This window comes from Fibrobacter sp. UWCM (genome assembly GCF_900129735.1).
GTDB lineage: Bacteria > Fibrobacterota > Fibrobacteria > Fibrobacterales > Fibrobacteraceae > Fibrobacter.
Window position 1 is genome coordinate 1 of the sequence record NZ_FQWR01000023.1, and the last position, 55772, is coordinate 55772.

57 protein-coding genes and 2 tRNA genes (1 of these 59 running past the window's edge) are annotated in these 55772 nt (G+C 53.4%); 35 read left to right on the forward strand and 24 right to left on the reverse strand.

Annotated features, from left to right (window positions below; genetic code table 11):
* Nucleotides 1–106 precede the first annotated feature (106 nt).
* Nucleotides 107–397, forward strand: a complete 291-nt coding sequence (locus BUB22_RS12955) for a hypothetical protein (RefSeq protein WP_073115754.1) — start codon at nt 107–109, stop codon at nt 395–397.
* Complete coding sequence (locus BUB22_RS12960) at nt 387–1238, forward strand: hypothetical protein (RefSeq protein ID WP_073115756.1); 852 nt, start codon at nt 387–389, stop codon at nt 1236–1238. The genes BUB22_RS12955 and BUB22_RS12960 overlap by 11 nt, the downstream gene beginning before the upstream one ends.
* A gap of 227 nt (nt 1239–1465) precedes the next feature.
* Here BUB22_RS12960 and BUB22_RS12965 read toward each other — a convergent pair whose 3' ends face one another.
* Entirely contained in the window at nt 1466–2038 is a 573-nt protein-coding gene (locus BUB22_RS12965) for an HD domain-containing protein (protein WP_073115758.1), read from the reverse strand.
* Between the two features lie 143 nt (nt 2039–2181).
* Between BUB22_RS12965 and cysT the strand changes: the two genes are divergently transcribed.
* The 16 genes from cysT (at nt 2182) to BUB22_RS13045 (ending at nt 18567) form a co-directional block, all read left to right on the forward strand.
* Nucleotides 2182–3012, forward strand: coding sequence for a sulfate ABC transporter permease subunit CysT (gene cysT, locus BUB22_RS12970; protein ID WP_073115760.1), 831 nt, complete (start codon nt 2182–2184; stop codon nt 3010–3012).
* Complete coding sequence (cysW, locus tag BUB22_RS12975) at nt 3012–3854, forward strand: sulfate ABC transporter permease subunit CysW (RefSeq protein WP_073115762.1); 843 nt, start codon at nt 3012–3014, stop codon at nt 3852–3854. Before cysT ends, cysW begins: the two co-directional genes overlap by 1 nt.
* A 57-nt stretch (nt 3855–3911) precedes the next feature.
* The gene (locus BUB22_RS12980; RefSeq protein WP_073115763.1) at nt 3912–4970 is read left to right on the forward strand and encodes an ABC transporter ATP-binding protein; all 1059 of its coding nucleotides are present in this window, start codon (nt 3912–3914) and stop codon (nt 4968–4970) included.
* Between the two features lie 123 nt (nt 4971–5093).
* Nucleotides 5094–6320 (forward strand): O-acetylhomoserine aminocarboxypropyltransferase/cysteine synthase family protein, encoded by a 1227-nt coding sequence (locus tag BUB22_RS12985; protein WP_073115765.1) that lies wholly within the window; start codon nt 5094–5096, stop codon nt 6318–6320.
* A gap of 49 nt (nt 6321–6369) precedes the next feature.
* The gene (locus BUB22_RS12990; protein ID WP_072810156.1) at nt 6370–7227 is read left to right on the forward strand and encodes a 4Fe-4S binding protein; all 858 of its coding nucleotides are present in this window, start codon (nt 6370–6372) and stop codon (nt 7225–7227) included.
* 9 nt (nt 7228–7236) lie between these two features.
* The gene (locus BUB22_RS12995) at nt 7237–7614 is read left to right on the forward strand and encodes a M67 family metallopeptidase (RefSeq protein WP_073115767.1); all 378 of its coding nucleotides are present in this window, start codon (nt 7237–7239) and stop codon (nt 7612–7614) included.
* Nucleotides 7615–7733: 119 nt separating this feature from the next.
* Nucleotides 7734–9212: a molybdopterin-synthase adenylyltransferase MoeB gene (moeB, locus tag BUB22_RS13000; protein WP_073115769.1), complete on the forward strand. Its 1479-nt coding sequence runs from the start codon at nt 7734–7736 to the stop codon at nt 9210–9212.
* A gap of 125 nt (nt 9213–9337) precedes the next feature.
* Nucleotides 9338–10303, forward strand: coding sequence for a family 2A encapsulin nanocompartment shell protein (locus BUB22_RS13005; RefSeq protein WP_073115771.1), 966 nt, complete (start codon nt 9338–9340; stop codon nt 10301–10303).
* A complete protein-coding gene (locus tag BUB22_RS13010; protein ID WP_073115773.1) occupies nt 10290–12035 on the forward strand; it encodes a cysteine desulfurase in 1746 nt (581 codons plus the stop codon). Before BUB22_RS13005 ends, BUB22_RS13010 begins: the two co-directional genes overlap by 14 nt.
* 104 nt (nt 12036–12139) lie before the next feature.
* A complete protein-coding gene (locus tag BUB22_RS13015) occupies nt 12140–13099 on the forward strand; it encodes a serine O-acetyltransferase (RefSeq protein ID WP_072810166.1) in 960 nt (319 codons plus the stop codon).
* Between the two features lie 199 nt (nt 13100–13298).
* Nucleotides 13299–13544 (forward strand): sulfurtransferase TusA family protein, encoded by a 246-nt coding sequence (locus BUB22_RS13020; RefSeq protein WP_073115775.1) that lies wholly within the window; start codon nt 13299–13301, stop codon nt 13542–13544.
* Between the two features lie 14 nt (nt 13545–13558).
* The gene (thiS, locus tag BUB22_RS13025) at nt 13559–13765 is read left to right on the forward strand and encodes a sulfur carrier protein ThiS (protein ID WP_072810170.1); all 207 of its coding nucleotides are present in this window, start codon (nt 13559–13561) and stop codon (nt 13763–13765) included.
* Nucleotides 13765–14574: a HesA/MoeB/ThiF family protein gene (locus BUB22_RS13030; protein ID WP_073115777.1), complete on the forward strand. Its 810-nt coding sequence runs from the start codon at nt 13765–13767 to the stop codon at nt 14572–14574. Before thiS ends, BUB22_RS13030 begins: the two co-directional genes overlap by 1 nt.
* Before the next feature lie 133 nt (nt 14575–14707).
* On the forward strand, nt 14708–15118 hold the full coding sequence (locus BUB22_RS13035) for a M67 family metallopeptidase (protein ID WP_072810176.1): 411 nt from the start codon (nt 14708–14710) through the stop codon (nt 15116–15118).
* A gap of 205 nt (nt 15119–15323) precedes the next feature.
* Nucleotides 15324–16979: a glycosyl hydrolase family 8 gene (locus tag BUB22_RS13040; RefSeq protein ID WP_073115779.1), complete on the forward strand. Its 1656-nt coding sequence runs from the start codon at nt 15324–15326 to the stop codon at nt 16977–16979.
* Nucleotides 16980–17082: 103 nt separating this feature from the next.
* Nucleotides 17083–18567 carry a DUF1846 domain-containing protein gene (locus BUB22_RS13045; protein WP_072810181.1) on the forward strand — a complete coding sequence of 495 codons (1485 nt, stop codon included), beginning with the start codon at nt 17083–17085 and terminating at the stop codon, nt 18565–18567.
* Nucleotides 18568–18866: 299 nt separating this feature from the next.
* Here BUB22_RS13045 and BUB22_RS13050 read toward each other — a convergent pair whose 3' ends face one another.
* The 7 genes from BUB22_RS13050 to htpG form a co-directional block, all read right to left on the reverse strand.
* A complete protein-coding gene (locus BUB22_RS13050) occupies nt 18867–19070 on the reverse strand; it encodes a hypothetical protein (protein WP_073115781.1) in 204 nt (67 codons plus the stop codon).
* Nucleotide 19071: 1 nt separating this feature from the next.
* On the reverse strand, nt 19072–19917 hold the full coding sequence (locus BUB22_RS13055) for a metal ABC transporter permease (RefSeq protein ID WP_073115871.1): 846 nt from the start codon (nt 19915–19917) through the stop codon (nt 19072–19074).
* A gap of 50 nt (nt 19918–19967) precedes the next feature.
* The gene (locus BUB22_RS13060; protein ID WP_073115783.1) at nt 19968–20624 is read right to left on the reverse strand and encodes a metal ABC transporter ATP-binding protein; all 657 of its coding nucleotides are present in this window, start codon (nt 20622–20624) and stop codon (nt 19968–19970) included.
* Between the two features lie 62 nt (nt 20625–20686).
* Entirely contained in the window at nt 20687–21724 is a 1038-nt protein-coding gene (locus BUB22_RS13065; protein ID WP_073115785.1) for a metal ABC transporter substrate-binding protein, read from the reverse strand.
* An 84-nt stretch (nt 21725–21808) separates the two neighbouring features.
* Nucleotides 21809–22075 carry a hypothetical protein gene (locus BUB22_RS16445; RefSeq protein WP_139259002.1) on the reverse strand — a complete coding sequence of 89 codons (267 nt, stop codon included), beginning with the start codon at nt 22073–22075 and terminating at the stop codon, nt 21809–21811.
* A complete protein-coding gene (locus BUB22_RS13075) occupies nt 22068–22505 on the reverse strand; it encodes a Fur family transcriptional regulator (protein ID WP_097035177.1) in 438 nt (145 codons plus the stop codon). Before BUB22_RS13075 ends, BUB22_RS16445 begins: the two co-directional genes overlap by 8 nt.
* A 95-nt stretch (nt 22506–22600) precedes the next feature.
* Nucleotides 22601–24487, reverse strand: coding sequence for a molecular chaperone HtpG (gene htpG / locus BUB22_RS13080; protein WP_083535540.1), 1887 nt, complete (start codon nt 24485–24487; stop codon nt 22601–22603).
* A gap of 301 nt (nt 24488–24788) precedes the next feature.
* Between htpG and BUB22_RS13085 the strand changes: the two genes are divergently transcribed.
* Nucleotides 24789–25331, forward strand: a complete 543-nt coding sequence (locus BUB22_RS13085; RefSeq protein ID WP_073115792.1) for a hypothetical protein — start codon at nt 24789–24791, stop codon at nt 25329–25331.
* A 27-nt stretch (nt 25332–25358) separates the two neighbouring features.
* Here BUB22_RS13085 and BUB22_RS13090 read toward each other — a convergent pair whose 3' ends face one another.
* The 5 genes from BUB22_RS13090 to BUB22_RS13110 form a co-directional block, all read right to left on the reverse strand.
* Nucleotides 25359–26249, reverse strand: coding sequence for a hypothetical protein (locus BUB22_RS13090; protein ID WP_073115794.1), 891 nt, complete (start codon nt 26247–26249; stop codon nt 25359–25361).
* Nucleotides 26250–26340: 91 nt separating this feature from the next.
* On the reverse strand, nt 26341–27447 hold the full coding sequence (gene serC / locus BUB22_RS13095; protein WP_073115796.1) for a 3-phosphoserine/phosphohydroxythreonine transaminase: 1107 nt from the start codon (nt 27445–27447) through the stop codon (nt 26341–26343).
* A gap of 104 nt (nt 27448–27551) precedes the next feature.
* Complete coding sequence (locus BUB22_RS13100; RefSeq protein WP_073115798.1) at nt 27552–28316, reverse strand: EI24 domain-containing protein; 765 nt, start codon at nt 28314–28316, stop codon at nt 27552–27554.
* 67 nt (nt 28317–28383) lie between these two features.
* A complete protein-coding gene (locus tag BUB22_RS13105) occupies nt 28384–28908 on the reverse strand; it encodes an HD domain-containing protein (protein ID WP_072810207.1) in 525 nt (174 codons plus the stop codon).
* A 106-nt stretch (nt 28909–29014) separates the two neighbouring features.
* Nucleotides 29015–29386 (reverse strand): hypothetical protein, encoded by a 372-nt coding sequence (locus BUB22_RS13110; protein ID WP_073115801.1) that lies wholly within the window; start codon nt 29384–29386, stop codon nt 29015–29017.
* A 96-nt stretch (nt 29387–29482) separates the two neighbouring features.
* On the opposite strand from BUB22_RS13110, the gene BUB22_RS13115 reads away from it, so the two are divergent.
* A tRNA-Arg gene (locus BUB22_RS13115) sits at nt 29483–29556 on the forward strand.
* A 196-nt stretch (nt 29557–29752) separates the two neighbouring features.
* Here BUB22_RS13115 and BUB22_RS13120 read toward each other — a convergent pair.
* The 3 genes from BUB22_RS13120 to BUB22_RS13130 all read right to left on the reverse strand — a co-directional run bounded on the left by BUB22_RS13120 (nt 29753) and on the right by BUB22_RS13130 (nt 31042).
* On the reverse strand, nt 29753–30295 hold the full coding sequence (locus BUB22_RS13120; RefSeq protein WP_073115804.1) for a TlpA disulfide reductase family protein: 543 nt from the start codon (nt 30293–30295) through the stop codon (nt 29753–29755).
* Nucleotides 30296–30454: 159 nt separating this feature from the next.
* Nucleotides 30455–30751 (reverse strand): HigA family addiction module antitoxin, encoded by a 297-nt coding sequence (locus BUB22_RS13125; protein WP_073115806.1) that lies wholly within the window; start codon nt 30749–30751, stop codon nt 30455–30457.
* Nucleotides 30752–30760: 9 nt separating this feature from the next.
* Nucleotides 30761–31042 (reverse strand): type II toxin-antitoxin system RelE/ParE family toxin, encoded by a 282-nt coding sequence (locus tag BUB22_RS13130; RefSeq protein WP_073115809.1) that lies wholly within the window; start codon nt 31040–31042, stop codon nt 30761–30763.
* A 182-nt stretch (nt 31043–31224) separates the two neighbouring features.
* On the opposite strand from BUB22_RS13130, the gene BUB22_RS13135 reads away from it, so the two are divergent.
* Nucleotides 31225–31761, forward strand: coding sequence for a DUF1700 domain-containing protein (locus BUB22_RS13135; protein ID WP_073115875.1), 537 nt, complete (start codon nt 31225–31227; stop codon nt 31759–31761).
* 376 nt (nt 31762–32137) lie between these two features.
* Here BUB22_RS13135 and BUB22_RS13140 read toward each other — a convergent pair.
* From BUB22_RS13140 to BUB22_RS13155, 4 genes are all read right to left on the reverse strand, one after another.
* A tRNA-Pro gene (locus BUB22_RS13140) sits at nt 32138–32211 on the reverse strand.
* 81 nt (nt 32212–32292) lie between these two features.
* The gene (locus BUB22_RS13145; protein ID WP_083535542.1) at nt 32293–32784 is read right to left on the reverse strand and encodes a Smr/MutS family protein; all 492 of its coding nucleotides are present in this window, start codon (nt 32782–32784) and stop codon (nt 32293–32295) included.
* 249 nt (nt 32785–33033) lie between these two features.
* Nucleotides 33034–34047, reverse strand: coding sequence for a lysophospholipid acyltransferase family protein (locus BUB22_RS13150; protein WP_073115810.1), 1014 nt, complete (start codon nt 34045–34047; stop codon nt 33034–33036).
* Nucleotides 34048–34074: 27 nt separating this feature from the next.
* Nucleotides 34075–35409: a UTP--glucose-1-phosphate uridylyltransferase gene (locus tag BUB22_RS13155; RefSeq protein ID WP_073115812.1), complete on the reverse strand. Its 1335-nt coding sequence runs from the start codon at nt 35407–35409 to the stop codon at nt 34075–34077.
* 74 nt (nt 35410–35483) lie between these two features.
* On the opposite strand from BUB22_RS13155, the gene BUB22_RS13160 reads away from it, so the two are divergent.
* Genes BUB22_RS13160 through BUB22_RS13170 form a run of 3 tightly spaced genes read left to right on the forward strand, consistent with a single transcriptional unit; the run spans nt 35484 to nt 37892 of the window.
* Entirely contained in the window at nt 35484–36194 is a 711-nt protein-coding gene (locus BUB22_RS13160) for an FISUMP domain-containing protein (protein ID WP_073115814.1), read from the forward strand.
* A 10-nt stretch (nt 36195–36204) separates the two neighbouring features.
* Nucleotides 36205–37035, forward strand: a complete 831-nt coding sequence (locus tag BUB22_RS13165; protein WP_175547298.1) for an FISUMP domain-containing protein — start codon at nt 36205–36207, stop codon at nt 37033–37035.
* Between the two features lie 5 nt (nt 37036–37040).
* Nucleotides 37041–37892, forward strand: a complete 852-nt coding sequence (locus BUB22_RS13170) for a fibrobacter succinogenes major paralogous domain-containing protein (protein WP_083535543.1) — start codon at nt 37041–37043, stop codon at nt 37890–37892.
* 25 nt (nt 37893–37917) lie between these two features.
* On the opposite strand, the gene mraY is transcribed toward BUB22_RS13170, so the two are convergent.
* On the reverse strand, nt 37918–39066 hold the full coding sequence (mraY, locus tag BUB22_RS13175; RefSeq protein WP_073115820.1) for a phospho-N-acetylmuramoyl-pentapeptide-transferase: 1149 nt from the start codon (nt 39064–39066) through the stop codon (nt 37918–37920).
* A gap of 168 nt (nt 39067–39234) precedes the next feature.
* Between mraY and BUB22_RS13180 the strand changes: the two genes are divergently transcribed.
* Entirely contained in the window at nt 39235–39618 is a 384-nt protein-coding gene (locus BUB22_RS13180) for a zinc ribbon domain-containing protein (protein ID WP_073115821.1), read from the forward strand.
* A 53-nt stretch (nt 39619–39671) separates the two neighbouring features.
* Nucleotides 39672–40310, forward strand: coding sequence for a LysE family translocator (locus tag BUB22_RS13185; RefSeq protein WP_073115823.1), 639 nt, complete (start codon nt 39672–39674; stop codon nt 40308–40310).
* Between the two features lie 31 nt (nt 40311–40341).
* Here BUB22_RS13185 and BUB22_RS13190 read toward each other — a convergent pair whose 3' ends face one another.
* On the reverse strand, nt 40342–41304 hold the full coding sequence (locus BUB22_RS13190) for a DHH family phosphoesterase (RefSeq protein WP_073115825.1): 963 nt from the start codon (nt 41302–41304) through the stop codon (nt 40342–40344).
* A gap of 95 nt (nt 41305–41399) precedes the next feature.
* Here BUB22_RS13190 and BUB22_RS13195 point away from each other — a divergent pair, with 95 nt between their 5' ends.
* The gene (locus BUB22_RS13195; protein WP_083535544.1) at nt 41400–42497 is read left to right on the forward strand and encodes an FISUMP domain-containing protein; all 1098 of its coding nucleotides are present in this window, start codon (nt 41400–41402) and stop codon (nt 42495–42497) included.
* Between the two features lie 179 nt (nt 42498–42676).
* Here the strand turns inward: BUB22_RS13195 and BUB22_RS13200 are convergent, their stop codons facing one another.
* Entirely contained in the window at nt 42677–43507 is an 831-nt protein-coding gene (locus tag BUB22_RS13200; RefSeq protein ID WP_073115829.1) for a PDDEXK family nuclease, read from the reverse strand.
* A 330-nt stretch (nt 43508–43837) separates the two neighbouring features.
* Here BUB22_RS13200 and BUB22_RS16450 point away from each other — a divergent pair, with 330 nt between their 5' ends.
* The 4 genes from BUB22_RS16450 to BUB22_RS13220 all read left to right on the forward strand — a co-directional run bounded on the left by BUB22_RS16450 (nt 43838) and on the right by BUB22_RS13220 (nt 48816).
* Nucleotides 43838–44188 carry a hypothetical protein gene (locus tag BUB22_RS16450; protein ID WP_139259003.1) on the forward strand — a complete coding sequence of 117 codons (351 nt, stop codon included), beginning with the start codon at nt 43838–43840 and terminating at the stop codon, nt 44186–44188.
* A gap of 90 nt (nt 44189–44278) precedes the next feature.
* Nucleotides 44279–44551 carry a 30S ribosomal protein S15 gene (gene rpsO, locus BUB22_RS13205; RefSeq protein ID WP_072810239.1) on the forward strand — a complete coding sequence of 91 codons (273 nt, stop codon included), beginning with the start codon at nt 44279–44281 and terminating at the stop codon, nt 44549–44551.
* Nucleotides 44552–44608: 57 nt separating this feature from the next.
* A complete protein-coding gene (gene pnp / locus BUB22_RS13210) occupies nt 44609–46831 on the forward strand; it encodes a polyribonucleotide nucleotidyltransferase (RefSeq protein ID WP_371586890.1) in 2223 nt (740 codons plus the stop codon).
* A gap of 62 nt (nt 46832–46893) precedes the next feature.
* Entirely contained in the window at nt 46894–48816 is a 1923-nt protein-coding gene (locus tag BUB22_RS13220; protein ID WP_139259004.1) for an FISUMP domain-containing protein, read from the forward strand.
* A gap of 118 nt (nt 48817–48934) precedes the next feature.
* Here BUB22_RS13220 and BUB22_RS13225 read toward each other — a convergent pair whose 3' ends face one another.
* Nucleotides 48935–49681 carry a glycosyltransferase family 32 protein gene (locus BUB22_RS13225; protein WP_072810245.1) on the reverse strand — a complete coding sequence of 249 codons (747 nt, stop codon included), beginning with the start codon at nt 49679–49681 and terminating at the stop codon, nt 48935–48937.
* A gap of 139 nt (nt 49682–49820) precedes the next feature.
* On the opposite strand from BUB22_RS13225, the gene BUB22_RS13230 reads away from it, so the two are divergent.
* The 4 genes from BUB22_RS13230 to BUB22_RS13245 all read left to right on the forward strand — a co-directional run.
* The gene (locus BUB22_RS13230) at nt 49821–51515 is read left to right on the forward strand and encodes an HD domain-containing phosphohydrolase (RefSeq protein WP_083535547.1); all 1695 of its coding nucleotides are present in this window, start codon (nt 49821–49823) and stop codon (nt 51513–51515) included.
* Nucleotides 51516–51518: 3 nt separating this feature from the next.
* On the forward strand, nt 51519–53240 hold the full coding sequence (locus BUB22_RS13235; protein ID WP_073115839.1) for an HD domain-containing phosphohydrolase: 1722 nt from the start codon (nt 51519–51521) through the stop codon (nt 53238–53240).
* A gap of 84 nt (nt 53241–53324) precedes the next feature.
* Nucleotides 53325–55064, forward strand: coding sequence for a (E)-4-hydroxy-3-methylbut-2-enyl-diphosphate synthase (ispG, locus tag BUB22_RS13240; RefSeq protein WP_073115841.1), 1740 nt, complete (start codon nt 53325–53327; stop codon nt 55062–55064).
* 66 nt (nt 55065–55130) lie between these two features.
* Nucleotides 55131–55772: the 5' portion of a phosphoglycerate dehydrogenase gene (locus BUB22_RS13245; protein WP_073115843.1), read on the forward strand. Its footprint extends 525 nt past the window's final position; the window shows 642 of its 1167 coding nt (coding positions 1–642); its start codon is at nt 55131–55133; its stop codon lies off the right edge, out of view.

The window sequence follows — 55772 nt, forward strand, 5'->3', positions numbered from 1 at the left end:
GTATACCACTTAACAAGAAAAAAGGATATATTTTAACTTAACCGGTAATGAATATGGTTGTTCATGAACCCACTATTAAAAAACCTACAAATCCAGTACTGTTTTGATGTCAAAATTGATCTTTGGACTTGCCCTGTTATATATGATGACTGATAAAAAGAAATCTGTTTCTTCGGTGTGCTATCTTGATGAAGCGGCAAGCATTGATGAAATTAACCAAAAAAATCTGATTAAGGCTGCTAGTGATTTTGGTTACAATATTCTCTTTGCGTCGCCCACGCCATTAACTACAGTAAGATATTGCATCAGAATAGAAAAACAAAATGGGAAAAATATAATATCCAATAAACAATGGATTCGTTTTGAAGACATAGATGAGGTTGATAATGACAAATAATATTTTGCTTGATTTATTGACTCGTTTGTATGAAGAAAAGGAAATCCCATATTCCTCTGTTGCTGCGGGCGTTCGTAAAGAATTTGAAAATTGGGGCGAACGGAAAAATTGCATAAGGGTTGTAATTCAAGGTCGTGGAAAAAGTTTTAAAGTTGTAAATGAAAATGCTTTGAAATGGGAAATAAATCACCTTAGTCCATGTATTGATTTGCAAGATTTGCCCACAAGAGTACAAAACCTCGCAATAAATAACAATACTAAAGCTGGCGAAACTACTCTTGAACGTTCGTATTTTCTATGCAAGGCTGTAGGGTGCAACATTCATATTAACGGAATTGATGTTTCCGCTGTAACAAAAGCCTTGGATTGCTTTGCTTTGTCAATATGTGATAACACCAATGGTGTTGCTTGTAACGATTCCTTGCTATTAGTAGAAAATCAACTTCTTTTGGATGATTTAAGATGGGTTCCATCAAGTTTTAAAGGAATCATTCTTTATTATGCAGGAAACCTATCAATGCGATTACGCAGTTGGATAAAGAAAAGTTCTTTTGCAAGCATAATGCTTTTCCCAGATTACGACGCTGTGGGTATTCGTAATTATGCAAATCTTATAGAAGACGTTCCTTGTGTAAAATGGTTCTGGATGGATAAATGGAAGGGAAAACTTGCTGCACATGGATGCAAGGAGCTTCGAAAAAAAGGAAATCAAGATTCTATATTTGAAAATCTATGGATTCAATTCAAAGAGAATGGTTTCCCAGATGCTGAATTGGAATCCTTAATGACTGAAATTCGTAAACAAGGTAAGATGTTGGAGCAAGAAGCTGTACTGGCTTAGCTTTTTCTCTTGCTTTGCGTTAGGGATAGTTACCCCTTGGGGCGGAGACTTGCAATGGAGATCCCCGCCTTCGCGGGGATGACAAGTGTAAGGCTCCGTGAGCGAAGCGAGTATAGCCCGACCCGGCATGGCCCCTATCGTGATTCTATCGCCACTGCGTGGCTCCAGAATGACAGGCTCCGGGGTGACAGATGGGGACAAGCCGGGGAACGCCCATTTTTTCGACATTATGCCCCGGCGTTCCCTGCCAGGCCGATTTCTGCGGCGTGTTCGCGCATGCCCTCTATGCAGATGGCGGCAACATCCTTCACGTCCATGCCGAGCAGGGCACAGCCTTTCAGTATGTAGTCGCGATTGCATTTGGCGGCGAATTTCTTGTCCTTGAACTTCTTCACGAAGCTTTTCACTTCGAGGTCCAGAATGCCGTTGGGGCGCATTCTTGCGCAGGCCTGGATGATTCCGGTGAGTTCGTCCACGGTGAACAGGCTCTTTTCCATGTTGGTCTTGGGTTCCACCTGGTTCACGATTTCAAAACCGTGCGCCAAAATGGCACGCACGTCTTCTTCGGAGACGCCCTGTGCGAGCAGTTCCTTTTCGGTGTGCTGCAGGTGCTCTTCGGGGAATTCTTGGTAGTCGTAATCGTGCAGGTAGCCCACGGCCTGCCAATGTTCAACGTCTTCGCCGAAGTGTTTGGCCATGGCGCCCATGGCGTAGCATACGTTGAGGGAATGGATGACCAGCGATTCTTCGGTTACGTGGCCCTTGTTGATTTCTTTTGCGCGTTCAAGTGTCAAGCTCATCTAATGCCTCCAAATTTTCAGTGGTAATATAAATATTTTCGCATGTCGGTTACACCCCGTTTGTTATAGAAAAAATTGATAATTCAGCATAATTATTAAGTATTGGACACGCGTGAAATCCCGTTCTATATTTGGCGACGCTTATGAAAAGAAAGAGTGTTGTCATACCGGGCTTCGGCCTTACTACGGGGGTGACCCTGGCGATTTTGAGCGTGGTGGTGCTGATTCCGCTCGCCTCGCTAGTCGTGTTTTCGGCCCAGATGAGCGCGAGTGAGATTATCGATGTCATCACGCGGCCGCGCGTGCTGTCCAGTTTTAAAGTGAGTTTCTTGACGGCTTTTATCGCATCGCTTATCAACGCGGTGATGGGCGTGGTTCTCGCCTGGGTGCTGGTGCGTTACACGTTCCCGCTCAAGCGCATCGTGGACGGAACCATAGAACTCCCGTTTGCGCTCCCTACGGCGGTGGCGGGCATCGCGCTTACGGCGCTCACTGCGGATACGGGCCTTATAGGCGGCTTTTTCGCGAATTTCGGCATCAAGATTGCGTTCACGCGCATCGGCATTACGGTGGCGCTGGTGTTTATCGGCATCCCGTTCGTGGTTCGCGCGGTGCAGCCGGTGCTCGAAAAACTGGATCCCGCCTACGAAGAGGCCGCGGGTGTGCTGGGCGCAAGTCGCACGCGGATTTTCTGGAAGGTAATATTGCCGGAACTGATTCCCGCCATCTTTACGGGTTTCGGGCTCGCTTTCGGGCGCTGCCTAGGCGAATACGGTAGCGTCGTGTTTATCGCTGGCAACATGCCCTTCGAAACCGAAATCGCACCGCTCATCATCATGTCGGAACTTCAGGAATACGACTATTCCAGCGCGACGACAATCGCCCTCGTGATGCTGGTGGCGTCGTTCATCACACTGTTCCTGGTGAACGTGGTGCAGAACAGGAACGCCAAGATTCTCAAGGGAGGTAGCTAATGAGTGCAGTTACGCAGAGCGGGCTACATCGCGATACGAAGGGTTCTAAGCTGGTCAGGTATTCGCTGATTGGCATAAGCCTGCTTTTCGTCTTCCTGATGCTTATTCTCCCGCTGATTACGGTTATTACCGAGGCCTTTAAGCAGGGCTTTGCGGTGTACAGCAAGGCGGTTAGCGACGATTACACCATCAAGGCGATACTCCTTACGCTAGAGGCTTCGTTCTTTGCGGTCGCCATCAATACGGTATTTGGGCTGTGTGCCGCCTGGAGCCTTACGAAGTTCAAGTTCAAGGGGAAAAAGATTCTTGCGACGCTCATTGACTTGCCGGTGACGGTTTCGCCGATTATCGCAGGCCTGATTTTCTTGCTCACGTTCGGCCGCCAGAGCCCGATTTTCCCGCTGTTGCAGGATGCCGACATCAAGATTGTCTTTGCTGTGCCGGGAATTGTGCTCGCGACGATATTTGTCACATTCCCATTCATTTCGCGTGAATTGATTCCGGTGCTGGAATCGCAGGGAACCGACGAGGAAGAGGCGGCGGCGCTCATGGGTGCGAAGGGCTTCACGATTTTCAGGCGCATCACCTTCCCGCATATTAAGTGGGCGTTCCTTTATGGCGTGGTGCTCTGCGCGGCGCGTGCCATGGGCGAATTCGGTGCGGTGTCTGTCATTTCGGGCCACTTGCGCGGAAAGACCAACACGCTCCCGCTCCATGTGGAAATCCTTTTTAACGAGTTCCAGTACGTGCCTGCGTTTGCGGTGGCGTCGATACTGGTGATGCTTGCCATTCTCATTCTGGTTGCAAGAAGCGTCATTGAACATAAGGGAAGAAAGAAATAGCCTTGAAAATTAGATCCCCGCCTGCGCGGGGATGACGATTATGAAATAGGAGGTTTTATGTACGTCGAACTCAAACATATCAACAAGCATTTCGGAAATTTCAAGGCCTCGGACGATGTGACTGTCGGCATCGAGAAGGGGAAACTCATTGGCCTTCTGGGCCCGAGCGGTTCGGGCAAGACTACGATTCTCCGCATGATTGCGGGGCTCGAGAACCCGGACAGCGGCGAAATCATCATCGACGGGAAGGTCATCAACGATGTGCCCGCGAGCAAGCGCGGCATCGGCTTCGTGTTCCAGAGTTACGCTCTGTTCCGCTACATGACGGTTTTCGACAACGTGGCTTTTGGCCTCAAGATTGCGAAGAAGCCCGCGAATGAAATCAAGGAACGCGTCCACGAACTCTTGGAACTGGTGGGCCTTTCTGGCCTTGAAAAACGTTACCCCAGCGAACTCTCGGGAGGGCAGCGCCAGCGTGTTGCCTTTGCCCGTGCGCTTGCTCCCAACCCGCAGCTTTTGCTCCTTGACGAACCGTTTGCCGCAATCGACGCGAAGGTGCGTCAGGAACTGCGCAGTTGGCTCAAGGGCATGATCCAGAAACTCGGCGTCACAAGCATCTTTGTGACCCACGACCAGGACGAAGCCATTGAGGTGGCCGACGAAATCATCATCACTAACCGGGGTCGCATCGAGCAGGTGGGCACGCCCTACGAGGTCTACAGCAACCCGAAAACCGCCTTTACGGCATCGTTCTTCGGCCAGCCCAGCATTTTCAAGGACTATAGTAATTTCCGCCGTTTCGACATCCTTAAAAATGCAGAGAATGCGATTGTGCGCCCGGAATTCGTGAAGGTGACCAAGAAAACCGAAGTGCAGAAGTACAAGAATTCTGCAGAAGAAGGCATCGTGGAAGAAGTAGATTTCCGCGGTTACGGTATCGAACTACGCGTCCGCGTGAACGGGGTCTTGCTTACGGCGCGGCGCTCCTTCGATCAGCCGAGAATCGAGGTGGACGAGAAGGTGGACGTGTTCATCTATCGCATGTTCGTGACCCAGGGAGATACCGCAACACTACTCGAGAACAAGTCGCTGCGTGAGCCGGTGGTGGTGATTTAACGAACGGATGCGGCTTTGTTATAGAAAAAACTGATAATTCCGCATAAAAATTAAGTATTGGACGGGGTTGAAATCCCGTTCTATATTTGGCTGCGGATAAAAAAATGTACGGAGACATGCTGAATGGAATTCAATACTGCTTTATTGCACCAGAATTTTGGTAGTGACCGATGTAGCGGTTCTACGCTTGCGCCGATTTACCAGGTGAGCGCCTTTTCCCAGGATTCTGCCGAAAAACTCGAAGCCGTGTTCAACAACAAGGCTCCGGGTTTTGCGTATACGCGCATCGCGAATCCCACAAACGATTCTTTTGAACGCCGCATCGCTTCGCTTGAGAAGGGCATTGGCGCGGTGGCCTGCTCTTCGGGCATGGCCGCGGTGACAATCTCGCTTTTGAACATTTTGCACGCGGGCGACGAAGTGATTGCGAGTGCTGGGCTCTTTGGCGGCACTATCGACCTGTTCCATGACCTGGAGGCGTTCGGTATCACGACGCGGTTCGTTACCGAAGTGACCGCCGAGAGCGTCCGTGAACAGCTGAACGAAAGGACGAAGGCGGTGTTTACCGAGCTTATCGGGAATCCGAAACTGAATGTCGTTGACCTGAAGGCCGTCGCGGATGCTGCCCACGAGGGCGGTGTCCCGTTTATCGTCGATAGCACGACTGCAACCCCGTATCTTGTGCATCCCTTTGATTTCGGCGCGGATATCGTGGTGCATTCGTCTTCGAAGTACATTAACGGCAGCGGTTCTGCGATTAGCGGCCTCATTATCGATAGCGGGAACTTTCCCTGGGATTACGCCCGCTACAAGGGCCTCGAGGAATACAGGCGTTTTGGCAAGTTCGCCTACATCGCGAAATTGCGCAACGGAATCTGGCGCAATGTGGGTTGCTGCGTTGCTCCCCAGACGTCTTTCCTCAATTCGCTCGGGCTCGAAACTCTCGGCCTGCGCATGGATCGCCTTTGCAGCAACGCGCTGCAACTCTCGGAATTTTTGCAGGGCTTTGATGACGTTTCTGTCAACTATCCGGCCCTGAAAAGCAGCCCCTATTACGACCTGGTGCAGAAGCAACTTGGCGGCAGGGGAGGCGCAATCCTCACGATTGATGCAGGCACGAAGGAACGGGCGTTCAAGCTGATTAATGGGCTCAAGTACGCGACTATCGCGACCAATATCGGGGATATCCGCACGCTGGTAATACACCCGGAAAGCACCATCTTTACGCACAGTTCCAAGGAACAGAAGGAACATGCGGGAATTTTCGAAGGGACTATCCGCGTGAGCATCGGTATCGAGAATATCGAGGATCTGAAGGAAGATTTTGAACAGGCTATAAAGAAGATTTAAACAGAGATGCCCGCCTTTGCGGGCATGACAAAAACGGAGACACAAAAATATGGCAACGGATTATGCAACTCTAAAAAAAGGCGGTTGGATGCGCCAGAAGCAGAAGAACAACTTCTCGCTGCGGGTGCGCGTCGTGGGCGGAAACCTGACCGCCACCCAGCTCGCTAAAATCGCGGAAGTCGCCGACAAGTACGGTGAAGGCTACGCCCATTTGACCTCCAGACAGAGCGTCGAAATCCCGTTCATTAAACTCGAAAACGTGGAAGACGTGAAGGCTGCCCTGGCCGAAGGCGGCGTGGAACCGGGCGTTTGTGGACCGCGCGTGCGTACCATTACGGCATGCCAGGGCGAAGCCGTTTGCCCCAGCGGGTGTATCGACACCTACGCGCTTGCAAAGGAACTGGACGACCGTTATTTTGCCCGCGAACTTCCGCACAAGTTCAAGTTCGGCGTGACCGGTTGCCAGAACAACTGCCTCAAGGCCGAAGAAAACGACGTGGGCATCAAGGGGGCCATCAAGGTCAAGTGGCTCGAGGACAAGTGCATCGGCTGCGGGCTCTGCGCAAAGACTTGCCGCAAGGGCGCCATCAAGGTCGAAAACAAGAAGGTCATCTTCGACGAATCGCAGTGCAACTTCTGCGGTCGATGCTACAAGTCCTGCCCGACGGATGCCTGGGAAGATACCCACGGCTACATCGTCTCCTTCGGCGGGCTTTTCGGCAACAATATCAACAAGGGCGAAACGATTATCCCCTTCATCGAAGACAAGCAAAAACTGCTGGACATCTGCGATGCGGCCATTACGTTCTTTGCCGAAAACGCGAAACCCGGCGAACGCTTCAAGTACACCATCGACCGCATCGGTCGCGACGTGTTTGCGAAGAAAATCCTGGAAGCGAGTGTCTAGCGTTAAGAAATGAGCTGGCGGCAACGTATTGCAGAAGAGGCCCGGCAAAGTTATCCGCACGAATGTTGCGGGATTTTGCTCGGGAAAAACGCCCCGGATGGCAAGTTCGAGGTGACGGAAATACGTGCTTTGCCTAACCGGATTCAGGGAGAGGGGAGAGGGACGCATTTCGAGGCGGACCCTCTCTTTCTTTACCAGGTGGAGCGGGAAATCGAGGGAAGTGGGCTTGAAATAGTCGGTTTCTACCATTCGCATCCCGATTACGAGGCGGTCCCGTCCAGGGAAGATGCCAAAAATATGGTCCCTGGGCTTGTTTACGTGATAGTTTCCGTGACAAGGGAAGGGGTTACCGATATCAGAAGTTATAGGCGTTATAAGAAAAACTGATAATTCTGCATAAAAATTAAGTATTGGACATAGGCAAAATCCGGTTCTATATTTCGCGTTGAAAATAATCTGATTGATTATTTTGTTTAAAATTCCACTTTTCTTGTACGGAGGAAAAAGTGAAAATATACATCTCGGCTACCCTTAGAAATTTTTTTGGTAGAAATGCGCGGATTGAAATTCCCGCGAGCACGGTACGGAAGGCTCTTGCCATCCTTTTGGACATGTATCCGGATGCCAAGAACATCCTTTACGATGAAGGCGGAAAATTACGGAATTTTATCCAGATTTATATCAACGGCAAGAACCTGACAGTGGAAACCCTCTGGGAAACGCCGTTTCCCGAAGAAACGGAAATCCTGTTGTTGCCGGCAATCGCCGGCGGATCGCCTGTTGAAGAAGCGGAGAGCGCTGCGGTCGAAAGTCTCATTTCGGACGAGAGGCGCAAGGAAGTCGCCTTCGATGACAACGAGGTGGAACGCTTTGGCAAGCACCTAATGCTTAAGGAAATCGGCGTGAAGGGCCAGAAACGCATCAAGGCGGCCAAGGTCGTTGTCGCGGGTGCGGGCGCGCTCGGGTCGCCTGTAATCCAGTACCTAGCCGCGGCGGGTGTCGGGACCATCAAGGTCATCGATTTCAACGAGGTTTCGCTCGAAAACCTGCAGAGCCAGGTACTTCACGGTTCCCGCGATATCAAGCGCCCGAAAGTCGCCTCCGTTAAGGACAAAGTAAAGAATATCAACAAGAATATCGAACTTATCGCTGAGAAGGTGCAGCTCGATTCTTCGAATATCCTGGAACAGATTGACGGTTACGATCTGGTGGTTGACTGCTCCGACAACTACAAGGCTCGCTACCTCATTAACGATGCGTGTGCGCTGCACGGCATTCCCGTTGTGTTCGGCGCGATTTACCAGTTCGAGGGCCAGGTGGGCATTTTCAATCTGGACGGCGGACCGTGCTACCGTTGCCAATTCCCGTCGCCTCCGCCGGCAGGGCTCATTCCTTCCTGTTCCGAAGGTGGTGCAATCAGTCCGCTTCCCGGCATTGTGGGGAGCATTCAGGCCAACGAGGCTCTCAAATTGATTCTCGGTATTGGCGAACACCTGAACGGGAAACTTTTGCATGTCGATAGCCTGTACCTGACTTCGCGAATTTTGAAGGTGGAACGCAACAGGAACTGCCCCATTTGCGGGAGCAACCCGACCATCACCGATGTTGAAGAAATCGATTACGATGAACTTTGCGGGCTCAAGACCGAAAACGAAATTCCGGTGGAGGGCTTTACGCCCGAAGAACTCGCGAAGAAGATTGACAATGGTGACCCGATGACAATTATCGATGTACGCGAACCGCACGAACGCGCGATTTTGCGCTTCCCGAACGCCATCGTGATTCCCATCGGGCAGCTGGCCCGCAGGCAAAAGGAACTGGACCCGAACAAGGATACGGTTTTCATTTGCAAGCAGGGCAAACGCAGCATTCTCGCCATCAACACCTTGCGCGAGGCGGGCTACACGGGGCCGCTCTACAACCTGAAGGGCGGCGTCGATGCCATGAAGGATATCATGTTCTCGCACGAAGGCGCGTGGCTATAAAATTTTTTCTTGCAAAAACCTATAGAACTAATAGGAATTCAAAAATCTGCACTGGATCCTATCGGCCTTCGGCCTCCAGGATGACAGGGTGCAACACTTAACACAAACCCAAGAGGTAAACCACTATGGCAAATGAAGCTACAGAAAAGAAAACCGGCATCAATGCGCTTGGCGCAAAGGCTGCCTACAACCTGGCGAACGTCACCAAGACCAAGCCGCAATTCGGTGCACTTACTCCCAAGTGGCTCACCAAGTTCCTTGAATTCAAGGGTCTCGAAACGGGCCTGTTCCGTGTGAACAAGGTCGTGGAAGGCGAAACCCCGCTCGATGTTCTTTGCAGCCAGACCAAGAAGACGGATATTATCCCGGAAGGCTACGTCGAATACGAAACCGAACCGCGCGAATATAAGCTCAATTCCATCTCTACGATTATCAACGTGAACACGGCCATCGAAGACGTTTACAGTTCTCCGTATGACCAGGTTCAGGAACAGCTCGGCCTCGCTATCGAATCGCTCCGCGAACGTCAGGAAAGCCTGCTCATCAACAACGACGATTACGGCCTGCTGAAGAACGTGGCTGATTCCCAGCGCATCCAGCCGCTCCGCGCTGACGGCCGCCCGACTCCGGACGATCTCGACGAACTCATTTCGAAGGTCTGGAAGGAACCGTCCTTCTTCCTCGCTCACCCGCGTGCCATTGCCGCATTCGAACGCGAATGCACCCGCCGTGGCGTGCCGCCCGTTGTCGTTGACATCGCCGGTGGCAAGTTCCTCACCTGGCGCGGAATTCCTCTGGTCCCGACCGACAAGCTCCTCGTGGATGGCGTGAAGAACCCGAAGTCCCAGGGCGGCAAGACCAATATCTTGCTCGTGCGTACTGGCGAAGCCAAACGTGGCGTGATTGGCCTTTTCCAGGCCGGTCTCAAGAACGAACACTCTCGTGGCCTTTCCGTGCGCTTCCGCGGCATCGACAACAAGGGCGTAGCTTCTTATCTGCTTTCCCTGTACTGCTCTGCGGCTATCCTTGCCGACGACGCCATTGCAGTTCTCGAAGACGTAGAGGTTGGCGAATACTATGATTACGAATAATCCAGATACCAGATCGCTGGAAGAGCTCGCCGGAGTTCCCAATGCGGCTGAACTGGAGCAGTTGGCAAATGAGTACTTTCCCGACTTGACGGACAGTGCTTATGCTGCAACTCCCGCAGCACCCGAAGTGCAGAACGCTTCTGCGGCTCAGGGAGTGAGTGCTGCCCAAGGGGCAGCTGCCATCAGCCAGACTCCCGCATTCGACTGGGAACATCCGTTTGCGACCTATGGCGACCAGCCGACTTCTTCGGCTCCGTTTGCCTATGGCGGCAATTCCACCGATACCTGGCTCAATACGGTTGAAGCCCCTGCGGTTCCCGAAGCAGAATTTGTGTCGCAGTTCGGCGATGTCCCGGCAGCGCCCGCGCCTGCAACGGGGTATTCTCCGAAGGTCCTTTCCAAGACCCAGGCGGCAGAAAACGCTCGCCCGATAGACGCTCCGACTTCTCTCGGAGGCGATTCCGTGAACAAGGCCGGCAACGCTAACAGCGGCTCCAATTCCCGCAACGAATCCATCCGCATCGGTTCTAAGAACCTTGCGCAAATCCGTAGCGACTTCCCGATTCTTTCGAAGCAGATAAACGGGCATCCTCTCGTTTGGCTCGATAACGGTGCAACGACGCAGCGCCCGCAAGTGGTGATTGACCGCCTCAAGTACTACTACGAAAACGAGAACTCCAACGTGCACCGTGGCGCCCATACGCTTGCGGCTGCATCGACGGATGCCTACGAAAACGCCCGTAACATCGTGCGTGACTTTATCGGGGCCCCGTCTTCGCAGGAAATCGTATTCGTACGCGGTACCACCGAGGCCATCAACCTGGTGGCCAACGCTTACGTGAAGCCGACGCTCCAGCCGGGTGACGAAATCATTGTCTCCATCCTGGAACACCACGCGAACATCGTGCCGTGGCAGCTCATTGCCGAAGAAACGGGCGCGATTATCAAGGTGATTCCCTGCGATTCTACCGGCCAGCTCAAGCTCCACGATTACGAGGCGCTATTCACGAAGCGCACCAAGTTCGTCTCCGTGACTCACGTTTCGAACGTACTCGGTACGGTCACCCCGATCGAGGAACTCATCGCCATTGCCCACAGGCACGGCGTGAGAATCCTCATTGACGGTGCTCAGTCCATCGCTCACATTCCGGTGAATGTTTCCGCCCTCGACGCAGACTTCTTCGTGTTCTCCGGACACAAGGTGTTTGCCCCGACCGGTATCGGCGTCGTTTACGGCAAGAAGGAATTGCTGGAAGCGGCCCGCCCGTATCACGGTGGCGGCAACATGATTGCCGATGTGACGTTCGAACGCACCATCTACAACGGAATCCCGAACAAGTTCGAAGCGGGAACCGGAAGCATCGCTGACGCTGTTGGCCTCGGTGCTGCACTCCAGTACCTCTCCGAAATCGGGATGCCCTGCGTATTCCGCTGGGAGCATGAGTTGTTGCAGTATGGTCTCAAGGAATTGAAGACCGTCAAGGGTCTGCACCTTGTAGGCACGGCACTCAACAAGGCATCTGCTCTCGCCTTCAAGCTCGACGGTTATTCCGACGAAGAAGTGGGCAAGAGGCTCGACGCCTACGGTGTTGCCGTGCGTACAGGTCACCACTGCGCACAGCCGGTGCTCAGGCATTTCGGTTACGAAACAACTGTTCGCCCGACGCTTGCGCTGTACAACTCTCCGGACGACATCGACGCACTCGTGAGGGCGCTGAAGACGTTCGCATAAAATGTGATGTGTGGAATGTGTAGTGTGGAGTGAAGATAATTTCATTTCACATCTCACATTTCACATTCCACACTATTCCTTAAATTTTTACCCTGAATTTTGTCATGCACGAACTTATCCAGGAATCAGAAGTCGAAAAAGCTGTCCAGACGATTTTTGCCGATTACAATCGCGGCAAGCATATCGACAACATTGACATCTATAATCGACCCGACCAGGCCGAGATTCAGACGATTTTGCAGAACCTGATCCGTGTGGTTTATCCCGGACATTTCAGGGACCGCTCGCACAAGATTTACAACCCGAAGAATAGTTTCGCGGTCATTATCGAAGATACTTTTTACCATCTCCACAAGCAGGTGGCCATCGCGCTGGATTATTGCAAGCTCCGTGGTACCATGACTTCGGACGAGCGCAAGATTGAAAGCTACCGCATCTGCAAGGAATTTTTCGCGAAGATTCCTTGGATTCGCGAATGTCTTGAAACCGATTTGCATGCCGCTTTTGATGGCGACCCTGCAGCCGGCTGCCTCGACGAAATTATCCTTGCGTATCCGGGCCTTATGGCGACAACCATCTTTCGCATTGCCCATGAACTTTACCTTTTGCATGTTCCGGTTCTCCCGCGGCTCATGACTGAGTATGCGCATTCCAAGACGGGAATTGACATCCATCCGGGTGCATCCATCGGCAAGTACTTCTTTATCGATCACGGTACGGGCATCGTGATTGGCGAAACTGCGGTTATTGGCAATAACGTGAAAATTTATCAGGGCGTGACTCTCGGTGCGCTCTCGACGCGCGGGGGCCAGCGCCTCTCCGGCAAAAAACGTCATCCTACAATTCAGGACAACGTAACCATTTACGCGAACGCATCCATTCTAGGCGGCGATACGGTTGTCGGCGAAAATGCGATTATCGGTGGCAGTGCCTTCATCACGAGTTCTGTCGCGCCCAATACCCGCGTGAGCATGAAGAGCCTCGAAATGGACTACGTTTCTACCGATAAGCAACACAAGACGGAAGAAATTACCCAGAGCGAGGAGTGGTACTACATTATTTAGACGAGAGAACGCTCGCAAACTCGCTACAGACGAAAGATTAATGTGCTCTGAATTAATTTAACGTCATCAAAAATCACAGGATGGCAACTTGCTATAGAAAAAACTGATAATTCAGCATAAAAACAATGTATTGGACGCGTGCGAAAACGCGTTCTATATTTGGGCCAGATTTAAAACATCAATGTACGGAGAAACAACAATGGCAGAATTCAAAATTGACGATACCATCGACATTACCGATGTCGTGTGCCCGACTACTTTCGTGAAGGCAAAAGTCGCCCTCGAGGAACTGGAAGAAGGCCAAATCCTTTCTATCCGCCTGAACGACGGCGAACCGGTGCAGAACGTGCCGCGCAGCATCAAGGAAGAGGGTCACGAAATCTTGAAACTCGACGACAACCAGGACGGAACCTACACGCTCATCGTGAAGAAGGTCGGCGACTAACCAAGGAGTATAAAATGATTATTACTGTTGCAGGAAACAAGAAAGAATACAAGGATGGCCTCACCGTCGCAGAACTGATTGAAGCCGAGAAGATAGACAACCCGCTTTACGTGACGGTTTCGGTGAACGAAGAATTTGTTGAGGGTGGAACTTTTGACAAGGCCGTGCTCAAGGACGGCGACAGCGTCGAGTTCCTCTATTTCATGGGAGGCGGTTGCTAATGGCTTTTACTAACGAACAGCTGGAGCGCTATTCGCGCCACATCATCTTGAAAGAGGTGGGCGCGAAGGGCCAGAAGAAGCTTCTGAACGCGAAAGTTCTCGTGATTGGCGCTGGTGGCCTCGGGGCTCCCGTGGCGATGTACCTTGCTGCAGCAGGCGTGGGCACGATAGGCATTGCCGATGCCGACGTGGTCGACCTTTCCAATTTGCAGCGCCAGATTATCCACGCTACAGCCGATGTGGGCAAGCCCAAGGTGCAATCCGCGAAAGAGACGATGGAAGCGATGAATCCCGACGTGAAGGTCATTACCTACCACACCTTCGTGACGAGCGAGAACATCCTCGACCTCATCAAGGACTACGATTTCATCATCGACGGCACCGACAATTTCCCGGCGAAGTTCCTCATCAACGACGCTTGCGTGATGGCGAAGAAACCTTTCTCCCATGCGGGCATCATCCGCTTCCAGGGCCAGCTCATGACGTATGTTCCGGGCCAGGGCCCCTGCTACCGCTGCGTGTTCAAGGAGCCGCCTCCGAAAGATGCCGTGCCGACCTGCAAGCAGGCGGGCGTGATTGGCGCGATGGGCGGCGTTATCGGTAGCTTGCAGGCGATGGAAGCCGTCAAGTACATTCTCGGCGTGGGCAATTTGCTCACGGGCTACTTGCTCACTTACAATGCGCTCACGATGGAATTCCGCAAGGTGAAACTGCCGACGCATACCGAAGACTGCGCTGTGTGCGGCACGCACCCGACCATCACCCAGCTCATCGACTACGAACAGGCGGTTTGCGACTTGAAACATTAAACCTTTGTTGTCATGCCCGCGTAGGCGGGCATCTCCCCTAAAAAAGATCCCCACCTTGGTGGCCATGCGCACTAAACAACAAGTTGTTAAGTGCTGTCCGCCCGGTCAAGCCGGGGATGACATTGGAGAAAAAATGATTTCCATTTCAAAAGACAACTACGAAAAAATCCTCGCGCATGCCGAAAAGAACCTGCCCGAAGAGGCCTGCGGGCTGATTGCGGGGCGCATCGAAGGTAGCGACAAGCATATCGAGAAGGTCTACCTGCTCACGAATATCGACCATTCGAACGAGCATTTTTCGCTGGATCCCAAGGAACAGCTTGCCGCCATCAAGGACATGCGTGCAAACGGCCTCTCGCCGCTGGGCAATTGGCATTCCCATCCGGAATCCCCTTCTCGCCCGTCGGAAGAAGACAAACGCCTTGCCTACGATAGCAGGGCGAGCTACTTGATTCTTTCGCTCATGGACCGCGAACATCCGGTGCTCAATTCCTTCCACATTGAGGGCGATACCGCCACGAACGAAGGGCTTGTAATCGCCTAAAGATCTCCGTACAACGGTGCCTCCGGGGCTTATGTGAAATTCCTGCCCTGGAGGCACTTTTGCGTTTTTAGTGCAAAAATGGTATTTTTGCGTTGTTTTGCCTAACAACGGGTTTTTCCGCGCGATAGGTGAAATTTGGGCTCCCTTATCTATATTATAGCCGGGTTTGTTATGGATAGGTTAAATCAACTCTTGGGAGAACGAAATGAAAAACCTGTCCGTATTATCGGTCGCCTTCCTGTGCGCTTCCATGGCCACTGCGGCGGAAAATTCAATCTACACCGGCACATTCTTCGACGATAGCGGAGCATACTTTGGCCCCGACTGCGAAAAGGACGGTTCACAGTCTACGGGCGCCTACTACACGGGCGATTACACGAGCCCGTTCAAGACGTTCCTCGGCAAGACTGACGAAGACATCCAGAATAAGCTTGACGAACTCTGGAATCACTATTTTGGCGGGCAGAACGACAAGACCGTGTATTACGAAGACAACGACGGCGGCTATATTGTCGATATAAACAACAACGACATCCGCTCCGAGGGCATGAGCTACGGCATGATGATTGCCGTGCAGACCAACCACAAGGAACAGTTCGGCAAGCTCTGGAACTGGGCCAAGAAACACATGTGGAGCAATCCTGCCACGGGTGGAAGCGGCTATTTCGCGTGGCAGGCAAACCGCGACGGTTCCGTGCGCGATTGGGGCAACGCTCCCGACGGCGAAATCTACTTCATGATGGCGCTTTTGTTTGCGGCCAACCGCTGGGACGACGCGAACTACATGAAGGACGCACAGAGCATCTTGAAGGCCTGCTGGAAAGGCAACGGCCAATCCCTGTACAGCGAACAGTCTTTTATCGCAACCTTCCAGCCGAGCGACGGCAACAACACCTGGGGCGACGCCTCTTACAGTTTGCCCGCATTCGTGGACCTGTTCAGCCGCTGGTCCGATACCAACACCGACAAGTGGAAAAAGGCGACGAAGGCCACCCGCGACCACATCTACAATTCCGCAAACCCGCAGTCGGGCCTGTGCAGCGACTACAGCAACTTCGACGGGACTCCGCACTACGCCTTTAGCGACAACTCCACCAAGTACGCGTTCGATGCCATCCGCTGCCCCATGAACTACGGCATGGACAGCTACCTGTTCGGCGTGGATATGGAACGCCAGACGAAAATCGCGAAGGTGATTACCGACTTCTTCGAAAAGGACGGGTACAGGCACGGGCATTTCAACTGGGACGGCACCAACGGATACGGCGATTTCACCATCGGCCAGGCGGGTGCGAATGCGGTTGCTACCTACGCCCTGCTTGAAGAAGAGGGCTACAAGGATTTGGTGAAGAAGGTGTTGCAGAAGGCCTGGGATTCCAAGCCCATCGTCGGTAGCCAGCGTTACTACGACGGCCTGGTGCATTACCTCGCCATGCTCCATCTCACCGGCAACTTCAAGATTTGGAAGAAGAAGCCCGAGATCGAGAAAAAGACTGCAGAAGGTGAATACAACGGCGTGAGTTACGAAAACGACACCACGTTCCATGCGTTTGAATCGTGCAAGCTCTACGAGGTGGCGGTGACTGCGAAGAAGGCTGCTCCGGGTCCGGACACTTCGCTTGTCGACCCGGATGCAATTGCAAATGCACTTAACTTTAATACTGACATAAAGATACGTGCACATGCAAATTCCATCTTTATCGAAAATGCGCCTGCCGGTTCCAGGTTCACGGTTTCTGACCTCAACGGTCGCGTGCTTGTGAAATCAAGAACGCAGTCCGCGATGCACGAAGTGCGTATCGAAAACAGGGGAATGCTGCTTGTGATTGTCGGTAACAGGGCGTACAAAGTTGTGAAATAAATTTTCTTGACCGCGTGTTTTTGCTTCGGGGCAGGCATCGTGTTTGCCCCGAAAATTTTTATTTTTGGGACGTTGAATTTTATTTTTGAATCGGTAGAAAAAGATGTTTAAAGTAGGTTTTGATAACGAAGCGTACCTCAAGACGCAGTCCGAAAAAATTGCCGAACGCATCGCGAAGTTCGGCGGAAAACTTTACCTGGAATTCGGCGGAAAACTGTTTGATGACCATCACGCATCCCGCGTGTTGCCTGGCTTCGCGCCCGACAGTAAAATCCGCATGCTCGAAAAAATCAAGGATAAGGCCGAAGTCATTATCGCCATTAATGCGGGTGACATCGAAAAGAACAAGGTCCGCGGCGACCTCGGTATTACCTACGACCAGGACGTGCTCCGCCTGATTGACGCTTTCCGCGGTTATGGCCTCTACGTGAGCTCTGTGGTGCTGACCCGCTGGCAGGAACAGCCGAGTGCCGTTGCCTACCAGAAGAAGCTGGAAGGACTGGGACTCAAGGTTTACCGCCACTACCCGATTGCGGGTTACCCGAGCAATATTCCTTTGGTTGTAAGCGATGACGGCTACGGCAAGAACGAGTTTGTCGAAACGACTCGCGAACTTGTGGTGGTGACGGCTCCCGGCCCCGGGAGTGGAAAGATGGCCGTGTGCCTCTCGCAGATTTATCACGAGAACAAGCGTGGCATCAAGGCCGGTTACGCGAAGTTCGAAACGTTCCCCATCTGGAACATCCCGCTTAAGCATCCGGTGAACCTCGCGTACGAGGCGGCGACCGCCGACCTGAACGACGTGAACATGATTGACCCGTTCCATTTGGAAGCTTACGGACAAACTACCATCAACTACAACCGCGATGTGGAAATTTTTCCGGTGCTGAACGCGCTGTTTACACGCATTCTGGGTGAATCTCCGTACAAGAGCCCCACGGACATGGGCGTGAACATGGCGGGCAACTGCATTATCGACGATGAAGCTGTTTGCGAGGCCGCCAAGCAGGAAATCATCCGCCGCTACTATAACACGCTCTGCGACGTGCGCAAGGGCAATGCGGAAAAGGACCAGATTTACAAGCAGGAACTCATCATGGAGCAGGCGCAGATTAGTACTGCCGACCGCCCCGTGATTGCGGCTGCCGTGGAACGTGCGCAGTTGACCGAAGGTCCCGCGGTCGCCATCCAGCTGAACGACGGTGCTATCATCTCGGCGAAGACTTCTTCGCTGTTGGGAGCATCTTCTGCCATGCTGCTTGACGCACTCAAGCATCTTGCGGGTATCCCCGACGAAGTGCGCCTGCTTTCGCCGATGGTCATCGAGCCGATTCAGAATCTGAAGACGAAACAGCTTGGCCACAGGAATCCGCGCTTGCACATGGACGAGGCGCTCGTGGCGCTCTCTGTGTGTGCCCTCACGGACTACAACGCGAAAATCGCCCTAGAGAAGTTGCCGGAACTCCGCCACTGCGAAGTGCATTCCAGCGTTATCCTCTCGCAGGTCGATGTGGGCGTGTTCCGCCGCTTGGGCGTGAACCTCACGACGGAACCGAACTATCAGTCCGGCAACCTTTACCATGGATAAAAAGTCGTCTAGACTTCGTCTAACTTCGTTCTCAACCCAACTCGCCGTACCAGTTGTACGGCTTCGGGGTCTGCGGCCTCGTTATACTCGTCTATACGACTTTTTAATGACTTTTCTCTAGTTGGTGCGAAGATTTGAAAAAAAAGCCGCGATTGAATCGCGGTCTTTTTGATGTTTGCGGTGCGGCCCCTCGGCAAGCTCGGGGACCTTATTTGACGGATGCAGTCAGCAGTTTTGTTGTGAGTTGCAAGCGCCCGGTATTAACCGGGCGTGGCAACGAGAGCGAGGCCTAACGGGATTTACTTGCCAGCGGCTTGGCCGAGCAGTCGTGTGACTGCTGCCACATACTCAGCCGGGTTCGGGAGCGGAGAACCTTCGGCAAGCAGAGCCTGACCGTAGAGGGCCTTCGGCCAATCGCCCAGGTCTTCCTTCGCGGAGGCGTTCAGCGCGAACAGGAGCACAGCAATGAATGCGATTGCTGTTTTCTTGAAATATTTGGACAAATTAGTTACCGCCGTTTCGTGCAATACCTATCAGGTAGAATAGACCGAAAACTACGATATCCGCCGCCACGATGGTCGAACCCACGGGAGTCCCGGCGAGAATAGCGACTACGATGCCGATAAGCGAGCAAATCACGGATATGGTGGCCGCAGCGACCGTCACCGAGAAAAAGCTCTTGAATACGCGCATGGCCGAAAGTGCCGGGAAAACCACGAGGGCGGACACCAGGAGCGCACCGACCAGGTTCATGGCGAGTACGATAATCGTTGCGACGATGACCGCAATCAGCAGGTTGAAAAGCGCAGTGTTGACGCCTGTGGCTCGTGCGAAATTCTCGTCGAACGTGATGGAGAAAATCTTGTTGTAGAAGAGGACGAAGCAGAAAAGAACCACGCACGAGAGCGCTATGCACAGGATGACCTCTTCCAGTTTCAGTGTGAGGATGGACGTGGAACCGAAAAGCGTAGTGCACACGTCGCCCGAGATGTTTGCCGAAGTGGAGAATATGTTCATCAGCAGGTAGCCGATGGCAAGCGCTCCGACCGATACCATGGCGACGGCGGCATCGCCCTTGATGCGAGCGTTCTTGCCGGTGCAGAGCAGGAGTACTGCCACGGCTATGGTTGCCGGCAAGATGATGAGCATGTTGTTTGTCACCTTGAGCACTGCTGCAATGGCAAGTGCGCCGAATGCAACGTGCGAAAGGCCGTCACCGATATAGGAGTAGCGCTTGAGTACGAGAGTAACGCCCAGCAGTGACGAACAGAGCGATACGAGTACGCCTACGATAATCGCGTAGCGCACGAAGGGAAAGTCTAGATAGAAAAGAAGCGTATCAATTGGCATACCGTACATTGTCATCCCCGCGAATGCGGGGATCTCCTTGACTTGAGGTTTTATCTTCCTTTAACTGATATTTGGTCGAAGTTCATCACGCGGGTAGCATCGTCCAGGGCGGAATCCACGTCGTGCGTGACCATCACGATGGTCATGCCCTTCTTGTGCAGGTCATTGATGACGCGGTACATCGTTTCCGTAGATTCGGGATCGAGGCCGGTTACGGGCTCGTCGAGAAGCAATAAGCGTTCGGCAGCGCAGAGGGCCCGGGCCAAAAGCACGCGCTGCTTTTGGCCTCCCGAAAGCTCGCGGAAGCACGACTTGCGCAAGCTTTCGGTGCGGGTGAGCGCCATGCATTCCATGGCGCGCTCCCGCTGGGCCCGTCCATAAAACGGCAGCAGGCGGAACTTGCCCTGGAATGCGGAAAGAACGATTTCTTCCACCGATGCGGGAAAATCCCTCTGGACCAGCGTCATTTGCGGCAGGTAACCGATTTCACTGCGCTTGAGCCCTTCGCAGAGTTCGATGTCTCCGGACTTGGGCTTGAGCAAGCCTGCGATTCCACGGAGGAACGTTGTCTTGCCGGAACCGTTGCGTCCGATGATGCAGAGGTAGTCCCCGACATTCACGTCGTAATCCAAGTCGCGGACCAGGTCCTTGCTTCCGTAGCCGAGCGTCAGCTGGCGGCATTTGATCAGAGGGATTAAATCGTTCATATTGATTACTTAGAGATTCTTCGACTCCGTGCTTCGCACTTCACTCAGAATGACACGTTGTTTTATTTTAAAGCCTTTTTCAATACTTCCAGATTGTCGCGCATGATGGAGAGGTAATCGACGCCGGCCTTTATCTGTTCGTCCGTCACCGACTGCATCGAATTGAGCGTCAAGACCTGCGCGTTCTTGGAGTTCTTGCTCGCATCGAGAATCGCCCGGGCGATTTTCCCGTCGCTGCCGTCGATAGTCAAAATGGCGGGGAGCGCAAGCGAATCCATCTTGTTCGCAAGGAAGGTTACAGTCTCGAAACTCGCTTCGCTCTCGGCGGAACAGCCGGCAAATGCGGCATAGTACTTAATGCCATAATCGTCCACCAGATAGCGAAACGGGAAACGGTCGCCGAACAGGACTGTCTTTTGCGAAGCGTCCGAAACGGCCGTGGCAAATTCCTTGTCCATTTCCCAGAGTTTTGCGTTGTAGAGGACAGCGTTCGCTGTGTAAATTGACGAATTTGCGGAATCCACCTTCGAAAGCGATTGGGTGAGCGCGTTTACCAAAATCCAAGCGTTCTTCAGCGAAAGCCAGATGTGCTCGTCGTTCTCGACTTCTTCGTGGTGATGATGCTCGGAGGTCGCCTCGGCGTGCTCATGGTGCTCGTCTTCGTGCTTTTCGGCATGTTCATGTTCCTCGGCCTGCATGCCTTCCACGATTTCTTCTTTCTTGACGTGGTCGCCGAGTGCCTTCATCAGGTTCAACGCGATGCGCCCTTCCTTCGGGGTTGCCTCAAGAGCCTTCTCAATCCATTCGTCAGACTCGCCTCCCACGTAAACGACGAGGTCGGCCTTGGCGATGGTCGCAATGTCCTTGGCCGAGGGCTTGTAGCTGTGAAGGTCGGTGCCGTTCTTGATGAGCAGTTTCAGGTCAACTGCATCGGCACGCTCGCCGATCACGTTCTTCAGCCAGTCGTACTGCGGGTAGATGGTCGCGACGACGGAAATCTTTTCCGGTGCGGAATCCTTTTTCCCGGATTCCGTGTTGCAGGCGGTCAGCAAGATCGCTAACGCAAAAAACGATATTGCAATGGATGCAACTTTTTTCATTTAAAGGTCCTTGTCCGTATGGACAAATGTTGTTGATGTTGTTATGCGGCTTTGTACCGCTCGTCGTCTTGGGTGCGACGCACATCAATTCAACAACAGGACCTTTTGCGAAACAAGAGTGGCTCGGCACGTATCGAGAACCTTGATGCGGGGGAGCCTGAAAAACACGCAGCAGAGCGCGATTTCAAAAGGTGCGACGACCATTTCCATGCAGACCGTAATCAGTTCCAGGCAGCGATGGATATGGTGGCAGACGTGGCAATGTTCGCCGTGGCAATGGTGTTCCAGGTGGCGTGACACGTAGAGCGACGCCAGGACAACCAGAAGCCTGTCAAACAGGGCCTTAAACATGGTGCATACGCCTCCGCGGGAGGGGCTTCTTCGCGGCTATGGAGCATCCGGCGCAGCGCCCGAGCAGAACCGACTGCTGCTGGTCCAGTTCAAAGCCGCTTACGCGCTGTACCGAAAGTTGCAGCATCTTGAGTGCGGGGCCTTCCAGGTGGAAAAACTTGCCGCATTCCTTGCACACGAGGTGCATTTTCTCCTGGCACTTGCTCGGGCCCGTGTAGCGGTACTGGAGTTCCTTGTTCTCTTCGGCCCCGACAATCTGGACGATACCCGCTTTTTCGAGACGGGCGAGGTTCCTGTAGATGGTGCTCAGGGAAACGGAGCGCAGGTCCTGGGCTATATCGGAGGCCTTGAAAATCCGGTCAGGATTCTTGACCATGAAGTCCATGATGACTTGTCGCGTTTTCGTCTTGTATTCTAATTTGCAAATCATTCGCAAATTCAAATTTAACAAAAAATGGGTGCGTTGTCAACGAAAAAGCCCGCGAATGGGCCGCGGGCTTCTCGTAAATGTGGTTGTATTTAGCGTCACTTCACGCTGGCGGTCAGCAGCTTAGTAATTGCGGCAACATATTCAGCCGGGTTCGGAAGCGGAGAGCCTTCGGCAAGCAGAGCCTGACCGTAGAGGGCCTTCGGCCAGTCACCCAAATCTTCCTTCGCTTCGACCTTCTTCTTGAGCATTTCGCAAATCGGGTGCGTCGGGTTGATTTCCAGAATGCGCTTGCTCTTCGGCAAGTTCTTCTGGCCCATAGCCTTCATCATGCGTTCCATCTGGGCGCTCATCGCATCTTCGCTCGTCACGAGGCAGCAGGGGCTATCCTTCAGGCGGCTAGACACGCGGACTTCCTTGATGTCTTCGTCCAAGACTTTCTGCAGGTTTTCGCAGAGGCCCTTAAAGATTCCCTTGTTGGCTTCTTCGGCCTTCTTTTCGTCTTCGGTCTTTTCGAAATCCACGTCGCCGCGGGCGATGTCGTGGAACTTCTTGTCGCCGAATTCGGTGAGGCTCGACATCATGAATTCATCGATGCCGTCGCTCATGAGCAACACCTCGTAGCCCTTGGCCTTGAAAGCTTCGAGCATCGGGTTGGACTTCACGGCGTTCTTGTCGCCGATGAGGTAGTAGATTTCCTTCTGGCCTTCCGGCATGCGCTTCACGTATTCGTCAAGGCCCACGAGAGCGTCGCCCTCCGTCTTGGTGCTTTCGAAGCGGAGCAACTTCTTGAGTTCGTCAAGATGTTCCCAGTTCATGTAGAAGCCTTCCTTCAAGACCATGCCGAGTTCGCGCCACCAGGCGTTGTACTTCGCGGCATCCTTGTCGGCCATGTTCTGCAAGGTGTCGAGCACCTTCTTGATGACGTGCTTGCGGATGTTGGTGATAATCTTGTTGTTCTGCAAGATTTCGCGGGACACGTTCAGCGGCAAGTCTTCGCTATCTACCACGCCGCGCACAAAACGGAGCCAAGGCGGCAGCAGGTCCTTGCAGTCGTCCATGATAAAGACTTTCTTCACGTAGAGCTTGAGTCCGTGCAGTGCATCGTTGTGCCAGATGTTGAACGGGGCCTTGGACGGAATGTACACGAGGCTCCAGAATTCCTGGGAACCTTCGGCGTGGCTGTGGCTCCAAGCGGCCGGTTCGTCGGCTTCGTGGCTGATGACGTTGTAGAAGTCCTTGTACTGTTCTTCGGTGACTTCCTTTTCGCTCTGGCGCCACAATGCCTGCTTTTCGTTCAAACGTTCTTCGGGCTTTTCTTCGAGTTCGCCCTTGTCGTTCTTCGTTGCTTCGGGGTGGAAGTAAATGCCGTAGCTCACGAAGCCGCTGTACTTCTGGACGATGTCCTTGATTTTCCATTCGCTTGCGAAGTCTTCGGCGTCTTCGTCGTCCTTCAGGTACAAAGTAATCTTGGTGCCCACCTTGTCGCGCGGGGCTTCGGAAATCTCGAATTCGCCCGTGCCTTCGGAAGACCACAGGTAACCCTGAGTTTCGCCGGCCTTAAGGGTCAAAACTTCGACCTTCTTTGCGACCATGAACACGGAGTAGAAGCCCACACCGAACTGACCGATGAGATCGACGCTGCCCTTGTCGCCTTCCTTCAAATTCTTGATGAAGTTCTTGGTGCCGCTACGGGCGATGGTGCCAAGGCAGTTGATCAAGTCTTCCTTGTTCATGCCGATACCGTTGTCTTCCACAACGATGCGCTTGCCTTCCTTGTTCACCGAGATGTCGATGCGGAGCTGCGTGCCCTGCGGCAAGAGTTCTGCGTTTGAAAGCGAGAGAAAACGGCGCTTGTCCAGTGCGTCCGCCGCGTTGGAAACGAGTTCGCGGAGGAAGATTTCCTTGTTGCTGTAAAGGGAGTTGATCATCAAGTTCAGCATGTCGCGAACTTCGGTCTGGAATTCCATCTTCTCTGTTGCCATTTTTCTGTCCTTTGTCATTCCCGCTGTCATTCTGGAGCCACGTAGTGGCGATAGAATCATTGGGAACGCCTTGATGTTTAATTTTCGAGCGGTTTAGACTGTCAAAACGTTTCAAAATGAAACAAATTGGCGGTCCCGCCTTGTTTCCGCTATAGTAATTGCAAGAACCGTGCCAATGGTTCGACAAGCTCACCAACCGTGGTTCGACATAAGGTCACTGAGCCGGTGCGCTGAGTTTGCCGAAGTGCACCAATATATTATATTTCGGAAAAGCCTGCTTTTTGGGGCTAAAAGGAGATTTATGAAAAAGGCGTTCTTGAACATGTTTATCCTGTCGCTGGCAGTAGCGTTCTGTGCCTGCGACGATTCCGCGTCGGGTTCTCCCGAAAACGGGGGCGACTCGGGTAAAACTGTGGAATCGAAGGGGAGTTTCCCTGCAGGCGGTGACTCGGATTTTTACTGCGAGGCGACCATCGGTGTTGATTCCGACGGCAAAAACTGGAGCCAGATAAAGTTGAATATCCCGAACTACAAGGGGTTTGTGGAACGGATCGTGTTCGACGATGCGGGTAACGGCTCGCAGTACTATGAAGAGTCCTATTTCAAGATATCGCCGATGGATAAGGCCGAGATGTGTTTGGAATTCGAACAGGCGCTGCGGGAAGACCTTGCAGATAAAAATGTTACCGATTCCTATTGTGGCGAAGGCGTTTCGTATTTCGTGATTGAGTTTGAAAAAGTCAAGCTGGAACGACTCGCGTCATATGCGGAATCCTTCAGGGAAGACTGCGAAGATTACGAACGTGACTGGGAAGATGGCGAGTACGCCCGCTACCAGAAATAAATTACGTTCAAGATAAAGTAAGTTTCGTTACTTCAGGTAAATTCTTTGCTCGTCGCTTAGCATCAGGATGACGGGGAGTGCCGGTGCGACAAATACATTGCCCTCGAGAAAGCCTCCTTTCAGGAACTGACCGTTGAGACTGAATGCCTTGTACGGGGAGTTGGGCTTGGCGCCTGCAATCTGGTAGCGGTTCTGGCCGAGTTTTTTGAAACTGAACCATGCTTGTGATAGTCCCGGGATTGCGGGGGAGGCTGTCGTGGATTCGGGCGGAAACTTGATGTCCGGGCACGTGTTCAGCGTGTCGAGAAGGATGGTGAATTCTCCGGCAACGGTCGCAAGTGCGAGAGGCATGTCAACCATGTCGACGTCTTTCCTGCCGTTTCTTCCTCTCTGCTCGGGCGGATTGAATACACAGCCGCCGTAACCGTAATCTTTGCTGTAGAATTTCTGGCACAATTCAAATACGTGTGTCACGAGGGAATCGGCCTGTTCCGCCGTGCCCTTGAATACGCCCGCCTTCTGCAGGCGCGGGAACTCGTCCTTGTACACGTCTTTGTGGTTCACGGTGAAAAGTGAATCCATTCGTGAATTCTCGTCTTCGGAGTAGGTGACTCGCGCAACCTTGACCACCTTCTCGGTGACAATCACGATCATGGTAGAGTCCAGGGTCGACCTGTAGACCCATGCCGTATCGGTGCTGGAGGCATTCTTGACCGCAGGCTCGCGCTGGCTCATCTTGGAGAGGTCCAGGTAGTCTCCTTCGAACAGGTAGAGCGCTGTCGCCGGATACCCCATGTAGACGTCGGTACTGCCGCCTCCGCCCTGATGGTGGGTGACGTTGCATTCCGTCGCATGCAGGCTTGCGGCTCCGATGCCAGCGGCAAACGCGCCGGCAAATAGAAATTTGGTGAATTTCATGATTTGTTCTCCTTTCTTGATATTGTAATAATAACACAAAAAGAGGCGCCCTGTCAAGAGCACCTCTTTTTAAAATGGATGGTCTGGCCGCTTAGCCGAGTACCTTCTTCTCGAAGTCGCCGAGGCAGTCGACGAGAGCCTGAACGCCTTCGACCGGCATCGCGTTGTAGATGGATGCGCGGAAGCCACCCACGGAGCGGTGACCCTTGAGCTGCTGGAGGCCGCGAGCCTTAGCGAATTCGAGGAATTCCTTGGCGAGATCGTCAGCCTTGTCGGCAGCGACCACGTCCTTGTTGAACACGAACGGGACGTTCATGATGGAGCGGTCTTCCTTGGCAGCCGTACCGACGAACACCTTGGAGTTGTCGAGGGCGCTGTAGAGGAGAGCGGCCTTGCTGCGGTTCACCTTTTCGATTGCGTCCACGCCACCGAATTCCTTGAGCCACTTGAGGGTGCGGTTCATCACGTACACGGCGAAAACCGGAGGCGTGTTGAACATGTTCTTGTTGTCGATGTGGGTCTGGAAGTTGAGCATGGTCGGGATGGTGCGGTTCACCTTGCCGAGCAAGTCCTTGCGGATGATGGTCACGGTCACGCCAGCGCAGCTGATGTTCTTCTGGGCGCCGCCGTACACAACGCCGAAGTCAGAGACGTTGATCTTGCGGGCGAGGAAGTCGGAGCTCACGTCGGCCATGAGGAAGCCGGACTTCGGCTTCGGGAAGCTCTGCCATTCCGTACCGTAGATGGTGTTGTTGGCGGTCACGTGGAGGTACGTGGCGTTGTCGCTCATCTTCAGGTTCTTGTCGATGTGGTTGTACACATCAGCCTTAGTGTCGCAGGCGACGTTCACGTTACCGAACAGCTTGGCTTCCTTGCAGGCCTTGTTGGCCCAAACGCCGGTCAGCGCGTAGTCGGCCGTTGCGTTCTGGTCGAGGAAGTTCATCGGGAGCATGCAGAACAGGAGTGAACAACCACCACCGAGGAAGACGATGTCGTAGTTCTCGGGAATGCCCATCAAGTCGCGGAGGAACTGTTCGGTTTCGGCGAACATGTTTTCGATCGGCTTTGAACGGTGACTCATGGAGAGAATGCTGATGCCGCTGTTCGCGTAGTCGATGCATGCAGCAGATGCTTCCTTGAGTGCTTGTTCGGGCAGGACGGACGGGCCTGCGCTAAAGTTATAGACCTTATTTGCCATGGTTGTGTTCCTTTTTGTTTTGCCGGGGAACGTCCCGGACTATAAATTTACGGGCGTAAAAATAGCAAATTGCGCCCTGCTCGGCAATGGGCTACAGGTGCTACCTATCGCCTCGTTTTTCCCTTTATCTCTATTTGTGAAATTGTCGCGGCTACGGCAGAAACGCCCCCGATGAAAGCCGCGATAAAAGCCCCGCAGAACAGGTATAGCGGCAAGGAATAGATGGCGCCGTTCGTAATAGCCAGGTACTTCAGCTCGCTCGTGCCATTGAGGCTGTCCTTGACGGAGTAACGCCAGCGCTCGAAGGTGTAGTCCATGAAACCGCTCCCGAAGTAGTAGGCGTTGATGATGAAAATCAGGCAAATCGAGATGACGCTCCCGACGACGGGAATCAGGTTCAGGAGGAGGCAGAGTGCGGTCAGCAGCAGTTGCTTTGCCGTGTTCCGGAGGGCGATGAGCAGAGCCCTCCAGATATCCTTCAGGGTCTGTTTCGCGTCGAACGGGAACTCGTTGCCGGTGAGGATGGCTTCGGCCTTTTCCGAAAGCATCGTGTAGATGGGCGACATCAAGACGTTCACGATGGTGCCGCCGATGAAAATGAAGACGATGAAGAATATGATGGGGAGGACAATCTTGATGGCGACCATGCCGGCCTGTATCCAGCCGTTCATGTTCTCGGTGTGCCGCTCGATGATGCTGTTAATCCAGTCCCCGATGCCGACTCCGGAAAAAATGAAGGCGATTACCAGGATGATGTTGAGGACAACGGGCAGTACCAGGTACTTGGTGAGTTTATTTGTCCATATCAGACGGAGCGCCTTTGGGTATGCGGCGAGCCCGCTTACAATCTGCTCCTTTATTCGAATCATTCCTTGATTTTTCCCTTATAAAAAATGCCCCGCGATGCGGGGCGAAAAATGCGCCTTTGGGGCTATGTTACACGCCGAGGGCTTCGATGGCGGCCTTGTACTTCTTGAGGCGGAACTTCGTCTTGAGTTCGCGTCGTTCCTGCCTGTGGATGTACTTGTCTTCCATGAGCACGTTCAAGATGGCGCTCTTGGCTTTTGCTGCGATGGGATTGTCCTTGAGGGTTTCCACGAAGCGCACAAAGTCCTTCTCGCGGGCGTCGTAAGTTGCGTCTTCTGCGGGTACGCCCTTTTCCATGAGCCTGCAGCTGTACTCGTCAATCCAGCCCTGGTTCTTGTGGTAGGTCATCTTCTGGATAAGTTCGACCATGTCTGCCGGAACGCCCATCGCGATGACTTCTTCGGGGGTCTTCTTGGTGGCGCCCGTAATCAGGTCCTGCAGAATCGCAAGAACCTGCACGTCTTCGGATTCGCCCTTGTTCTTGAGGTAATCCGCAACGTTCTGGAGAAAGTCAATGTAGGGGCCGCCGGCCTTGTCCTTCTGGTCTTTGTGGACTTCGGCGGCAATCTTGTAGGCGTCTGCGTAAGAGAGCATGTTTGTTCCTTGTGATAAAAAACTTGTTTGCCCGGTGGGCTCTAGCACAATATATATAAAATGAACCGGAGAGTTTGTTGCATTATCGTCCAAAATGGAATGATTGTCAGATTTCTTCCATTTTTAGCGGTTTGCCGGAGAACGTCTTCACGTAAATCTCGTTCGTGATGTAATCCTTCCAGTTTTCGGGGGTCTTGCCCGTATCGACGAACTTGCAGATGTCGGCGATGGCGCCCGCGAGGCCTCCGCTTTCTTGCAGGGGCTTGTTTTCTGTAGACCTGGACCGGCACAGGCTGAGGGCGGTCCCGAGCACGTTCACGTTGCGGAGTTGCTTGATTTCGGTCGCGAGTTCCGTGTGTACTGTTTCCGTGCTGGCTACGGCGGTTGCAATCTTTGCAAGCGCCTCGGCCTGGGCTTCCAGTGCGCGGGTCTGTGCCTGAATCGTTTGCAGGAGTCTCTCGAATTGTTCGTCGGTCATTTGAATGTCCTTTTTGGGGAGTTTCCTTTCTTAATATAGCATAAAAAGAAAGTTTGTGCACAAACTGGGTGAAATTTTCTATATTGTGCGCGACTTGCTCGCGTAGCTCAGTTGGATAGAGCAGCTGCCTTCTAAGCAGCGGGTCGTGGGTTCGACTCCCGCCGTGAGTATAAAAACCTTGGGCGCCATTTGGCGTCCAGGGTTTTTATTTTTGCGGGTGGTCGAACCCACGAGCGGGCGAGTGTGGGTTCGACTACGGCAGAAGGCGAGTGATGCGACGGCGAACTTGTTCGCCGGCATATCCGAGCCAAAGCCGGAGCTGCTACGTGTAGCGGAGCAGCCTCCCGCCATGATTTAAAAGCAGATTTATTTCTTTATCTTGTTCAGCATCGTCCGCAGGTGGTTGATGTGCGACTCGTCCATGCTCTCGTAGCGGTAGAACGTGCCGTCGGGGAGAACCAGGTAGAGCACCGGCACGTAGCCGTTGCCGTAGAGCGGGCCGAATTTCTGCGAACCGTCCTGGAATACCGGAATGACCACTTTGAACTGGTCGATGAACATGCGGATGTCGTTTTTCTTGATGTTCCCGCCGATTGCGATGGCGATACCCGTGACTCCGGCCGCCTCGTATTCCTTCATGATGGCCTGCACTTCGGGCATGTGCTTCTGGCAGTGCGGGCACTTGGGACTGAAGTAGTATATCATCAGCGGGCGCTTGGCAAAGTGACTAAAGAGAATGCCCGGGTCGCTCACTCCGGAGAGCGGCAGGCTGAAATCCATCTTGATGGCCGTCCCCGCGGAATCCTTCATGAGGGGCACGTCTGCCATCTGCGGTTCAGGTGCTAGCTGGGCGAGCGACATGGTGGCGGTCAAAGTCAATAATGTCAAAATACGTTTTGCGAATCGCATAGATACTCCTGAAAATCGTTTGGCCGGTATGAACGGCCTTTCACGCCTTGTAAAATACCAAAAAATGGCGTGAAAAGTGTCATGAAAACGCAAAATTTCGCGTTTTTGTCGCAAAAAGGGAATTTTAATCACATTTTTGGTGGGGGTAGGTGGAAAAAACTAGGCAGCCGCAATTGGCTTGATGTTTTCGAGTTCTTTTGATAGCTCTATCTTGAGGTTTCGAATGTCGATGTCGTCCTGCAGGGAGATGAAATATTCATCGGATACGCCGAAGAACTTGGCAAGCCTCAAAGATGTATCGACTGTGATTCGCCGGCGGTCGTGAAGGATGTCTTGGATTCTGGAAACGGGAACGTTGATTGCTTGGGCGACCTTGTAGGCGGACAAACCCATGGGGGTGAAAAACTCTTCGTTCAGAATTTCTCCGATTGTCGGTGTCTTTATGTGCTTGGTCATGGCTTGCTCCTAGTGGTAATCAACTATTTCGATATTGTAAAACTGGTTATCAGTCATTGTAAAGCAAATACGCCATTGGTCGTTGATGCGGATGGAGTATTGCCCTTCTCTATCTCCATGCAGTGGCTCCAATCGGTTGTTTGGTGGGATGCGTAAATCGTTAAGCGATTTTGCATTGTCTATCATCATTAACTTTCTTAGAGCAACTTTTTGGATCGCTTGGGGTAATCGTCGTGAAAACTCCTGGTGGTAAATGAGTTCGGTTTCTTTGTTTGCAAAACTTTGTATCATTCAATATACCTTTTTTGCGTGTATATGTCAAGCGGGTATTTTTTTAGGGGAATTTAGGATGCCCCTATATATAAAACGGAGAAAGAGGGTAAAATAAGCCGAAAAATTTTGGTAACGTGCTGTTTTTTACAAAAGGGAATAGCGAGATTGCCCAAAACGAGAACCTTTTTTATATTCTACTCATGCCGTTTTCAGAAGAATACCTCAAAGATTACGATAATAAAATTCGGAAGCTCCCTGTCGATGAACTTTACGAAATACTTGACACAATTCGTGATCATCCCTTAAAAGCAGATGATTCTCCTGAAAGAGTCCAGATTGTTGAAAAGCGCATTGTAGAACTTACTGGCGACAAAGATTCCATTTTGTCTCGTGAAGAGTTTAATAAAAAAGTGGAACAGGAATATATCGAGAAGACAAATCCTTTGGCAGTCGGGCTTGGAATTTTTGGAGTTGTCCTAATTTTAATAGGAGGTGTGTGCCCGCGAAATCCCCACCTTGCAGAAATCAGTTCGAATCCAATATCTCTTTTTCTCAGCGGTCTTGGGTGCTTAATTGTAGGATTATGCAATTTAATCGATGGAAAGATTAAGATATACCTAATAGGATGGGCGTTAATCCTGACAAAAAAAGAACATCCAAAAAAGTTCTGGTCTGTAGTGGGATTCTTTTGTATTGTTGGCGTTTGGCTTTTAGTTAGGGCATGTCAATGCTGGTAGGGTAAGTTGGATGTGTTTGGGGGGAGGGCGCTATCAGTATGGTGAGATTGCATCTCGCATCGGAATAGCGAGATTGACAAAAGTTTCACGATGTTCAACTTTTGCCCTCCGGGTTACGCCTGGCGGCGTAATCTCTAAATCGCCTAAATTCACTGCGTTCAAATGGCGATTTAGTCGAACTCTCGTGACACTCCGCGCTTTAGCGCGGGAAATCGGCTCCGCCGATTGATAGTGGAACGATGTCAGTTTCGATGTTGTTTCAGTGCTTTAGCACTGTAAAACAACACGAAAGCTGACTCTTCGTGAGTTCTCATCTCGCTTGTTATCCCGAATAAAAAACGAAAAGGACCCCTTGGTGGGGTCCTTTTTCGTTTTATCGGAATAGCGAGATTCGAACTCACGACCTCTTGCTCCCGAAGCAAGCGCTCTACCAGGCTGAGCTATATTCCGGTTTTGTGGGCACAATTATAGATAAAAAGTGCGGGTTTTCAAAGGGGTAGGGGGCGAAAAATTTGTAAAAATACCCAAAATTTACTTCTTTCGGGCGTTTTTCTTGGACTTTTTGGGGTCGGGGCGTGCGGGGGCGTCGCTTTGGGCGGGTTTCCCGAGGACCATGATGCTCGAACCTGCGTTGTCGGGTTCGACCTTGTACAGGCGGATGCGGTTGTTCCATTCGGACCGGACCTTGCGGTCAATGATGCGCTTGACGTTCCCGTAGCTCGGGTTTCCGCCGCCGTGGATGACCCTCAGGACCTTGAGGCCCGCGATGTTCAGGTCATCGATGCGCCGCTCGACGGCCTCTGCGGCTTCATCGGCGGTCATGCCGTGCAGGTCGATCTCGTCTTCGGGCATGGGGAGGTCCCAGGCCGCGGGGTTGCGGCGCATCTTGCGCCCGCGCGCAAGGCGTGCGGGGCGCATCACGGCGGCATTCTCCGCATCGACGCGCATCTGCTCGTCCTTGTCTTCCATGCGGTGGTTCATGATCCACTGCATCTGGAATTCTTCTTCTGCGTTCAGGGGCATCTCAAATCCTCGGACACAAATATAGGCATTTATAGCCATCGATAAACAGATTTAATTTAGAATATAAACGTTTGATAATTACAATAAACAGCTACTACCTGGGAGGCGTCTGTTTAGGCCTTCGCAGTAGTGTGCAAGCGAGTGTCGCGGCGGACTGCTTGCAGGCCGACATGACCGAGCGCAGCCACGGACGCCGTAGGCGTCCACTCCGAGCTGGGGCCCCGCCCGCAAGAATTTTATACCTTCCCGTTAGGGATGGGTAATAAAATTCCCGTGGTAGTTCCAGCTCCACTGGTCGGGGTGCTCCGCTATCCAACGCTCCGTCTCGCGGGCAAAGTCCTTCACGAGGGCGCTTTCTCCGGCTTGGCTTGCGGCCTTGCCGGCAACGGTCTCGTCGTACTTGGGCGGGTAGAACGTCTCGAACCGGATGACGATGCTCCCTTCGGGGTACTTGCTGTCGCGGGAGGGCGAGCCGCGCATTTCTGTCCAGGTGCGGAAGGTGACGATTCCCGCTCCCATCCGGTTGATTTTCTCGATGAGCCGCAGATAGAGTGAGGTTTGCCGGCCGAACAGTTCGACGGTGTTTCCCTTCGTGTTTTTCCCCTGGTCATAGACCATCGCGAGAATCCCCTTGGTGCGGAAGAGTTCGCGGATGAGCCGGCCAGTTTCTTCGGGGTGGTATTCTGTGAGGTGCGGGTCGCTGCGGAGTTCTGCAAGCACATCGCGGAAGGCGGCATCCCCGACGGAATCGGTGATGAGGTGCACGTGCTCGCTGTAGCGGCAGAGCACGCGGTGCATGAGTTCGAATGACCCCTGGTGGATGCTGATGCCTGCGATGGGGGCGCCTTTTTTTGCGCATTCGGCAACGGCGCCTTTGATGATGCCCTCGTTCTCGAACACGATGCGGCGTTCCACGCTCTTGAAGCGGGCGAGGCCGCGGTAAGAATCCAGCGCGTTCCAGAAAATGCCGCGGAACATGTCGCGTGCAGTCACTTTCTGCAAGGGGCCGGCGCAGTTTAAACCCGAAGCCGCACCGTTTAACCCCGGCGCACTGTTTAACTCCGGCGCACAGTCTTCATCTTGCGTTGCCAAATACTCCCTAGCCGCATCCAGATGCTTTACGACACGACCGTAAGCGCGCTCGGTATGTATCGCCTTGTAAACGGGGAACGCAATGGTGAAAAGGAACGAGTAGAAAAAGTCCGGCAGCCGCAGCAGGATGTTGAACAGTAATTTATATGTAATTACCTTGAACTTGTACATGGGGTCGCGGCGCCTGCCGATCAGGAATTACGCGTCCTCGAATTCCAGGATATTCCTTCCGAGTTCGCGCTCGAACACGCGTCGCGAAAGGCCTTCGCCTGCATAGCTGATTGTGGGCGAGACCTCGTAGAGCTTGCCGGGCTTCACCTCGACATGCGCCTTCACGAGCCATTCGCGGTGGAGCTTGCCGATCATCGTGCGGGCCGTCTTCGGGCTGTCCGTGCCTTCCGCGTTCTTGACCGGGCTAAATTCCTCCTCGCGGATGACACCGAAGGGGAGCATGGTGCCGAGTTGCGGGAAGGCGTCGAAAAGGAACTGCTCGAACTTGAAGCAGTTCTCGATGCCGCAAACCGTCTTGCGGGCCGTGTGCCACGGGAGTTTGCCTGTCTGCAACTTGCGCAGGGCCGAGACTTTGAACAAATGAATGGCGAGGTTCCCGCCGTCAAATACCAGGCTTCCGTCCGGGTTTGTCATGTCGCGGTATTCTTCGGGCAAGTCGCTGTATTCGACCACGCCGGGCTTGTTGTTCTGGAAGGCGAAAATGCCCACGCGTTCCTGCGCGTTCGCCTTGTGAACGACCTTCGATGCGCTGGCCATCATCCCGTTGTCGGCGAGAGCCCCGATGAATGCGGGGTCGCAGATGCGGCAGAGCGCGTTGTCGACGCTGTAGAGGAACACGTATTCTATACCCTTCTCGACGAGCCATGCGAGCGAACCGCTCTGAGCAAGTGCGCGGAAGCACCCGCCGTTGCCATCGGGTACGAGAGCGAGCCTGTCGCCGTCGAGCACGGCCTTGCCATCGGGCGTAAGCGCGCAGATGGTTCCCTGCTCAAAAAAGCGGATGTTGTCGCGGTCCATCCCGAAGAAGTTGTGTTCGGTAAAGAAGTTGACTGTCGCCTCGTGATTCAGCGGGCTCGTCATGATGCACCACGGAATCGGGTGGCCTACGCGAGTTGCGAGGTTCTGCAAGCGTTCCGCCTGCAGTTGGAACAAACTCTTGTGGCTCGGGAGCCCGATATCGAACATTCCCTTCGGGCCGTCGAACCCGAGGCGCGAACCCTGGCCGCCCGCGACGAGGAACGCCGCCACCTTGCCCTTCCCGAGCAGCATCTCTCCGATTTCTTTCCAGTAGTCGTATTTCAGGTTGTCTTCCGCAATGCGGAAAGGCATGGGCTTCAGGTCGGCAGAAACGTTGTCCGCCTTGCTCGCGCTTGACTTTTCGGCGTAGAGCGCCTTCAGTTCTTCCCAGTCCTGGCTTAGAATGTCGCGTTCGAGGAGCTTGCGTGCATCCCCGGAGAGTGTTTCAAGGTGTGCCGCCAAGTCCTGCTGGCCGGCCGCGTTCAGAGTCTCGATAATATCCATGCGTCTTAATATAGAAATATCAGTTCCGTCCTTTTTTTTCTATCTTAGACTTGAATACCTAATTAGGAGGAAATATGAAGTGGTTACTTTGTGCCTTGTTGGTGTGTGCGACCATGTTTGTCGCCTGCGGTGACAGCGATAGCGAATTCATCTCGCGCCCGGACGGAAAGATTTCGTCTTCAAGTGTCTCGCCGGAATCGAGCAGTAGAGAATTTGGACCTTGCAAGACGGAGACCGAAGACAATTGCGAATATGGAACGGTGACGGATCGTGGTGGCAAAATTTACAAGACCGTAAAAATAGGCAATCTGTGGTGGATGGCCGAAAATCTCAGCAATGATGTGGGCCTCTGTTTTAACGATTCCGCAGAATATTGTGCCAAGTATGGAGCTCTTTACACTTGGGCTAGTGCAAAGTTTGACTGCCCTACGGATTGGCGTTTGCCGACAAAATCTGAATTTGAAAATCTTATTGAAATGGTTGGTGGCGATTCCGTTGCTATTACGGTGCTTAGGTCTAGTACTGGCTGGAAAGATGGTGAAAACGGCACTGATGCTTATGGTTTTTCTGCTCTTCCTGCAGGAATGAGAAACGTAAAAAGGTACCACAACGTTGATACTGAGTACTTTAGCGATAATCTTACTTGTTTTTGGAGTTCTACAGAGTTTGATGATTATTACCAGAACCAGGCGTACTTTTTTTACCTAGATAAAGGCCATGCTTTTGTGAGTGAGGAATACAAACCTTTCTACTTATCCGTCCGCTGTGTCAATGACAAAATTTGAGAGGAGATTTATGAAACATTCGGCTTTTTTTTACGTTTTGTTCGCATTGTCGCTTGCATTCCTTTTCGCCTGCAGTGACGACGACTCGGACACATTCCTCGTAAGGGGTGATGACAGGTCTTACCAGGACGACGAAGACGATCTTTCCTCCAGTTCCGCGCGTTCCTCGTCCAGCAGCGAACGGCGCATCTCGTCCAGTTCCATGCGCTCCTCAAGTTCAGTGAATTCATCGAGTTCCTCGAAGCGTAATGTTGCCTTGGTAGAACCGCTCAGACAAAATCCCGACGAGGACTGTGATTACGGTTCCTTGATCGACAAGCGTGATGGCCAAGTGTATAAGACTGTTGTTATTGGCGAACAGACGTGGATGGCGGAGAATCTGAACTATGCATACCTGCTGCCAGATTCGCTGAGGCTTTTTGATTCAGCAAGCGCGTGCTACAATGATTCGCTGGAATATTGTGATAAGTATGGGCGCCTGTATTCATTTGATGTGATTGAGAAAGTTTGTCCGGACGGATGGCATTTGCCGAGTATGGACGAGTGGGAGGTCTTGTTCGATGCGATCGGAGGCATAAATGTCGCGAGCGAGAAACTTATTTCGTCGTATGGCTGGAAAAACCAGAGTGACGTCGATGACGGATATTGCTTTAGTGTCTTGGGCGGAGGATATCGCCCGTCGGTGTTCAATGATTTGGGGGTGGGTGAGGGCCTTTGGACTTCTACGTGGTATGATTCGGATGCTATAAAGAATGTCTATTTCTACAATAATTACTCATATGCGTACGAGGGATACACCCCATTTGAGAAGATGCTTTACATCCGTTGCGTTAAGGATTAGTTTTTATGAAATTTCCATACATTTCTTTGTTGGCTGCCGCACTCATCATTGCCTGCAGCGACGATGATTCGGACACCTTCCTTGTAAGGGGTGATGAAAGGTCTTATCAGGACGTCGAAGACGATTTTTCGTCTAGTTCAGTGCGTTCCTCTTCCAGCAGCGAACGGCGCGGCTCGTCTAGTTCCGAAGAATCTTCTAGTTCGGTGCAATCTTCGAGTTCCTTCCGCTCGTCAAGTTCAATCGCCCGTTCGTCAAGTTCAAGCAATTGGCTTGATACCATTCCGTATATTGCCCCGTGCCGTGATGACTACGAAGATAACTGCAAGTACGGCACCTTGGTGGATGAACGCGACGGCCAAGAATATAAGACGGTTTATATCGGCGAGCAAATCTGGATGGCGGAAAACTTAAAGTATGTTTCAGAAAATAGTGAATGCTACGACGATAGTCTAGAAAATTGCGACGTGTATGGTCGCCTTTACCCATGGGCGGACGCTATTGAAGTCTGTCCTTCTGGCTGGCATTTGCCGAGCCTGGATGAATGGAAAATCCTGTTTACCTATGCGGGAGGGGTTGACGTTTCTGCATCAAAACTTAGATCGTCTTATGATTGGGAGTGCTATAATTGCGAAGGAACCGATGACTATGGCTTTTCCGTCTTGCCCGCCGGAGGCTATAGGACTATGTATAATGGATTCAGATACCTACATTACGATGGGTATTTCTGGACATCGACCGAATTCGGCTATAATGATGAGCAGGTGTACAATATGTGCTTTGATGATCGTGATATGCTTATTGATGGCAGTGGCCTGAAGTTCGATAACACGTTCTCTGTCCGCTGCCTCAAGAATTAGTGAGCCTGCCGTGAGACGGCCCGCATTACCTTAAGCCGAAGAATATCACCATGCTCACGATAAGCGCGAAGATGCTTATCAGGTGCATGCGCCACACAATTTTCGAGTTCATCAGGGGCTTGCTCGGGAAGCGGCCTTCCCACTTTTTCTGGTAGTGGTGGTGGAGCGGCGCGCAAAGGAAAATGCGCTTGCCTGTGCCGGTTGTTTTTTTGGTGAACTTGAACCAGAGAATCTGGAGCAGCACCGAGCAGGCCTCGGCGATGATGATGATGCACACGATGGGGAGGAACAGCCCCGCCTGCACCAAAATAAACATGATGCCGATGGTGGCGCCGAAGCCCACGGAACCCGCGTCGCCCATGTAGATTTCGGCGGGAGGGCTGTTGAACCACAGGTAGGCGAGCAGTGCGCCCGCGATGGCCATGGCGATGGGGAAGAGCTCATCGCAGCCGGGTAGGTACGGCACGTGCAGGTAGGTGCTGAAGATGAAGTTGCCGCTCACGTAGGCGACAAGCCCTACGAAAATCATGCTGGTAAGTATGGGCACGGAAACGAGGCTGTCGAGACCGTCGGTAAAGTTCGTCCCGTTCGCGCTGGCCGCGATGACGAACGTCATGAAGGCTACAAAAATCCAGTTGGGGAGGTGTAGCTGGAACACGTCGATGGGGCAGAAGGGAATGGTGAGGTCGCCCTTGAGCTCGGGGATGAACTTGTAGCAGAAAATCGCGACGATAAGGCTGAACAGGAAGTAGAGGAACAGGCGCAGGCTGCTGGAGATGCCGTCGGCCTTGTCCATGTAGTCGGCGGCCTTGAGCTTGCCGAGCTTGATGAGGCGCTTGGCACGGACTTTCGCGATGTCGTCGATGGCGCCCACGGCAGAAAATGCCGCGAGAATCACGAGGGTCGATATGGTGTAGCCGTTCATCTTGCAGACGAGGAGCGAGACCACCTCGACGACCTCCACCAGGAGGAGCCCGCCCATAATCGGGGGGGATTTGGTCTTGCCGTCCTTGTCGAAGTCGCTGGTGGCATCGAGTCCCTGCAACAGTCGGATGTACTTGGGCATGAAGAACAGCACGAGGATGATGGAGAGCATGGCGGCGACGCCTGCACGGAAGAGACGCCCGTCGAAAAGGTCAATACTGGTAATGTGATAAAGCCAATGACAGAGCATAGTTATAAAATCTTAGATTTTCCCGGCGAGGGGGTCGTGTCATCCTGAGCGGAGGGCGCAGCCCGTAGTCGAAGGATCTGGTGTTTAAACTTGTGTTTTTTCTTTGCAAAGATAAAATATTGTGCCTGCGTTGGCTTTGGACTGCCAGAAATTTCTACATTATGGGGCATGAGTGAATTGCGTATCGATTGCCCCCACTGCGGGTCCACTTTCAACGTCATGCTGGACGGGGAGCCCTCGTCCATGATGGTCTTTGCCTGTGCCAAGTGCAAGACCCCGCTGATGCACATGGCCGGAGTGACTTCGGAACTGGACCGGGAGGAGTTTGCGCGCCTCCGCGAACGCCTGAACCGCGTGCTGAGCGCCGTCATGAAGCGCGAGGGCGAGGTAAGCGAGGTCGCTGCGTCCCTCAAGAAGCTTGTGGACGAGTCGAACGCCCGCGCCGAGGAACGCGAGTCTGAATCCGCTGTCGCGATATCCGACGAGGCGCTTGCAGAACTGCAGAAGGGCCTCGACGAGATGGATGTGGATAGCTTCCTGGAAAAATTGTAAAGTCTCCGTTGTGTCATCCTGAGCGAGCGTAGCGAGTCGAAGGATCTACTTAGATGTTTAACTTTTTCATAGCAGCCCTCGTGGTGGCGCTTGCCCCCGGCCCCGACAACCTGTTTGTGCTCGCCCAGAGCGCAACCCACGGCGCGCGTGCTGGATTTAGCGTGATTTGCGGGCTGTGCACGGGAATCTGCGTGCAGACGGTGCTCCTGATTGTGGGGGTGTCCGCGCTGATTGCGGCTAGCCCGATTGCATTTTTTGTGTTGCAGTGCTGCGGGGCGGCGTACCTGCTTTACCTCGCGTACAAGAGTTTCCAGGTCCGCGCCGGAGTGGTGAAACTGGACGCGGGTGATGCTGGCGAGATGCGCGCGGGCGGGGAGGGCGCGGGCCTTTCGTTCCGCAGGCTCTACCTTCGCGGCATCATCATGAACCTTACGAACCCGAAGGCGGTTGTTTTTGCGCTTTCGTTTATTCCGCCGGCAGTTGACATGAGCCGCGATATGAGCCCGTCGCTCCAGATGGTAGTTCTCGGGGCGGAATTTGTGACGGCGACCTTCATCGTGTTCGGCTCCATCGCGCTACTTGCGGGCGCCGTGAAGAAATTCATGCTCAACAGCCCGAAGGCGAACCGCAATTTGAACTGGTTCAGCGGTTGCGTGTTTGTCGCCCTCGCCATTGCGCTGTTCGCGCTCTAACGGTCATCCCCGCGGAGGCGGGGATCTCCATTTAGGTGAGTTGCTTCTGCACCAATTCAAGAATCTTTTCAATCGCAACTTCGGGCGCGTCGCTGGTGTCGCCGCCGGCGGCACGGGTGTGGCCGCCCCCGCCAAACTCGCGGGCAATGGCGTTCACGTCCACGATGTAGTTGCTGCGCAGGCTAATCTTGTACTTGCCGTTTACGGGGTACAGGAACAGGGCCACTTCGGTGCCGCCGACTTCACGCACGGTGTCGATGACGTTGCTGAGTTCCACGGGCGTAACGCCAAAGCGTTCCATGTCTTCGGGGGTGATGTGGGCGTAGACCACTTTACCCCCGAGCCCGAGCTTGCAGTTCTGCATCACGAACCCGGTCACGAGCGTCTGCTTGTAGGTGCGCGTGTAGTACGTCTCGTTCACGATTTTCGCGAAGTCGATTCCCTTCTCGATGAGGTCGCCGACCACCTGCATGGTGCGCTTGCCCGTGCTGCTGAACTTGAAGGCGCCCGTGTCGTGCACAATGCCCAGGTACAGGCTGTTCGCGGTCTCGCGCCCGACCTTCGCCTTGTCGAGATTCACGTACAGCACCTCGCATGCGGAACTCGCCTCGGGTTCCACGAGGTTCAGGGTGCACAGATTCAGCGGGTTAGAAATGTGGTGGTCGATGTTTATCGTTTTTTTCGCGGCACGGATGCACTCCGCGCCGTTCGCCCCCACGCGCTCGAAACTCGGGGTATCCATGAGGAAGGCGAGGTCGTAGGGTTGCCCGCCGTTGCAATCCGCGGTGTAGGCCTCGCGCGCATCGCTTGCCCCGCGCAGAATCCGGTAGCTCTCGGGGAACTTCTCGAGGAACAGGTCCGCGCGGATTCCCGGGAAGTTGTCGCGGATGTAGTTGTAGATTGCCGTGGTGCTGCCCACGCAGTCGCCGTCGGGCCTCACGTGCCCGAAAATCGCCACCGTCTTCGCTTCGCCCAGGAATTCGTCAATCGTCATGTTCAATCCTTTTTGCGGGGAATATAATAAAAACCGGGTGGAGGCTAGAAGGAAATTTTGCTAAATATACAACGTAACGTAGGAGGATTTTCTGTATGAAGCGTTTTTTGCTGGGATTGGCTCTCGCATTTTTTGCCGCCTGTGACGACGACGAGAGCAGTTTCGTTCGGCCGGGGGATGAAGATTCCTCTTCTTCTGTCATCCCCGGCTCGTCCGGGGATCTATCTAGCAGCAGCTCCGCGCGTTCGTCATCCTCGGCGGAGCCTGCCCTGAGCTCAGCCGAAGGGGTCGAGGATCTATCCAGCAGCTCCGTGCGTTCGTCATCCTCGGCGGAGCCTGCCCTGAGCTCAGCCGAAGGGGTCGAGGATCTATCCAGCAGCTCCGTGCGTTCGTCATCCTCGGCTCCGGTCGAGGATCTGTCGAGCAGCAGTTCTGCAAAGTCGTCATCAAGCGCGAAATCGAGTTCTTCGTCGGTGTCGAGTAGCAGCGAATATGTGCCGTATGATCATTTGATTGATATGGGTGATGGTGTTGGCACACATGTCAAAAAACAAGATTACAAGACCTTTACGGACGAACGCAATGGCCGTAGCTATTATTACCTTACGATAAGGGGCAAGAACAAGGACGGTGAAGCGGACTCCGTGACCGTAATGGCCGAGAACCTCAATATCGGCAAGATGGTTGGCATTACAAAAGATCAGGCCGATGATACGACGATTGAACGCTACTGCTACGATAGGGACACTACAAATTGCGACCGTTACGGCGCCCTGTACCAGTGGGCCGAAATGATGCAGCTGCCTAGCGAGTGCAATACCAAGAGCTGCGCCGACTTGATTCAGCCGAATCACCAGGGAATCTGCCCCGACGGCTGGCGGCTCTTGACCCAGGACGATTTTTATATAGTATTGAAATCGGAAAACGCCGAACATGGTATTGAAGATGTCCGGGCTAGAGGTTTTGGTGGTTATAACTACACAGGCTATTCCCTTGTCGGCGCCGGGTATGTGCTGAATCGTAAACTCCAAAATATAGGGAAAGCCGCTGGCTGGTTTTATACTGAAGAAGGAGTGGATGCTCCTGCTGAAGGGGCCTTTGTTTCGAGTACAGCAAAAACTGGAGAAATTTTCAGTACCTATGAGATGGCTAAAACAAATGGTCTCTCAGTCCGTTGCGTGAAGGTTGAATAATCAAAAATTTTGACACAAGGCACAGCGCACTTTCAAGTGCGCTGTACTTTGTATATCCCAAATGGAATTTTCTTCAAATTCCACACAAAAAGTTTTAACTAAAAAGGCGAAAATCATGTCCAAGAACGTGCTCGGAAATGCGCGTTCGCAGGTGGCCCCTTCCGGACAATCAATCGGTTTCACCGCAGGTATTCTTCCGCCAACTTCTGGATGGTCTTGACGTTCAGCGGCTTTTCGGTCGTCTCGCGCGAGATAATCAGGCGCTTTCCCGGGAAAATCCCGTTTCTTTCGTAGATGTCCAGCTTGTCCATTGCCTTGCGGACGTAGTCGCTGTCGTCCATCATGCCGAAATGCTCCCACAGGATTTCCTCGCGGGTGCGCAGGTTGAGGCACGTGAAGTCGGGGAAGAACGTCGCGCTTTTTTCGTGCGGCAATTTCAGTTTCAGCGGGAACTCGTAGCGGTACGGGATGCTCATGCGCAGGAGGGTGTCTGCGATGATGACCTCGGACTTGGAGCGGACGCGCTCGCCGCGGGCGGTCGCATATTCGGGGCGGTCTTCTGCGATGGACTTGCCCTTGAAGGGGACGGCGAGCCAGCGCTTTGCATATTCGCTGTCGGCAAGTCGCGCGGGTGTCACGAACTGCCGGCGGCAATCGGGCAAATCCGCGTACGCGTCGTCGGGCGCTTGCGGGTGGTATTCGTCGATGAAGTTGTTGACGAGTTCCAGTTGCCGCTCCAACAGGGGAAGCAGTGTGGTGTCGTAGTCCTTTTGGGCGAGCCTTGCCGCAAGGGCTTCTTCGCCGCGGGGAATATACTGGCCGTTCGCCTTTTTGGGGTCTGTTATGTGGTAGTACCGGGGCTTGTTCCCGCGGATTGTTGTGCGGAGTCGCCCCGGCGGGGCTTTTGCCACGCGCGAGCGCAGGCGGGTGATTGTGTCGAAGATTTTTTCGGATTGCGCCTGCATGCGTTGTTGCAGGTCATCGGGATGGATGAGCTCCAGGTTGTTCATGTGGACATAGGGTTAACCATATAAGAAAAGGCGTGCATTCGCATCGCGACACAACGAGGGCTGAGCCTCATTGCTTGGAAAATACAAAATAGTTGCGGCGAAAAGCAACTTCTGAGTCGCTTTTCGAAAAAAAAGGCGAAAAGTGCAAATTTCTTGCGTGATTCGGCGTGCGAGTGAAGAAAAATTGCGAAATTGGGGATTAAATGTGCTGAAAAACCGCTGCTCAATCCCCAAAAATTTAGTTTGTATGTGCTGTCGCGGGCGAAAATGCAGGGAAGGTGGGGATAAAATGCTCCAAAATTGCCGATTTAATCCCCACTGGATGCGATTTTGGGTCTCGAAAGCGCGAAAAATGCAAAAATCTTGTTAGTTTGTTCTGAAAATTGGGGATTGAAGTGGCTAAAAACGCCCCGTTTAATCCCCAATTTGCTGAAATTCGCCCCCAATTTGCCGAATTCTGCTCCCGATTTCCCGCGGCTCGGCCATTTTCGCCCCGAAATCAGCCTGCAATTTCCCGAAATCAGCCCGCAATTTCCCGAAATCAGCCTGCAAGTCGCCGCACCCGCGTTTTCAGCGGCCCTATTCACCCTTTTGGAGCGGTTCCCGCTTCTAAAACCCCATTGCCAGCCAGCCAAATTACTATATTTCCCCCCAAATTGCATTTTTGACTGGGTCCTGTGACCAGATTCGCCAATTCCACTGGTGCAAGAGCAGGGAAACTCGGACAAAAACTTGTAATGAAACAACAATCAAAAAAAAGGAATGGCTATAATGGCTACTATCACTAAGGAAAAAGCTGCAGAACTCACCGCCAAGTTTGGTGCAAACGAAAAGGACACCGGTAACGTCCGCGTCCAGATCGCAATCCTCACGGAAAAGATCAAGAATCTGACGGAACACATCAAGAGCCACAAGAAGGACTTCCACTCCCTCCGTGGTCTGTCTGCCATGGTTGCCAAGCGCCGCAACCTCCTCAAGTACTACGGTGAGCAGGACATTCTCGCTCAGCGTGCTCTCATCAAGGAACTCGGTCTCCGCGGCTAATCTGCGGACTGGAGATAATCTATGTCTATTGACGCATACCATCAAAAATACGGCAAGATGCTCGACCCGAAGGAAGTGTCGGTTACGCTCCCTGACGGCCGCGTCATCACGTTCGAAACGGGCCGTATTGCCAAGCAGGCACGCGGTGCCGCAGTCGCCAAGATGGGCGACGCGTTCGTGCTCTCTACTGTCTGCTACGGCGAAGAGAAGGAAGGCGATTTCTTCCCGCTGACCGTCGAATACCGCGAAAAGGCCTACGCTGCCGGTCGCCTCCCGGGCGGCTACAACAAGCGCGAAGCCGGTCGCCCCTCCGACGAGGAAACTCTCTCTGCCCGTATCATCGACCGCCCGATTCGCCCGATGTTCCCCGAGAACTTCACGCGCGAAGTCCAGGTGATTGTGCAGGTTCTTTCTGCTGACCGCAAGTTTGCACCGGATGTGCTCGGCGTGTCTGCAGCATCCCTCTCCATCGGTCTTTCCGAACTGCCCTTCGAACAGCAGGTTGCCGCCGTGCGCGTGGCCGTGGTCGATGGTCAGAACATCGTGATGCCCACCTACGAACAGATGGCCTGCGCCGATCTGGACCTGGTGGTCGCCGGTACCGAAGATTCCGTCTGCATGGTGGAAGGCGGTGCCTACGAAGTGTCCGAAGACACGATGATTAACGCAATTCTCGCCGGTCACGAAGCCATCAAGCTCATGTGCAAGGCCCAACAGGAACTGGTGGACCGCTGCGCTAAGCCCAAGATGGAACTCAAGCCGCAGCACGTTGGCGAAGCCCACGAAAAGCTTCTCGCCACGGTGAAGGATGTCGTGTGGGACGAACTGAATAAGGACGTCCACTCCAACATGGTGAAGACCGACTTCTATCCGGCTATGGCAGACCTCTGCGCGAAGATGCTCGAAGACGAACGCATTCTCGCCATCATTGGCAAGGACGAAGAACAGGATCCTGCTCTCGTTGCAGACGCTAAGGCAATCTTCAGCGACTACGAACGCACTGCCATGCGCGAAATGATCCTGAACGAAGACGTGCGCCTCGACGGCCGTACTACGACCGAAGTCCGCCCGATCGAAATCGAACTCGGCGTTCTCCCGAGCGCTCACGGTTCTGCAATCTTCCAGCGTGGTGAAACCCAGGGTCTTGTGGTCTGCACGCTCGGCTCCAAGGCCGACGAACAGCGCTACGAAAGCCTGCAGGGCGAAGGCTCCAAGAGCTACATGCTGCATTACAACTTCCCGCCGTACTGCGTGGGTGAATGCAAGCGCCTCGGCATGAGCCGCCGCGAAATCGGTCACGGCCACCTCGCCGAACGTTCTCTCGCTGCCGTTCTTCCGCTGCCGGAAGACTTCCCGTACACCATCCGCGTGGTTTCCGAAATTCAGGAATCCAACGGTTCTTCTTCCATGGCCTCTGTTTGCGGTGGCTGCCTCAGCTTGATGGACGCTGGCGTTCCTATCAAGGCTCCGGTCGCAGGTGTCGCCATGGGCCTCATCTCCGAAAAGGGTTCCGTGAAGGAAGGCGGCAAGATCAAGATCTTGACCGACATCACCGGTACGGAAGACCACCTCGGCGATATGGACTTCAAGGTGACGGGTACTGCCGAAGGTATCACTGCCTTCCAGATGGATATCAAGATCCGCGGCATTACGCCGGAACTCATGCGTGAAGCTCTGGAACAGGCTCGTCAGGGCCGTCTGCACATTCTCGGCAAGATGGCTGAACTCGGCCTCGCCGCTCCGCGTCCGAAGGTTTCCGAGAAGGCTCCGACCATGATCAAGATGCGCATCCCGACCAACAAGATTCGCGACGTCATCGGTTCCGGTGGCTCCGTGATCAAGGGCATGCAGTCCCAGACGGGTTGCACGATCAACATCGACGACGATGGCAACATCGACATTGCCGCCCCGAGTGGCAAGGCCGCTGCAGTCTGCCGCCGCATGATCGAAGAGCTCACTGCCGAACCCGAACCGGGCCGCAAGTACAAGGGCAAGGTCAAGACGATCCAGCCGTTTGGCGCGTTCGTCGAAATCCTCCCGGGTCGCGACGGTCTCGTGCACATCTCCGAACTTGCCGACCACCGCGTCGATAAGGTCGAAGACGTCGTTCACGTGGGTGACGAAGTCGAAGTGCTCTGCCTCGGTGTCGACCCGAAGGGCAAGGTGAAGCTTTCCATGAAGGCTCTGCTCCCTCCGAAGGCTGCCCCGGCTGCTGAAGCTCCGGCTGCTGATGCCGCTCCTGAAGCACCTGCTGCACCCGAAGCACCGGCTGAAGGCTAATCAAGACAAATTTGCAGAAACGGTCGCGTGATAAACGCGGCCGTTTTTTTATATTGGATTGCATGAAGGTTTTGAAAATATTTATCCCATTTTTGTTCCTTGTCGTTTTGACCTCTTGTGGTGACGACGAATCTTTCACCCCGGTATCCAGAGATGGTGACGATGGTCAGGTTGCTGAAGATAGCCTGTCGCAAGAGGATCCGTATAGCGAAGGGAATTCCGATACCCGTAGTTCTTCTTCGAACGGGCCGTCCTCTGTGGATGGCGTCTCGTCATCTTCGGGCGCGCAGTCTTCGTCGTCTGGACCGAATTCTTCTTCTGGCGCGAATTCCTCGGCTGTAAGTTCTTCCGGCACGAACTCCTCGTCGTCTGCGGTGTCGTCTTCGAGCGGAAAAGTTTCATCGTCGTCTGCCGATACCGGAAGAAAACTTGTAATAAAGACTTATATGGAGGTAACCATTAATTTTACTAATGCTTCTGTCCAAAGTCTTGATGCAACTTTGCACCCTCAAAGTGATACCAAGTATTCTGGCGCACTTGACTCGCTTGCCATCGTCGTTAAGAATCTTCCTTTGGATTTGAACTATGCTAAAATAACGCTAGAAAAAACAGGATTTAGCCAAAGCATTTATGCCAATCTTGCCGGTGTGGATACGTTATACGTTTATCCGGTTTCAGTGACTATTTCAAGAAGAATCGAAGCTTTAATCAACACGACAAATACCTCTTTTGACCAGGCGAAAATTCAGGCGGAAAACGAAGTACAACGCCCTATACTCGGTGACGTGAGATTCCATAATCTTGAAAAAATCAATTTGGAGGCGGACAAAAGCGATAGTGCGCTGTGGGCAAAATCCTTTGTTAATCTGCTGTTTTATGCCCCTTCCTGTGTGTATGGTTTCGGTCAATACACTAACACGGGAGAAATAACGGTAGACCCTCTTGGTGTCGCCGGTATTATAGATAAAGATATTCAGACTAGTTTAAGCTATTGCCCAGAAGTAAGGAGCCGTGTTTACTGTGATTCGGCCGTTTATAAAAGGTTGTACCCTGTATGTGATTCCTTGAGTGGACGCGAAAAATGCACCGCGGTAAACGAAGGGGTGATCGATACGCTTGACTTTGGTTGCGTTGGAGCAAGACGCATGATCTGCGATAACCATGAATGGAGGCATCTGAATACCTATGAGGTTGATACCTACGAGTGGGAACGCCCTTGTACTACTCCGGGATACAAGTTGGGAAACCAGGGCTTTGATATGTATTTCTGCAATAAGAAGGGAGAATGGATCAACACTCAGGGCTGGAGCTGGGATATCGACAAGGACTACGTGCTGAGTCCGAAACACGAATACGGCACTGTGACAGACCCGCGAGACGGGAAGGTTTATAAGACGATAGCAGCCGAAGGTATGGTCTGGATGGCGCAGAATCTGGATTTTCGGGGATATGTCGATAATAGCCTGGAAGATTCCAGCTTGGTCGAAAACATGAAGGACAAGTATGCCTGCTACAAGGATAGCGCCGAATACTGCGATGTTTGCGGGACGCTCTACGATATTCATGCCATCATGAATATCAACGGAGGTATCGACATGAGTAATCCCTACATTATTCGAGAGTATATTCAACGGAATCACCAGGGAATTTGCCCCGAAGGTTGGCATATCCCGACACAAGCGGAAATAAAACATTTCTTGAGCACTAGCCGTCCGGAGTATATCGCATCGCGCTTCGGTTGGGAGTCCGACCTCTTTACTGGAAGGTTTGCTGATCAGTATGGCTTGTCGGTGATGCCCTGTGGTTATAAGGAAAAAGGCGCTTTTGACGGGGTTGGCTACCAGACGTATATCGCTGCGCTCGATAGCCCTGATGTGAATATAAATTTAATTTTATTTAACGAAACAGTCGAAATGTATCTCGATGTTGATGCGTACCTTCATGAAGGCGCGCTCGTGTCTGTCAGGTGCGTCAAGAATAGATAGAGGGTCTTAGGGAGGGCGTCGCCCTCCCTAGTCTCATACTGCGCCGGCTAGGCGCCCACGAAGATACTTGTATCGAGTGTCGGGAGGGTCTTAGGGAGGGCGTCGCCCTCCCTAGTCGCTATTTAGAGAATAGGTGCTTAAACGCTGCGCCGATTCCCTGGGCCTTCATGTCGGACCAGAAGGTGGTCGGGACGGCGAGCAGTTCGGCGATGGGGCGCGGGAACTTCTTGAAGATGTACTGCCTGCGCTTCATGCCGATGCGGATGTTCTCGGGGCGCCAGTTGCTCCCGAAGTGGTGGATGCTCACCGTTTCGTCGGCGGTATTGATTGCCCCGTCCAAGAAGCGCTTGGGCGAGAAGTACCATTCGGGCAGGATATCCAGCCCGTTGAACTTGTCGCAGGCGTTCGCGAGAATCTGCGGGAGCACGAGCTGTTCCACCTTCTCCTCGCTGTATTCGTAATGCCTTTCGGTGTAGTACTTGAGCGCCTCGCCGATGATGGGCGAGCCCTTCTCCGCCCCGAGGAACGAAGGCTCGATTCGCTTGGAACCATTCTCGTACCCGAGGATGTACTTGCGGTCGAGCAGTTCGTTGGGCGACTTTAGCAGTTGTACGTCGGAATCCAGGTAGATTCCGCCTTCGGTGTAGAGCGCGTACAGGCGCACCGCGTCGGCGGCAAACGCCCAGTTGCCCTGTTCCATGGCTTCAAGAATCCAGGGAATGCCTGTCGCCTTGGCCTTCTGGTAATCCCAAAAAATGCAGTTGTAGTCGCCCAGGAACTTTTCCCAGGATTCCATACAACGTTGAACCTTTTCCGGAAAAGGTTCGTTCGAAAGCCAGCAATAATGAAATATCTTCGGGATCATACGATTTGCTCCGTCTATACCCATATTTTAACATTTTTTTTGACCGAGCGTAGCCCCTATTTTGCGATTTTGTGTGAAAAAATGCACGTAAATGTGTAAAAGTGGCCTTTTTTGTTATATTTTTCTAACAAGGTAAGTAATGGGACAGCATTTATTGACATTGGCGTTTGTCTTATCGATAGTGAATTTCGCTGTCTTTTTGGAACTTTTCCGCAAACAGAAGAACAATTACATGTTCTTTACGTTTGTCGCCATCGTCGTCAGCTGTTTCGGTCACTGGCTCCTGGGGTTCTCGGAATCGGTTGACGGAGCCATCCTTTCGAACAAGATAAACTACCTCGGCTCGGCGTTCTTGCCGATGCTCATGTTCTTTACGCTTGCGGAAGTCTGCCGCCTGCGGATTCTCCCCGTGTTGCGCATTCTCCTGATTGTGTTCAGCTGCTTTGTGCTGTTTCTCTCGTTCACGGTGGGCTATAGCGACATCTACTACAAGACCGTCGAGTTCGTGGTGCAGAGCGGGGCGGGCAACTACGTGGCGACCTACGGCTGGGGTCACGACGTATTCAACGTGATGATTATCCTGTACGCCGTACTCGATATCGGGGTCATTGTGCACGCCTGCATGATGCGCCGGTTTGTCTCGCTCAAGAACATATTTGCGATGTTCATGCTGGAACTTGTCACCGTGTCGTCGTTTTTCATTTCGAGGCACATGGAAAACGACATGCTCTGCATGCCCTTCGTGTATCTCGCGGACCAGGTGTTCTTGCTCTACATAAGCCTGAACGTGAAATGGTACGATATTGCGCGTAGCGTGATGCAGTCGCTCGAAAAGGACAACGGGAACGCATTTGTTTCGTTTACTTCCACGGGTGAATATCTCGGCTGCAACGAAATCGCGCTCAAGTTCTTCCCGAAACTTGCGCAGTGCCGCGTGGACCTGCCTATCCCGAGCGGGCACGAGATGGGGGATCTTTTCAAGCCGCTGCTCGAGCAGGCGGTAAACACCAGGTTGCGGCATGCCCTCAAGTTCTGGTATGCCAACCGTCATTTCAGGTGTACCGCCCGCATTATTCCGGTATGGAACGTAATGCAGATTTGCCTGTTCCGCATCGAGGACGACACGAAGGTGCAGATGTACGTGGACATGCTGGGCAAGGACCACAACCAGCTGGTGAAGGTCGTGGAGCAGAACGCGCAGGCGGTGAGCGCCATCCAGGAACAGATGATTGTAGGCATGGCGAATATGGTCGAAAGCCGCGACGGCAATACGGGAGGCCATATCAAGCGCACGAGCCAGGTGATTCGCATTTTGGCTTCCGAGATGCGGAAGGACATGGCTTATTCCCGGACGGATTCCTTCTACGACGCGCTTATTTCGGCGGCCCCGATGCACGACCTCGGGAAAATCGCCATCGACGACGAAATCCTGCGGAAGCCGGGGCGCTTTACCGACAGCGAATTTGCGCAAATGAAGACGCATGCCGAGAAGGGAGCGGTGATTGTCGAGAACCTGCTTTCGGGTATCGAAGACCCGTTCTTTGTGCAACTTTCAAAGAACGTGGCGAATTTCCATCACGAACGTTTTGACGGGACTGGCTACCCGCTTGGCCTGAAGGGCGACGCGATTCCGGTGGAAGCCCGCATCATGGCAGTCGCCGATGTTTACGATGCGCTGGTGAGCAGCCGCTGCTACAAGGACAGCATGTCGTACGACAAGGCGGGGGAGATTATCCTTGCGGGGATGGGGACCCAGTTTGACCCGACTCTCCAGAAGTATTTCATGGATTGCGAGGCCAAGCTTCGTGAATACTACAGGACGGTGGAGCACTAGCGTATGGAAAACATGGTGATTTCTTACTTGGTGCTGATGTGCGTGGTCTCGTTCCTGAACCTGTTCGCGCTGGTACTCCTGTACCGCAAGCAGCTGAATTTCTATTTCGCGTCCATATTTGCATCTGTGCTGGTGGCGAACGTCGGCTACCTCACCGGGGCGCTTGCCGAATCGGAAGAAACGGTCATTATCGCGACGAAGGCGTGTTACCTGGGTTCGGTGTTCTTGCCGATGTTCGAGTATTTTGTGATTCTGCGCATTTGCAAGTTCAACTTCCCTGACTGGGCGAAACTCCTGCTGGGGGCGCTTTCGGTTACTGTGCTCCTGCTTTCGTGTACCATAGGGCATAGCGATATCTACTACAAGTCGGTCACGTACACGCACATGTACGGTGTGGCGTACTGCGCCTGCGAATACGGCCCCCTGCATTTCCTCTGGAATGTTGTGCTGGTGGGCTATACGCTTGCAAATATCGTGACAATCGCCTACGCGGCCCGCACCCGCATAAACGTGAGTTACAAGAACCTGATTGCGGTTGCCCTCATGACGCTCATTTCCATCATCTCGTTCCTTATTTCGCGCGAGATCGGGAGCGATACGATGGTGGTGCCGCTTGTGTACGTGATAGACGAGTTCATCTTGTTCTTCGTGTGCCTGCGCGTAAGGATGGGCGATATCTCGGATGCCATGCTGGAATCGCTCGAGGCGGAAAACCAGAACGCGTTTGTGGCCTTCTCGGACAAGGGAATCTACCTCGGGTGCAACGACATTGCGTACAAGTTCTTCCCTGAACTTGGTGAATTCCGCGTGGATAGGGCGATGCCGAAAGATCTTGAAATCTCCAAGCATTTTGGCTCGCTGATGGAATCGTTCGTGAGGAAGGATTCCCCGAGCGACAGCTACTTCGCGTACGGGAGGCGCAACTATAGGGTGTGCGTGCGCAAGGTCGCCCGCAACAAGATTTCGCATATCGTGCTGTTCCGCATCGAAGATGAAACCAGGCTGCAGCGCTATATCAAGAAACTCGATACGCACAACACGAAACTCAAGGACGTCATCAAGGATAACGACAGGCATATTCACGCCATCCAGGAGCAGATGATTGTGGGCATGGCGAAGATGGTCGAAAGCCGCGACAGCAATACGGGCGGGCACATCATGCGCTCGAGTGCAGTCGCGGGAATCCTGGCCGAAGAGCTCAGGAAGGATTCCAGTTTTGGGCGCACGAAGGAATATTACGATGCGCTGATTGCGGCGGCGCCGATGCACGACCTCGGGAAGATTGCGATTGACGACAAGATCCTGCGCAAGCCCGGCAGCTTTACGCCCGAAGAATTCGAGGTGATGAAGACTCATGCCGAGAAGGGGGCCGCCATCGTGGAGAACCTGCTTTCCGAAATCGAGGAACCCTTCTTTGTGGAGATTGCGAAGAATATCGCTTGCTTCCATCACGAGCGTTTTGACGGGAGCGGTTACCCGTACGGGCTCTTTGGCGCGAATATCCCGTTCGAGGCTCGCGTAATGGCGATTGCGGACGTTTACGACGCGCTGGTGAGCAAGCGCTGCTACAAGGAGCAGATGTCGTTCGAGGAAGCGTACAATTTGATTATGGATTCCATGGGGACGCATTTTGACCCGAGACTCAAGGCAAGTTTTGTCGCATGCCGCGAAAAACTCGAGAACTATTACAGGAATAGCCCCGGCTGGGAGTCCAACGAAAAGTAAAAATAGCCCGCTTTTGTGGCCCCGCGCAGGCATATTGTCATCCCCGCGTAGGCGGGGATCTTTAAATTTTCTATCTTTGTACGCATGACAAAGTTTAGCGAATTCCCGTACGTTGCCGACCGCTTCAACGCCGTCCGCAGGGAAACTGTACAAGTCCGCGTTGGCGAGGCTTTGATAGGGGGCAACGCCCCCATTTTAGTTCAGTCCATGACCACCACCAAGCCGAAAGACGTCGAGAAGACGGTGGCCGAGACGCTTGCGCTCGCCAAGGTGGGCTGTGGCCTGGTTCGCATTACCGCTCCGACATTTGCAGATGCTGCCGCACTCGAGGAAGTGATGAAGCAGGTGCGTGCCGCCGGTTGCACGGTGCCGGTTTCCGCCGACATCCACTTCCAGCCCAAGGCCGCGTTCGAGGCGCTCAAGTGGGTCGAGAAGGTCCGCATCAATCCGGGTAACTTCGTGGATACGGGCATTTTGACGCTCGACCAGCAGACGGACAAGTCGTTTGACGAGGGCAAGGAAAAGGTTGCCGAGGCCTTCACTCCGTTTGTGCAAGAGGCCAAGCGCCTGGGACGCGCCATCCGCATCGGCGTGAACCACGGTTCGCTCGCGGCCCGCATGATTTACCGCTATGGCGACACGGTGGAAGGCATGGTGGAAAGTGCCATGGAATACCTGGCCGTGTGCGAAGCCGAACATTTTGACCAGGTTGTATTGAGCCTCAAGAGCAGCAACCCGCGCGTGGCGATTGCCGCCTACCGCATGCTCGCCGCACGTATCAAGCAGGAAGGCTTCAAGCCGTACCCGTTCCACGTGGGCGTGACGGAAGCGGGCGCGGGTGCCGACGGACGACTCAAGTCGGCCGCGGGCATCGGCGCACTCCTGCTCGATGGCCTGGCAGATACGATACGCGTGTCCCTGACCGAAGATCCGGTGGCCGAAGTCCCTGTGGCGCAGGAACTCATCAAGGCCTGCGCTTTGCCTGCTGCTCCGACGGCATACAACGTGCCGGTTTTGGAGAAGGACCCGTACCATTACGAACGCAGGGCGACGATGCCCGTCGCTGTTTCCGGCGTGGAAATTGGTGGCAATAGTCCGGTGAAGGTCGGCGTGAAGGCCGATGCGATTGCACTTACCGGCGAACGCCGCAATGCGGAATTTGCGCTGCCGAGCCTGGAAGCCGCCCCCGTGGTGCAGTTCAAGGATGCCATGGACATCGCGGGGTTCGCCGCGAATCCGGCGAGCGTGCCCGCAGGTTCCGTGTTCTGCTACACCGGCGCCGAGATGGTTTCCGGCGTTCGCGCCCTTGCCGCTGCTCTCGAAGCCGCAGGTCGCCAAGACCCGATACTGCTCTACGCGAAGATTAACGACAGCGAGCGCGACATGCTCCGCGTGTCCGCCGACATCGGAAGCCTCGTGACGGACGGTCTTGGCGATGCCGTCGTGATTGACGGCTACAAGGGCGCTAAGGAATGCGTGCTCCTTGCATTCGATATTCTGCAGGCCGCCTACTGCCGCCGCAGCAAGACGAACTTTATCAGCTGCCCGAGCTGCGGCCGCACCCTCTACGATATTCAGCAGGTGATGGGCAAGATCAAGGCCCGCTTCGGTCACCTCTCCGACATTTCCATCGGCATCATGGGCTGCATCGTGAACGGCCCGGGCGAAATGGCAGACGCCGACTTCGGCTACGTGGGCGGTGGCCCCGGCCGCATTACGCTGTTCGAAGGCAAGACGGCGGTCAAGAAGAACATCCCCGAAGAGGACGCCATCGAGGAACTCGTGAATTTGATTAAGGAAAGAGGCCGCTGGCAGGAACCTTAAAAGATCCTCGCCTTCGCGAGGATGACATTGAAGAAAAGATTTTAAACATTAACAAAGGACATAAAAATGGCAACTATTAAGACGATGAACAACATTTCCAAGAAAGGCTTGAGCCTGTTTGGCTCGTTCTACCAGGTTTCCGACTCCGTCGAGAAGCCGGATGCCATCTTGGTGCGTTCCGCCCAGGTTGATACCGACAACTTTGACGGCCTGCTGGCAGTCGCCCGCGCCGGCGCTGGCGTGAACAACATCACCATCGACAAGGCCTCCGCGAAGGGCATCTGCGTGTTCAACACGCCGGGTGCAAACGCCAACGCCGTTGCCGAACTCGTGATGACCGTGCTCGGCATGGCCGTCCGTAACGTGGATAAGGCCGCTGCTTGGGTCAAGAACCTCGACACCACCGACCCGGACCTCGCGAAGACCGTTGAAAGCGGCAAGAAGAAGTTCGCCGGCATGGAACTCGCTGGCAAGACTCTCGGCGTCATCGGCCTCGGCAAGATCGGCGTGCTCGTCGCCAACTATGCCCGTTGGAAGAACATGCGCGTCATCGCTTACGAACCGTATCCGAACGCCGCCAACATGCACGAACTCTCCAACAAGGTGGAAATCGCCGACCTCGACACCGTGATTGCGAAGTCTGACTTCCTCACCGTGCACGTCCCGTTCATCAAGGGCGTTACCGAGAACTTGCTCAACCGCAAGAAC

What these genes read in the sequence shown, in the direction of transcription:
- BUB22_RS12955 (WP_073115754.1), top strand. Translation starts at nt 107, where the DNA reads ATGTCAAAATTGATCTTTGGACTTGCCCTGTTATATATGATGACTGAT.
- BUB22_RS12960 (WP_073115756.1), top strand. Translation starts at nt 387, where the DNA reads ATGACAAATAATATTTTGCTTGATTTATTGACTCGTTTGTATGAAGAA.
- BUB22_RS12965 (WP_073115758.1), bottom strand. Translation starts at nt 2,038, where the DNA reads ATGAGCTTGACACTTGAACGCGCAAAAGAAATCAACAAGGGCCACGTA.
- cysT (WP_073115760.1), top strand. Translation starts at nt 2,182, where the DNA reads ATGAAAAGAAAGAGTGTTGTCATACCGGGCTTCGGCCTTACTACGGGG.
- cysW (WP_073115762.1), top strand. Translation starts at nt 3,012, where the DNA reads ATGAGTGCAGTTACGCAGAGCGGGCTACATCGCGATACGAAGGGTTCT.
- BUB22_RS12980 (WP_073115763.1), top strand. Translation starts at nt 3,912, where the DNA reads ATGTACGTCGAACTCAAACATATCAACAAGCATTTCGGAAATTTCAAG.
- BUB22_RS12985 (WP_073115765.1), top strand. Translation starts at nt 5,094, where the DNA reads ATGGAATTCAATACTGCTTTATTGCACCAGAATTTTGGTAGTGACCGA.
- BUB22_RS12990 (WP_072810156.1), top strand. Translation starts at nt 6,370, where the DNA reads ATGGCAACGGATTATGCAACTCTAAAAAAAGGCGGTTGGATGCGCCAG.
- BUB22_RS12995 (WP_073115767.1), top strand. Translation starts at nt 7,237, where the DNA reads ATGAGCTGGCGGCAACGTATTGCAGAAGAGGCCCGGCAAAGTTATCCG.
- BUB22_RS13005 (WP_073115771.1), top strand. Translation starts at nt 9,338, where the DNA reads ATGGCAAATGAAGCTACAGAAAAGAAAACCGGCATCAATGCGCTTGGC.
- BUB22_RS13010 (WP_073115773.1), top strand. Translation starts at nt 10,290, where the DNA reads ATGATTACGAATAATCCAGATACCAGATCGCTGGAAGAGCTCGCCGGA.
- BUB22_RS13015 (WP_072810166.1), top strand. Translation starts at nt 12,140, where the DNA reads ATGCACGAACTTATCCAGGAATCAGAAGTCGAAAAAGCTGTCCAGACG.
- BUB22_RS13020 (WP_073115775.1), top strand. Translation starts at nt 13,299, where the DNA reads ATGGCAGAATTCAAAATTGACGATACCATCGACATTACCGATGTCGTG.
- thiS (WP_072810170.1), top strand. Translation starts at nt 13,559, where the DNA reads ATGATTATTACTGTTGCAGGAAACAAGAAAGAATACAAGGATGGCCTC.
- BUB22_RS13030 (WP_073115777.1), top strand. Translation starts at nt 13,765, where the DNA reads ATGGCTTTTACTAACGAACAGCTGGAGCGCTATTCGCGCCACATCATC.
- BUB22_RS13035 (WP_072810176.1), top strand. Translation starts at nt 14,708, where the DNA reads ATGATTTCCATTTCAAAAGACAACTACGAAAAAATCCTCGCGCATGCC.
- BUB22_RS13040 (WP_073115779.1), top strand. Translation starts at nt 15,324, where the DNA reads ATGAAAAACCTGTCCGTATTATCGGTCGCCTTCCTGTGCGCTTCCATG.
- BUB22_RS13045 (WP_072810181.1), top strand. Translation starts at nt 17,083, where the DNA reads ATGTTTAAAGTAGGTTTTGATAACGAAGCGTACCTCAAGACGCAGTCC.
- BUB22_RS13055 (WP_073115871.1), bottom strand. Translation starts at nt 19,917, where the DNA reads ATGCCAATTGATACGCTTCTTTTCTATCTAGACTTTCCCTTCGTGCGC.
- BUB22_RS13060 (WP_073115783.1), bottom strand. Translation starts at nt 20,624, where the DNA reads ATGAACGATTTAATCCCTCTGATCAAATGCCGCCAGCTGACGCTCGGC.
- BUB22_RS13065 (WP_073115785.1), bottom strand. Translation starts at nt 21,724, where the DNA reads ATGAAAAAAGTTGCATCCATTGCAATATCGTTTTTTGCGTTAGCGATC.
- BUB22_RS16445 (WP_139259002.1), bottom strand. Translation starts at nt 22,075, where the DNA reads ATGTTTAAGGCCCTGTTTGACAGGCTTCTGGTTGTCCTGGCGTCGCTC.
- BUB22_RS13075 (WP_097035177.1), bottom strand. Translation starts at nt 22,505, where the DNA reads ATGATTTGCAAATTAGAATACAAGACGAAAACGCGACAAGTCATCATG.
- htpG (WP_083535540.1), bottom strand. Translation starts at nt 24,487, where the DNA reads ATGGCAACAGAGAAGATGGAATTCCAGACCGAAGTTCGCGACATGCTG.
- BUB22_RS13085 (WP_073115792.1), top strand. Translation starts at nt 24,789, where the DNA reads ATGAAAAAGGCGTTCTTGAACATGTTTATCCTGTCGCTGGCAGTAGCG.
- BUB22_RS13090 (WP_073115794.1), bottom strand. Translation starts at nt 26,249, where the DNA reads ATGAAATTCACCAAATTTCTATTTGCCGGCGCGTTTGCCGCTGGCATC.
- serC (WP_073115796.1), bottom strand. Translation starts at nt 27,447, where the DNA reads ATGGCAAATAAGGTCTATAACTTTAGCGCAGGCCCGTCCGTCCTGCCC.
- BUB22_RS13100 (WP_073115798.1), bottom strand. Translation starts at nt 28,316, where the DNA reads ATGATTCGAATAAAGGAGCAGATTGTAAGCGGGCTCGCCGCATACCCA.
- BUB22_RS13105 (WP_072810207.1), bottom strand. Translation starts at nt 28,908, where the DNA reads ATGCTCTCTTACGCAGACGCCTACAAGATTGCCGCCGAAGTCCACAAA.
- BUB22_RS13110 (WP_073115801.1), bottom strand. Translation starts at nt 29,386, where the DNA reads ATGACCGACGAACAATTCGAGAGACTCCTGCAAACGATTCAGGCACAG.
- BUB22_RS13120 (WP_073115804.1), bottom strand. Translation starts at nt 30,295, where the DNA reads ATGCGATTCGCAAAACGTATTTTGACATTATTGACTTTGACCGCCACC.
- BUB22_RS13125 (WP_073115806.1), bottom strand. Translation starts at nt 30,751, where the DNA reads ATGACCAAGCACATAAAGACACCGACAATCGGAGAAATTCTGAACGAA.
- BUB22_RS13130 (WP_073115809.1), bottom strand. Translation starts at nt 31,042, where the DNA reads ATGATACAAAGTTTTGCAAACAAAGAAACCGAACTCATTTACCACCAG.
- BUB22_RS13135 (WP_073115875.1), top strand. Translation starts at nt 31,225, where the DNA reads ATGCCGTTTTCAGAAGAATACCTCAAAGATTACGATAATAAAATTCGG.
- BUB22_RS13145 (WP_083535542.1), bottom strand. Translation starts at nt 32,784, where the DNA reads ATGCCCCTGAACGCAGAAGAAGAATTCCAGATGCAGTGGATCATGAAC.
- BUB22_RS13150 (WP_073115810.1), bottom strand. Translation starts at nt 34,047, where the DNA reads ATGTACAAGTTCAAGGTAATTACATATAAATTACTGTTCAACATCCTG.
- BUB22_RS13155 (WP_073115812.1), bottom strand. Translation starts at nt 35,409, where the DNA reads ATGGATATTATCGAGACTCTGAACGCGGCCGGCCAGCAGGACTTGGCG.
- BUB22_RS13160 (WP_073115814.1), top strand. Translation starts at nt 35,484, where the DNA reads ATGAAGTGGTTACTTTGTGCCTTGTTGGTGTGTGCGACCATGTTTGTC.
- BUB22_RS13165 (WP_175547298.1), top strand. Translation starts at nt 36,205, where the DNA reads ATGAAACATTCGGCTTTTTTTTACGTTTTGTTCGCATTGTCGCTTGCA.
- BUB22_RS13170 (WP_083535543.1), top strand. Translation starts at nt 37,041, where the DNA reads ATGAAATTTCCATACATTTCTTTGTTGGCTGCCGCACTCATCATTGCC.
- mraY (WP_073115820.1), bottom strand. Translation starts at nt 39,066, where the DNA reads ATGCTCTGTCATTGGCTTTATCACATTACCAGTATTGACCTTTTCGAC.
- BUB22_RS13180 (WP_073115821.1), top strand. Translation starts at nt 39,235, where the DNA reads ATGAGTGAATTGCGTATCGATTGCCCCCACTGCGGGTCCACTTTCAAC.
- BUB22_RS13185 (WP_073115823.1), top strand. Translation starts at nt 39,672, where the DNA reads ATGTTTAACTTTTTCATAGCAGCCCTCGTGGTGGCGCTTGCCCCCGGC.
- BUB22_RS13190 (WP_073115825.1), bottom strand. Translation starts at nt 41,304, where the DNA reads ATGACGATTGACGAATTCCTGGGCGAAGCGAAGACGGTGGCGATTTTC.
- BUB22_RS13195 (WP_083535544.1), top strand. Translation starts at nt 41,400, where the DNA reads ATGAAGCGTTTTTTGCTGGGATTGGCTCTCGCATTTTTTGCCGCCTGT.
- BUB22_RS13200 (WP_073115829.1), bottom strand. Translation starts at nt 43,507, where the DNA reads ATGAACAACCTGGAGCTCATCCATCCCGATGACCTGCAACAACGCATG.
- rpsO (WP_072810239.1), top strand. Translation starts at nt 44,279, where the DNA reads ATGGCTACTATCACTAAGGAAAAAGCTGCAGAACTCACCGCCAAGTTT.
- pnp (WP_371586890.1), top strand. Translation starts at nt 44,609, where the DNA reads ATGCTCGACCCGAAGGAAGTGTCGGTTACGCTCCCTGACGGCCGCGTC.
- BUB22_RS13220 (WP_139259004.1), top strand. Translation starts at nt 46,894, where the DNA reads ATGAAGGTTTTGAAAATATTTATCCCATTTTTGTTCCTTGTCGTTTTG.
- BUB22_RS13225 (WP_072810245.1), bottom strand. Translation starts at nt 49,681, where the DNA reads ATGATCCCGAAGATATTTCATTATTGCTGGCTTTCGAACGAACCTTTT.
- BUB22_RS13230 (WP_083535547.1), top strand. Translation starts at nt 49,821, where the DNA reads ATGGGACAGCATTTATTGACATTGGCGTTTGTCTTATCGATAGTGAAT.
- BUB22_RS13235 (WP_073115839.1), top strand. Translation starts at nt 51,519, where the DNA reads ATGGAAAACATGGTGATTTCTTACTTGGTGCTGATGTGCGTGGTCTCG.
- ispG (WP_073115841.1), top strand. Translation starts at nt 53,325, where the DNA reads ATGACAAAGTTTAGCGAATTCCCGTACGTTGCCGACCGCTTCAACGCC.